37 protein-coding genes and 3 pseudogenes are annotated in these 52,282 nt (G+C 70.2%); 15 read left to right on the plus strand and 25 right to left on the minus strand.

Translation table 11 applies throughout. From position 1 onward, the window contains the following. The 14 genes and pseudogenes from AB0G63_RS30775 to AB0G63_RS30840 all read right to left on the minus strand — a co-directional run. On the minus strand, positions 1-1,413 hold a 1,413-nt coding region (locus AB0G63_RS30775; RefSeq protein WP_360756872.1), incomplete at its 3' end, for an MFS transporter. A gap of 87 nt (positions 1,414-1,500) precedes the next feature. Further along, a complete protein-coding gene (locus AB0G63_RS30780) occupies positions 1,501-2,202 on the minus strand; it encodes an HAD family hydrolase (protein WP_360756874.1) in 702 nt (233 codons plus the stop codon). Further along, positions 2,199-3,173, minus strand: a complete 975-nt coding sequence (locus tag AB0G63_RS30785) for a pseudouridine-5'-phosphate glycosidase (RefSeq protein WP_360756877.1) — start codon at positions 3,171-3,173, stop codon at positions 2,199-2,201. The genes AB0G63_RS30780 and AB0G63_RS30785 overlap by 4 nt, the downstream gene beginning before the upstream one ends. A 707-nt stretch (positions 3,174-3,880) precedes the next feature. Further along, positions 3,881-4,039, minus strand: a complete 159-nt coding sequence (locus AB0G63_RS30790) for a hypothetical protein (RefSeq protein ID WP_360756880.1) — start codon at positions 4,037-4,039, stop codon at positions 3,881-3,883. 235 nt (positions 4,040-4,274) lie between these two features. After that, positions 4,275-4,676, minus strand: a complete 402-nt coding sequence (locus tag AB0G63_RS30795) for a multidrug efflux SMR transporter (RefSeq protein ID WP_360756882.1) — start codon at positions 4,674-4,676, stop codon at positions 4,275-4,277. A 46-nt stretch (positions 4,677-4,722) separates the two neighbouring features. After that, positions 4,723-5,049 (minus strand): annotated as a pseudogene (locus tag AB0G63_RS30800) (SMR family transporter); the annotation flags it as partial. A gap of 672 nt (positions 5,050-5,721) precedes the next feature. Beyond that, positions 5,722-5,967 carry a DUF6253 family protein gene (locus AB0G63_RS30805; protein ID WP_360756884.1) on the minus strand — a complete coding sequence of 82 codons (246 nt, stop codon included), beginning with the start codon at positions 5,965-5,967 and terminating at the stop codon, positions 5,722-5,724. Then, entirely contained in the window at positions 5,964-6,773 is an 810-nt protein-coding gene (locus AB0G63_RS30810) for a maleate cis-trans isomerase (protein WP_360756887.1), read from the minus strand. Before AB0G63_RS30810 ends, AB0G63_RS30805 begins: the two co-directional genes overlap by 4 nt. Before the next feature lie 20 nt (positions 6,774-6,793). After that, positions 6,794-7,474 (minus strand): transglutaminase-like domain-containing protein, encoded by a 681-nt coding sequence (locus AB0G63_RS30815; protein ID WP_360756890.1) that lies wholly within the window; start codon positions 7,472-7,474, stop codon positions 6,794-6,796. Between the two features lie 27 nt (positions 7,475-7,501). Then, the gene (locus tag AB0G63_RS30820; RefSeq protein ID WP_360756892.1) at positions 7,502-8,656 is read right to left on the minus strand and encodes an acyl-CoA dehydrogenase family protein; all 1,155 of its coding nucleotides are present in this window, start codon (positions 8,654-8,656) and stop codon (positions 7,502-7,504) included. 71 nt (positions 8,657-8,727) lie between these two features. After that, positions 8,728-9,102 carry an ectoine synthase gene (locus AB0G63_RS30825; protein WP_360756895.1) on the minus strand — a complete coding sequence of 125 codons (375 nt, stop codon included), beginning with the start codon at positions 9,100-9,102 and terminating at the stop codon, positions 8,728-8,730. A gap of 63 nt (positions 9,103-9,165) precedes the next feature. Then, the gene (locus AB0G63_RS30830) at positions 9,166-9,423 is read right to left on the minus strand and encodes an acyl carrier protein (protein WP_360756898.1); all 258 of its coding nucleotides are present in this window, start codon (positions 9,421-9,423) and stop codon (positions 9,166-9,168) included. Beyond that, positions 9,420-10,898 (minus strand): AMP-binding protein, encoded by a 1,479-nt coding sequence (locus AB0G63_RS30835; RefSeq protein ID WP_360756901.1) that lies wholly within the window; start codon positions 10,896-10,898, stop codon positions 9,420-9,422. Before AB0G63_RS30835 ends, AB0G63_RS30830 begins: the two co-directional genes overlap by 4 nt. 448 nt (positions 10,899-11,346) lie before the next feature. Beyond that, positions 11,347-11,793 (minus strand): MarR family transcriptional regulator, encoded by a 447-nt coding sequence (locus AB0G63_RS30840; protein WP_360756903.1) that lies wholly within the window; start codon positions 11,791-11,793, stop codon positions 11,347-11,349. Between the two features lie 352 nt (positions 11,794-12,145). On the opposite strand from AB0G63_RS30840, the gene AB0G63_RS30845 reads away from it, so the two are divergent. The 6 genes and pseudogenes from AB0G63_RS30845 (at position 12,146) to AB0G63_RS30870 (ending at position 17,046) form a co-directional block, all read left to right on the plus strand. Next, complete coding sequence (locus AB0G63_RS30845) at positions 12,146-12,625, plus strand: nucleoside deaminase (protein ID WP_360756906.1); 480 nt, start codon at positions 12,146-12,148, stop codon at positions 12,623-12,625. Further along, the gene (locus AB0G63_RS30850) at positions 12,622-13,278 is read left to right on the plus strand and encodes a DsbA family oxidoreductase (protein ID WP_360756909.1); all 657 of its coding nucleotides are present in this window, start codon (positions 12,622-12,624) and stop codon (positions 13,276-13,278) included. The genes AB0G63_RS30845 and AB0G63_RS30850 overlap by 4 nt, the downstream gene beginning before the upstream one ends. Before the next feature lie 64 nt (positions 13,279-13,342). Beyond that, positions 13,343-13,753, plus strand: a pseudogene (locus AB0G63_RS30855) (nucleoside 2-deoxyribosyltransferase); the annotation flags it as partial. 27 nt (positions 13,754-13,780) lie between these two features. Beyond that, positions 13,781-14,253 (plus strand): annotated as a pseudogene (locus tag AB0G63_RS30860) (IS5 family transposase); the annotation flags it as partial. Between the two features lie 98 nt (positions 14,254-14,351). Beyond that, complete coding sequence (locus AB0G63_RS30865; protein WP_360756961.1) at positions 14,352-15,602, plus strand: IS701 family transposase; 1,251 nt, start codon at positions 14,352-14,354, stop codon at positions 15,600-15,602. Between the two features lie 193 nt (positions 15,603-15,795). Then, complete coding sequence (locus tag AB0G63_RS30870; RefSeq protein WP_360756964.1) at positions 15,796-17,046, plus strand: IS701 family transposase; 1,251 nt, start codon at positions 15,796-15,798, stop codon at positions 17,044-17,046. 438 nt (positions 17,047-17,484) lie between these two features. Here AB0G63_RS30870 and AB0G63_RS30875 read toward each other — a convergent pair whose 3' ends face one another. Together AB0G63_RS30875 and AB0G63_RS30880 are read right to left on the minus strand one after the other, a co-directional pair. Then, on the minus strand, positions 17,485-17,703 hold the full coding sequence (locus AB0G63_RS30875; protein ID WP_360756912.1) for a hypothetical protein: 219 nt from the start codon (positions 17,701-17,703) through the stop codon (positions 17,485-17,487). Between the two features lie 303 nt (positions 17,704-18,006). Next, entirely contained in the window at positions 18,007-22,896 is a 4,890-nt protein-coding gene (locus AB0G63_RS30880) for a hypothetical protein (RefSeq protein WP_360756914.1), read from the minus strand. Between the two features lie 105 nt (positions 22,897-23,001). Here AB0G63_RS30880 and AB0G63_RS30885 point away from each other — a divergent pair, with 105 nt between their 5' ends. Genes AB0G63_RS30885 through AB0G63_RS30895 form a run of 3 tightly spaced genes read left to right on the plus strand, consistent with a single transcriptional unit; the run spans position 23,002 to position 27,294 of the window. Next, positions 23,002-24,270 (plus strand): CHAT domain-containing protein, encoded by a 1,269-nt coding sequence (locus AB0G63_RS30885; protein ID WP_360756917.1) that lies wholly within the window; start codon positions 23,002-23,004, stop codon positions 24,268-24,270. A gap of 10 nt (positions 24,271-24,280) precedes the next feature. Beyond that, entirely contained in the window at positions 24,281-25,387 is a 1,107-nt protein-coding gene (locus AB0G63_RS30890) for an MBL fold metallo-hydrolase (protein ID WP_360756920.1), read from the plus strand. Next, positions 25,384-27,294 carry a CHAT domain-containing protein gene (locus tag AB0G63_RS30895; RefSeq protein WP_360756922.1) on the plus strand — a complete coding sequence of 637 codons (1,911 nt, stop codon included), beginning with the start codon at positions 25,384-25,386 and terminating at the stop codon, positions 27,292-27,294. The genes AB0G63_RS30890 and AB0G63_RS30895 overlap by 4 nt, the downstream gene beginning before the upstream one ends. A 6-nt stretch (positions 27,295-27,300) precedes the next feature. On the opposite strand, the gene AB0G63_RS30900 is transcribed toward AB0G63_RS30895, so the two are convergent. Together AB0G63_RS30900 and AB0G63_RS30905 are read right to left on the minus strand one after the other, a co-directional pair. After that, positions 27,301-27,990 carry a hypothetical protein gene (locus tag AB0G63_RS30900; protein WP_360756925.1) on the minus strand — a complete coding sequence of 230 codons (690 nt, stop codon included), beginning with the start codon at positions 27,988-27,990 and terminating at the stop codon, positions 27,301-27,303. A gap of 171 nt (positions 27,991-28,161) precedes the next feature. Then, entirely contained in the window at positions 28,162-29,622 is a 1,461-nt protein-coding gene (locus AB0G63_RS30905; protein ID WP_360756928.1) for a hypothetical protein, read from the minus strand. Between the two features lie 630 nt (positions 29,623-30,252). Between AB0G63_RS30905 and AB0G63_RS30910 the strand changes: the two genes are divergently transcribed. The 3 genes from AB0G63_RS30910 to AB0G63_RS30920 are packed head-to-tail and all read left to right on the plus strand — an operon-like array spanning position 30,253 to position 35,212. Next, positions 30,253-31,566, plus strand: a complete 1,314-nt coding sequence (locus AB0G63_RS30910) for a hypothetical protein (RefSeq protein ID WP_360756931.1) — start codon at positions 30,253-30,255, stop codon at positions 31,564-31,566. Next, positions 31,563-34,115 carry a ThiF family adenylyltransferase gene (locus AB0G63_RS30915; RefSeq protein ID WP_360756933.1) on the plus strand — a complete coding sequence of 851 codons (2,553 nt, stop codon included), beginning with the start codon at positions 31,563-31,565 and terminating at the stop codon, positions 34,113-34,115. Before AB0G63_RS30910 ends, AB0G63_RS30915 begins: the two co-directional genes overlap by 4 nt. Then, positions 34,112-35,212: a patatin-like phospholipase family protein gene (locus AB0G63_RS30920; protein WP_360756936.1), complete on the plus strand. Its 1,101-nt coding sequence runs from the start codon at positions 34,112-34,114 to the stop codon at positions 35,210-35,212. The genes AB0G63_RS30915 and AB0G63_RS30920 overlap by 4 nt, the downstream gene beginning before the upstream one ends. Before the next feature lie 114 nt (positions 35,213-35,326). Here AB0G63_RS30920 and AB0G63_RS30925 read toward each other — a convergent pair whose 3' ends face one another. The 7 genes from AB0G63_RS30925 to AB0G63_RS30955 all read right to left on the minus strand — a co-directional run bounded on the left by AB0G63_RS30925 (position 35,327) and on the right by AB0G63_RS30955 (position 46,036). Then, positions 35,327-36,652 (minus strand): ATP-binding protein, encoded by a 1,326-nt coding sequence (locus tag AB0G63_RS30925; RefSeq protein ID WP_360756939.1) that lies wholly within the window; start codon positions 36,650-36,652, stop codon positions 35,327-35,329. Positions 36,653-37,091: 439 nt separating this feature from the next. Next, positions 37,092-38,747: a hypothetical protein gene (locus tag AB0G63_RS30930; RefSeq protein WP_360756941.1), complete on the minus strand. Its 1,656-nt coding sequence runs from the start codon at positions 38,745-38,747 to the stop codon at positions 37,092-37,094. Between the two features lie 117 nt (positions 38,748-38,864). After that, complete coding sequence (locus AB0G63_RS30935; RefSeq protein ID WP_360756943.1) at positions 38,865-39,395, minus strand: hypothetical protein; 531 nt, start codon at positions 39,393-39,395, stop codon at positions 38,865-38,867. Beyond that, on the minus strand, positions 39,392-41,854 hold the full coding sequence (locus AB0G63_RS30940; protein WP_360756946.1) for a hypothetical protein: 2,463 nt from the start codon (positions 41,852-41,854) through the stop codon (positions 39,392-39,394). Before AB0G63_RS30940 ends, AB0G63_RS30935 begins: the two co-directional genes overlap by 4 nt. Before the next feature lie 741 nt (positions 41,855-42,595). Then, positions 42,596-43,750 (minus strand): hypothetical protein, encoded by a 1,155-nt coding sequence (locus tag AB0G63_RS30945; protein WP_360756949.1) that lies wholly within the window; start codon positions 43,748-43,750, stop codon positions 42,596-42,598. A 730-nt stretch (positions 43,751-44,480) separates the two neighbouring features. Next, on the minus strand, positions 44,481-45,485 hold the full coding sequence (locus AB0G63_RS30950; RefSeq protein ID WP_360756952.1) for a hypothetical protein: 1,005 nt from the start codon (positions 45,483-45,485) through the stop codon (positions 44,481-44,483). Between the two features lie 413 nt (positions 45,486-45,898). Continuing rightward, a complete protein-coding gene (locus tag AB0G63_RS30955) occupies positions 45,899-46,036 on the minus strand; it encodes a hypothetical protein (protein WP_360756954.1) in 138 nt (45 codons plus the stop codon). Between the two features lie 919 nt (positions 46,037-46,955). On the opposite strand from AB0G63_RS30955, the gene AB0G63_RS30960 reads away from it, so the two are divergent. From AB0G63_RS30960 to AB0G63_RS30970, 3 genes are read left to right on the plus strand one after another with little or no spacing between them, the layout of a single operon-like run. After that, on the plus strand, positions 46,956-48,857 hold the full coding sequence (locus AB0G63_RS30960) for an ATP-binding protein (RefSeq protein WP_360756956.1): 1,902 nt from the start codon (positions 46,956-46,958) through the stop codon (positions 48,855-48,857). Positions 48,858-48,903: 46 nt separating this feature from the next. After that, positions 48,904-50,103, plus strand: coding sequence for an exonuclease SbcCD subunit D (locus tag AB0G63_RS30965; protein WP_360756966.1), 1,200 nt, complete (start codon positions 48,904-48,906; stop codon positions 50,101-50,103). 39 nt (positions 50,104-50,142) lie between these two features. Then, positions 50,143-52,209, plus strand: a complete 2,067-nt coding sequence (locus AB0G63_RS30970) for an SMC family ATPase (RefSeq protein WP_360756959.1) — start codon at positions 50,143-50,145, stop codon at positions 52,207-52,209. Positions 52,210-52,282: the final 73 nt, after the last annotated feature.

The raw sequence follows: 52,282 nt of genomic DNA on the forward strand, positions 1-52,282 counted from the left end.
GTGGGTCGCGGACGGTTTCGGTGTTGCGGCCTGGGTGGCGGGTGCGCGGAATCCCGCCCAGGACCATACGGTCCCGGCGAGGGCGATGGCGGCGGTCAGCAGGAATGCGGGCAGGAAGCGGCTGTCGCCGGGGTCGGTGCCCAGGACGAGGACCAGGACTGCTACGCCCAGTGCGCCGCCTGCGTACTGGGTCGTGGTCATCAGGGCACCGGCGACGCCCTGGTTGTGGTCGGCGACGTCGCGTGTCCCGCCGACGAACATGGAGGTGTAGATCATGCCGTGGCCGATGCCGCTTGTGAGGAGGCCGGGGAGCATGCCTGTGAGATATGAGTGGTTGTGCACGGAAACGGCGAGCAGTACGAGGCCGGCTGCTCCGATGGTGAAGGCCAGCGGTAGTGTGCGCTGTACGCCGAGTGAGTTGATCAGACGGCCGGCGGTCATGTTGCCGAGCGTGATGCACACTGCCAGTGGCAGGAAGGCGATGCCCGCGGCCAGCGGCTCGTATCCGCGCCCTTCCTGGAGCAGGAGCGTGACCAGGTAGAACTCGGATCCCGCGACGCTCGCCATGTACAGTGCCGAGGCGCCGCAGCCGACGAGGAGAGTGCGGGTGCTGCGCAGGGAGGATTCGACGAGCGGCTGAGCACTGCCGCGTTCCCGGGCGGCGAAGAGGGCGAGCAGGGCCACGGCGGCGGCGAAGCTGCTCAGGGCGAGCGGATCCGTCCAGCCGACGTCCGCGGCCAGGGTGAGTCCCAGCACCGAGACGAGGACGGTTGCTGTGCAGAGCACGGCGCTGAGGATGTTGAGGGGTATGGTCTTGCCCGTGTCGGTCCTGCCGGGCAGCAGCCGTGGCGCGGCCAGTGCGCACACGGCGGCGAACGGCAGGTTCACGAAGAACGTCCAGCGCCAGGACACTGTGGTGAGCAGGCCGCCGATGACGACGCCGGCGGCGAGGCCGCTGGCGCCCACCGTTCCCCAGACGGCGAGTGCGCGTGTGCGCTCGCGTCCCGGCCGGAAGGTCGTGTTCACCAGGGCCAGGATCGAGGGCTGGAGGGTGGCGGCGGCTACGCCCTGTGCTCCTCGGGCGATCAGCAGCAGGGAGGCATTTCCGGCGGCGCCTCCGGCCAGTGAGGCGCCGCCGAACAGCAGCAGGGCGGCGGTGAACATGTTGCGCGGGCCCATACGGTCGGCGGCCCGCCCGCCGACGATGAGGAATCCGGCGAAGAAGACGGCGTAGGCGCTGACCACCCACTGGGTGGTGCTGCCGGACAGTCGGAGGTCCGAGCCCATGCTGGGCAGGGCCACGAAGATGACCGAGAAATCGAGTGCGATGAGGAACTGGGCCGCGGACAGTGTGGCCAGACCTGCGAGGGGACTTTTCGGCGACGTCGTGCCGGGTGTCGTTGGTGATGCCATGTTTTTTTCCAACCGTTTTTTGGTGGTTTCGTGTTGGCGAGGGAGTGCGTGGTGGGGCGCGGTGTGGCCGAAGTCCGGCGCAGTGGGTCAGCCGCGGGGCGTGGTCATTGCGGAGGACCGGAGGACTCCCAGCGTCTCGCCGAGCGCCGGTACGGTTTCGCACACCACCCGCGCTCCCGCGTCGAGCAGTTGCCCGGCCGTCGCGACCCCGTAGGACACTCCGATCGCTTTCATGCCCGCCGCGTGAGCCATCCGCATGTCGTCGACGGCGTCGCCCACCACGAGGCACTCTTCGGGGGCTCGGCCCAGCTGTCGTGCGGCGAGCAGGGCGAGGCCGGGATGGGGCTTGCCCCGTGGGGCCATGCCGTGGCACACGACGGTATCGAAGTGGCCGCTGAGGCCGGCCGGTTCGAGGAGTTCTTCCGTGCTGGCGCGAATCTTGCTCGTGACGATGGCGAGGGGACGGCCCTGACTGCGCAGTCGTTTGAGGAGTTCCGGTACGCCGGGGAAGACCATGGACTTCGCCTCGGGCACGACGGTCTTTCGGAACAGCTCTCGGAAGCGTGCGACGGCGGCTTCCACCTCGGCGTGTTCGTGCGGCAGGTCCAGCAGTTCGCCGAAGGCCGCGACCAGGGGCCTTCCGACGGTGGCCCGTACTTGCTTTCGTGGTGGTGCGGGACGGCCCGACTCCGCCAGGACCCGGTCGAGCACCGACATGATGGCCCGAGGGGTGTCCAGCAGGGTGCCGTCGAGGTCGAACAGGACCGGTGCTGTCGCCTGTGCGGTCACTGGCCGGTCTCCTCACGCGCGGCGAGTTCGAGGGACAGTTGCACGGCGAACTCGCCGGCCAGTGCCGTGGTCGACAGCAGCACCGAGCGGTTGGCCGCGGAGGTGCGGCCCTCGGTGGCCTTGGCGATCGCCTTGAGGAGGTACGGCGTGATGGCGGGGCCCGTGACGCGGTCGCGTTCCGCCAGCGTGGTGGCCTCGGCGAGGGCTGCTTCGACGTCCTTGGACGGAATCCCGTCGGCTTCCGCGATCGGGTGGGTGACCAGGACCGATGTGGCCGTGGCCGTGTCCCAGTGGGCCGCGGCGGCTGCCGCGATCTGCCGGAGGTCGTCGATGCGGTGCGGATTGCGGACACCGCTGCTGACGCTGAAGTAGGCGGGGAAGTCGTCGCAGCGGTAGCCGATCACGGGTATGCCGGCGGTCTCCAGCCACTCCAGGGTCCATGCCGGATGCAGCATCGACTTGGCGCCGGCGCACACCACGGCCGTACGGCTGCGTGTGAACTGGACCAGGTCCGCGGAGATGTCGAAGCTGTGCGGAGCGTCGCGGTGCACGCCTCCGATGCCTGCCACGGAGAACACCCGGATCCCGGCCAGGTCGGCGGCGACCAGGGACGAGGAGACCGTGGTGGCCCCGGCGCCCCCGCCGGCCAGGACGATGCCCAGGTCGCGTGTGCTGACCTTGGGAATCCCGGGGTTGGAAGCGAAGCGTTCGAGATGCTCCTTGCTCATGCCGACGACGATCCGGCCGTCGAGGATGCCGACGCGGGCGGGAACCGCACCGGAGGCTCGCACGGCCGCGTCGATGTCGTGGGCCAACTCCAGGTTGGCCGGATACGGAAGACCGTGCGGGATCACGGAGGACTCGAGGGCGACGACCGGCCGTCCCTCGTGCAGGGCCTCGGCGACTTCCTCGTCCACGGCGAGCAGCGCGGGGTCGGCTCCGGCAACGGTGGTGGGGGTGGTACGGAGCATGATGATTCTCCTCTCTGGCCGGGGGATCAGGCCCGGGTGCCGGCTTCACCGGCGCAAGAGCCGCCGGTGACCGTCCCGGAGCCTTTGAGGAAGCGGGGTGGGAGCGGCGCGTGCGGCCATCACGAAGCCGTGGGGCAGGTCATCGAATCCGTCGTGCTCCGTGATGAACTCCCTCTGCGAGGTGCCTGTCGCGCCCTCCTGGTGGGGGGGGGTGGTGCATGCTGTCCGTGGTGCCGTCGAAGCCGAACGTCTTCATCGCGTGCAGGCGGCACAGCAGCTTGTGGGAGACCGGAGGTGCCCGGATCCAGCGGCCGTTCGAGTGCACCGGGGCGAGCGTGTGGAAGGAGACCTCGCCGCCGATGGGCTGCTTGTGGCGCTTTGCGGCCGGATGGTCGCGCACGCCGTGGCATGACGAGCCGGCTGGGCACGCCCACGGCCCGTGCCGCGGCGGCGAAGGCGCGGGGCTTGCCGATGCGGAAGGCCCTGACCAGCACGGAGTACGGAGCCGGCGGTCAGCCCCTGACGGGACGGACCGGTGCCGTACACCTCGTGGAGCAGGCCGTCGCACACGGCGTAGTGGAGGTCGGTCATCTGGCTTACGGGGCCGGCAGACGGGCCCTGGACCGATCGCTCGACGCGTTCCCGGACCTTGAGCGAGTGGTGGTCCAGGAACGCGGTGGTGCGCAGCGGCGGCGCAGGGCCGTTGGTCATGCGGGCTTCCCTTCGCGTGGCGCGTGGCGCGTGGCGCGTCGGCGTGACAGGCCGAGCATGGCGGCGATGCGGGTGCGCTGGATCTCACACATGCCCGGGCAGATGGTGTTGGCGAGGGCGTTGCGGACGTCCTTCTCCGGGCCGTACTCGGTCATGTGGCGTGGCCGTGGCCGTGGCCGTGGCTGTGGCCGTGGCCGCCAGAAGATCTGGAGTGCTGGCAGCGCGCGCCGCTCGGTGTACCGCTTCACCACCGACGGGTCCTCGGTACCCGGTTGCCCGGCCAGGTGCTCGGCCGCCGGCCGCGGCACCGTGGGCGGGCTTTTGGGACGAGGACTCCGTTGGCGGACCGTCACAGGAGTCGGGGTGGGGGAGTGTCGGGCTGGACAGCCTTCAGCGCTCTGCGCCTTGGACTTCCCGCGGCCTGACAGCGGTCTCCTGGGGTTCCTGCGGCCTGTCGGCGAGCTTGAGCCAGACCACTCCGGCGATGATGACGCCGAGCCACAGGGCCTGGACCGGGGTGAGGGTCTCGTCGAAGAAGGCCGGGCCGAGCAGTGCTGCGCCGGCTGCTCCGATTCCCGCCCAGACGGCGTAGCCGATACCGACGTCGATGGTGCGCAGTGCGACGCTCAGTGCCCAGAGGGTGAGGAGGAAGAAGACGACGGCGACCAGTGACCACGACAGGCGGGTGAAGCCGTGGCTGCCGCCGACGGAGAGCGCGTAGCCGACTTCGAATCCTCCGGCGAGGAGGAGCATGAGCCAGGAGTTGGCGGAGGAGCGCTCGGTGCGGGACATGTACCGGGGTCCTTTCGGGGATGCGGATCGGGCGTGGGCGGGATTTCTAGGCGGCACCGCTGAGCTGGAGGCCGACGACTCCCGCGATGATGACGACGATGCCGAGGGCCTTGCGCCAGTTCAGGCGCTGGCCGAAGAGCAGCACTCCGAGAACGGTGATGCCGATGCCGGCGATGGACGTCCAGATGGCGTAGCCGACGCCGACGTCGAAGGTCAGCAGTGCCCTGCTGAGGAAGTAGGTCCCGAGCGCACCGCTGATCAGGGTGACGGCGGTCCACCGGCGGTTCTTGAAGCCCTCGGCCTTGCCGGCTGCGATGGCGACGACGATTTCGAAGATGTCCGCGATGGCGAGGTAGAGCCACTGCATGGCGGTCCTTTCGTCCGGTGGGGGTCGGCGTGGTCCGGGGCCGGGCCGCCGTGGGGCGGCGGTGGCCCCGGCGGCAGCAAGAACGGCGGCCGGGCCGCACTACCCCCACAGAATTTGCTTGTACGTGCATGTTAATGCCGTCAATCAGGCGGCGTCGCAAGCCCTCGCGAAGGCAGATAAAGCTTGCATGAACATGTATCTTGCTGTCAATGCCGCTGGGGAGAGCGTCGGGAGCGACCGGCACAGGCTGGGGGACACGCCCTGCGCGCCGGCCGGCACGGCCGGGTCGGGCAGGGGCGCGGGCCGGTGCTGCTGGGTGTGGCGGCTGGGGGTGTCTGCCGCTGGTTGTCCGGGGGCGGGGGCCGCGTGGTGGGCGGTCAGGGTGAGGGCGATGCCCTCGTCGGGGTGCCGGCGCCGGTGCCGGTGGGCCCGTGCCGGTGGGCCCGTGGTGGTGGTGGGCCCGTGCGGGTGGTGGTGGGCTCGTGGTGGTGGTGGGCCCGTGGTGGTGGGCCTGTGCGGGTGGTGGTGGGCTCGTGCCGGTGGGCCCGTGCCGGTGGGCCCGTGGTGGTGGTGGGCCTGTGCGGGTGGTGGTGGGCTCGTGGTGGTGGGCCTGTGCGGGTGGTGGTGGGCTCGTGGTGGTGGGCCCGTGCGGGTGGTGCCGGACGGGCCCGGGTGGGTTCAGCCGGCTGTGCCGGCGTAGCGTGGTTGGGGTTGTGCGGGTGTGAGGGAGGGGGTGGTCTCGTTGCTGTGTGCGTAGCGGCGGAAGCCGGATACGAGTTCGGCCTGGCGCAGCGCGCCGCGGTGCAGGACCAGGCCGTGGACGGTGGTGCCGTCGTCGCGCCAGCAGACCAGGGGCAGGCTGTAGGAGTCTCCCTCGGGGGTGCCGAACAGGGCGATGTGGCCGTCGGCGGCCAGCAGGCTCATGACGCGCTGCTGCCGGGTGCTGTGTGGAACAGCCGCCCGTAGCCGGTGATCCGGGTTGCTGTCTGGCCTGCGCCGGCCAGGTGCAGGGCGTGCCAGAACAGTACCTGGTTGGCGGTCAGGACGGCGAAGTCCAGCTCTTTTTCGAGGGCGTTGATGACGCCGACCGCGCGGATGCCGTTGCCGGCGACCAGGACGGCGTCGGGCCGGTGGCCGGCGACGGTGGTGCGGATCCAGTCGGACAGGGCCTGGGGCGTGATCAGCTTCTGGTTGCTGGGCAGGCCGCACGGGCCGTGGTGGACGACGGTGAAGCCCTGCTCGGTGAAGTAGCCGGCGCCGAGGCGGGAGAGCCGGTCGTCGAACCACGGCGGGTTGACGATCGCCACTTTGCGGGCGCCGAGCGCGGTGAGGCCGGTGACGGCGGCCGCGGTGGTGCCGGTGAGCGGGATGTCCCGGGTGCGGGTGGCCAGCCGGGCGAACAGTTCTTTCTCGCCGCTTGCGCCGAGTACGTAGGAGGAACTGGTGAAGCCGAGCGCGATCACGTCGAGGGGGGAGGCGGCGAGCAGTTCCACCGCGTCGTCGATGAGCGGCGGTTCCACGAAGGCGCGTACGGGGTCGTGCGGGATCTTCGGGTCCATCTCGCCGCCGGGCCGCATCGCCGCGAAGTGCACGCGTGAGCCGTGGACGAAGACGTCGTCGGGGGCGATCGCCTGGAATTCCGACTCCGGGCCGACGTCCGCGTGCGGTACGACCACGCCGATCCGTGCCCGGGCTTCCCAGCCGTCTTTCTCGGCCTGGATGTCGCTCATGATGGTCACTCCTTTCGGGGTCAGGCCGTCGCCTCGGCGGCCAGTGAGCCGCCGCGGACCGTGCCGCTGCCGTCCAGGAAGCGGGGGTGCTTGCGGCGCATCTGGGACATGACGAACTCGTAGGGCACGTCGTCGAAGCCGCCGTGGTCGGCGACGAACTCCATGTTCTTCCTGCCCTGGTCGTCGAAGGGGTGGTGCACGCTGTCGGCGGTGCCGTCGAACTCCAGCGGCGTCATCCCGTACAGGCGGCACAGGATCTTGTTGAAGACCGGGGTGGCCTTCACCCATGTTCCGTTGAGGTAGACGGAGTTGAGGCCGTGGAAGAAGACGTCTCCGCCGATGTGGGCGCGCAGCCGGTCGGAGGCGAGGTGGTTGCGCACGTCGCCGTAGTGCAGACGGGCAGGGATGCCCACGGCCCGGCAGGCCGCCGCGTACAGTACGGACTTGTGCAGGCAGAAGCCCTTCCTGGTGGCCGCGACGTGGCTGGCGCGCAGTCCCCGGGGGGACAGATCGGCCCCGTACACCTCGTAGAAGACGTCGTCGCGGACCGCGTAGTACAGCTCGACGGCGAGCCGGCGTTTGTCGGCGGCCCGGTCGGCGACCGCGTGGTCGACGAAGGCCTGGACGGCGTCCGTGTCGTGGTCCAGGAATGCGGTGGGTGCGGTGAGCCGGGCGTGTTCGGCGCTCGTGATGGTGTTCATGGTCACCCTTTCGTCGGCGCTGTCCGCTCACAGGCCCAGCAGGGCGGCGATGCGGTTGCGCTGGATCTCGCTGGTGCCGGAGTAGATGGTTCCGCCGACGGCGTTGCGCACGTCGCGCTCGATGCCGGTGCCGGTCAGGTAGCCCTGGCCGCCGAAGATCTGCACCGCGTCCACAGCGGTGGTCTTGTTGGCCTCGCTGACCACCGTCTTGGTCGCGGCGATGTCGATCGCCGCGTCCTGGCCGGCCTCGACCTTGGCGCCGGTGTCGGTGAGCCACTTGCGTGAGGTCTCCACCGCGATCTTCATGTCCGCGATCCGGTGCGAGACGCCCTGGAACCGGCCGATCGGCCCGCCGAACTGGCGGCGCGTCCTGGCGTGGCGGATCACCCGCTCCAGACGGTGGCTCATCTCGCCGAGCGTGAGGGAGAAGGAGAACAGGATCTCCCGCTTCATCACGTGGTCGAGGATCAGGAAGCCGGCGCCCTCCTGGCCGATGCGGCGGGCGGCGGGCACCCGCAGACCCTCGAAGGTCACCTCGCTCAGCGGGGAGGTGCGCAGTCCCATCTTGGCCAGCGGTTCACCGATCCTGAGGCCGGGGGTGCCGCGCTCGACGAGGAAGACGCTCAGGCCGAAGGGGCCCGGCTCGCCGGTGCGCACGTACAGCAGGAACAGGTCGGCGATCGGCGCGTTGGTGATGAGTGTCTTGCCGCCGTCGATGACGTAGTCGTCGCCGTCACGCCGCGCGGTGGTGGTGATGTTCATGGCGTCCGAGCCGTGTTCCGGCTCGGTGATGGCATGCGCCGTGATCAGCTCGCCGGAGATGATCCGCGGCAGGAAGCGGGACTTGAGGTCCTCGCCGGCGAACGCCTGGAGGGGCACGCCGACGCTGACGATCTGGGTGGAGGCGCTGAAGCCGAGGCCGGCGTCCCGGCAGGTGTATCCGAGTCCCTCCAGGGCGCGCATCGTCTCGGTCAGGGTGCCGCCGCGGCCGCCGTAACGCGTCTCGAAGGGGACCGCCAGGATTCCCGAGCGCCGGATCGTCTTCCACTTCTCCCAGGGGAACTCGGCGCGGGCGTCGAACTCCTCGACGTCACGGTTGAGTTCCTCGGCCCAGGGGGCGGCGAGTTCATAGGGGTCGGGGTCGGGGGCCTGCGGAGCGGACTGCGCGAATGCGGATGTCATGACTGTGTCGGCCTTCCGGTACGTGGTGAGTGAGGGGCCGGGGCCCGCGGGCGGGCCCCGGAACACGGGACTCAGTACTGGGAGAAGCCGTCGGGGGACAGCGTGTGCTTCTCGTCGCCGCGCAGGGCGGGACTGAAGACCGATATCAGTCTCAGGTCCTCGTAGTCGGACGCCACGAGGTGGTGCGCGTCGTTCTTGTCGAGGGCGTAGATGGTGCCTTCCATGATCTTGAAACGCGTCCCGTCCGTGGTGACGACTTCGCCGGAACCGCCGATGCAGTAGCAGGCCTCCAGGTGCCGGCGGTACTGCAGCGCGCTCGAGGTGCCCTTGCGCACCAGGGTCTCGCAGACGGTGAAGCCCATGCCGTCGGCCTCGGTCAGCAGGCGGTGGCTGGTGCCGTTGCCCCACTCCACGGGGACGATGTCACTCATGCTCCGAACGATCATCACAAAACTCCTTCGGGATGTGAGGGTTTTCGTTTCTCCGGTCTCCGGGGTTCTCCCGGAAGATCAGGCGGCGGCCCGGTTCGCGTTCTCGACGAAGGCGACGATGGCGCCGATGCTGCGGAAGTGCTCCGGCTTCAGCGGGATGTCGTCGACGGGAATCGCGTAGGCGGCGGAGAGGTGCGAGACGATCCGGACCAGCCCGAGGCTGTCGACGACTCCGTTGGCGATCAGGTCGAACTCGGTGGTCAGGTCGGCGGTGTCCTCTCCGTCGAGGAATTCGGCGACGACGTAGCCGCGGATGTCGTCCGTCAGCGTGCTCATGCGTGGTTTCCCTTCTGGCGCAGCGCCTTTATGAGGTTGCGGTCGGGTTTCCCGGTCGCGGTGCGCGGCAGGGGTGTGTCGCCCACCTGGACCGAGGAGGGGATGGCGTGCCGGGGCAGGTGCGCGGCGCTGTGGGTGCGCAGGCGCAGGGAGGTGAGCGCGGTGCCGGGCCGCCGGGTCACCTGGGCGTGCAGCCGGTAGCCGGCCTCCGGGTCGGGGAGGGCCACCACGGCGGCCTCGGCGACGTCCGGATGGGCGGCCAGGACGTTCTCGACCTCCTGGACGTTGGTGCGCACCCCGCGGACCTTGACCTGGAAGTCGGTCCGCCCGTCGAGCCAGTGCAGGCCCTCGGCGTCCCGGGAGACGATGTCGCCGGTGCGGTAGAACACCTCGCTTCCGCCGTCGGGCGCGGGGACGAACACGCCTTCGTTGCGCTCCCGTTGCAGGTAACCCGCGGTCTGGAACGGGGTCGACACGAAGAGCTCACCCGTGCCGGGCCCGTCGAGGACCTTCCCCTCGTCGTCGAGGAGCAGGGCCCGCACGCCGGGCAGCGGGCGGCCGATCGGGATCGTGTCCCCCGCTGCGGCGGGGTCGACGTCGTGCAGGAAGCTGTCGTTGGTCTCGGTGCAGCCGAAGACGTTGTGGAAGCGGGCGCCGGGGAAGGCCGCGCCGAGCCGGGCCAGCAGCGGACGGGGCATCGCGTCCCCGGTGAAGATCACCGTGCGGACGTGCGGGTACCGGGCATCGTCCTGGGTGAGCAGCCGGTACAGCATGGGGACGCCCTGCACGAAGGTGACCTTGTACTGAGCGAGCAGGTCCCGCAGGTGGCGGGCGTCGGTGCTGGAGTCCTGCTCGACGAGCACGACCGTGGCGCCGAGCAGGAGCCCGGTCCAGACGTCGAGCAGCGAGAGGTCGAAGTTGAGCGGCGCGTGACTGAGCAGCGTGTCCCGCTCGGTGAGCCGGAAGCGTTCGCTGGCCCACGCGGCGAACCGGTCGAAGGCGTCGGCCGCGATGGGCACGGTCTTGGGCGTTCCGGTGGATCCGGAGGTGGTGAGCAGCAGGCGGGCGGCGGCGGGGTCCACGGCGTCGAACCCGCGGGCGGCCGCCTCGTCCTGCGGGACGTCGTCGTGGTGCAGGACGCCCCGGTCGTCGACGGTGAGGACCACGGAGCACCGGGCCTGCGCGGTGAGCGTTTCCAGCACTGCGGGGCCCAGCCCGGGCGAAGGGGCGAGGACGGCGTACCCCGCCCGGAAGGCCCCGATGAGCAGGGCGATCGTCTCCGGCGTCTTGTGCGCCGGTAAGCACAGCGGGCGGCTGCGGTCGAGGCCCAGACGGTCCAGCGCGGCGCCCAGTTCCCCGGCGAGATCGGCGAGCCGGCGATACGTCGTGCGCCGCCCGCCCCACACCAGGGCCACGGCCTCGGGCCGGTGCCGGGCATGTGCGGCCAGCGCTTCACACAGACGTGCAGATGGCATGATTCCCCCTTGTCCATCCCGGATGCGACGGGAACAGTGATCTGCGGCCCCAAGGGGGGTGACGGCGCATGAGGTGTGCCGGAAAACCGCGTCCGGAGCCCGGGACACACCGGATCGAGCCGGCTCCGTTTACGCCCCCCGTGGTCGTTCGGTCATTCACCGTAGCGGTAATGTATGCAGAGTCAAGCATGTATCGTCTGTGACGAGTGTGAGAGAGTTCACTTCCCCCAGTGTGACAATCTCGCTTGGTCAACTGTTCACTCGAAGGCGTCACAGGCGTACGGCCGAGGCGTCGCAGGCGCACGGGGCGCTGTGCCTCAGGAACCGGGCTCTGCCGTCATCCGCCGCGCCGGAGCCGGGAAACGCCGAGAGCCGCCCGGGGGACCGGGCGGCTCTCGGCCGGCCCCCTTCCCGGGGCCGGGCTCGCGGATGTCGAAGAAAGCGCAGGTCAGACGCCGCTGCGCAGCGCCTGGACGGTACGGGCGAGCTCGGGGACGGCTCCCGCGGCGTTCAGTGCCGCGCTCAGCACCTCGCCGTAGGTGCCGCGGGCGACGGCGTAGCGCTGCCGGCCCTCGTCGGTGATCACCGCGTACACGCCGCGTTTGTCGTCGGGGCACAGGTCCCGGAAGGCGAATCCGGCCGTGTCCAGGCGGCCGACCAGGCGTGTCACCGAACTCTGGCCGAGACCCACCTTGTCCGCCAGGTCCTGCATGCGCAACTCGCCCTCCGCGGCCTGGACCAGGCATTCCAGGGCGCGGAATTCGGACAGGCCGATGCCGTGCTTGCGCTGCAGCATCTGGGTGAGCTGGCGTTCAACATGTGCATGCAAGGTGAGCACCTTGTTCCACATGGCTTGATCGGAGGACGCGGTGGGCGCCTGAGGGATGACTGTCATCTGGGGTATTGGCTCCTCCCGAGCAGCGTTGACAACAAGATACATGTTCATGCAATCTTCTGCTCCAGTCCTTCGATCCCGCAAGGGGGTCCCCACGGCGCAATCATTTGTGCGTACAAGCAAGCGGAGGAGGGTGCCGTCGTCGCTGCGCCGGACCACACAGCGCATCCCTCAGACGGCCCCGCCGAGGCCGGGCCCGGCCTCCCCCGCCCTTCGAGACCAGGCCCGCGCCGAGCCACCACACCGCCCAGGGCCGCACCGGAAGACCGCCCCGGCCGGCCGCTCTGCTCCGGCCCGATCACAGGCGGCGCCCTTCCGCTCCGCCCAACCACCCTCCGACAGGAATGCAGCCATGACACTCACCGAGAGCCGGCTGGCCGAACACGTCCAAGAGGCGGTGCGGATCAGCGCAGAGCACGTCGCCGCAGGCGGCATCCCCTTCTCCGGGATCGTCGTCAACCACGGACAGATCCTGGCCACCGGATTCAACCGGGTGCGCGAGGACGACGACCCCACCGCCCACGCCGAGGTCGTCGCGCTGCGCAACGCCGCAGCCGAACGAGGGGTGTGGGCGACCGCCGGAGCCACACTGATCGCCTCCGGCGAACCGTGCGCCCTGTGCTACATGGCGTCGCTGTACTTCAACGTCAGCCACATCGTGTACGCCGTCGACCGCAAGACGGCCGCACAGTACGGCTTCGACTACTCCGGCTCGTACTCGATCTTCGCGAAGGATCCGGCCGACTGGCCGGTGAAGGTGACACACCTGCAGGTGCCGGACGCGACCAAGCCGTTCGAGGAGTACCTCACGAGCAAGGGGAAGCTGCGATGAACGACGCGACCAACGACCGGGTGAGCATCAAGGTCTGGTCGGACTACGTCTGCCCGTACTGCATGCTCGCCGAGGGACCCCTGCACGAAGCCACCCACGACCTCGACGCCGACATCGAGTGGATGCCGTTCGAACTGCGGCCCTACCCGAAGCCGACACTGCGCCCCGAGGACGACTACCTGCCCTCGGTGTGGGCGAGCTCGGTCTACCCCATGGCCCGCCGGATGGGGGTGGACATCACCCTGCCCACCGTCTCCCCGCAGCCGTACACCCGGCTGGCGTTCGAGGGCTACCAGTACGCCGCCGAGCACGGCAAGGCGGCCGAGTACACCCCGCGCATGCTGCGGGCGTTCTTCCAGGAAAACCAGGACATCGGCCGGCTGGAGGTGCTCACCGCCATCGCGGCCGAACTCGGCCTCGACGCCGACGACTACGCACGCGCGCTGAAGGACGGCACCTACCGGGAAACCCACCAGGAGGCGCTGCGCACCGCGCAGGCGTACCGCATCTCGGCCGTTCCCACGATCATCGTCAACGACCGGCACCGCATCGAGGGCGTGCCGAACGCGGCCCGGCTGCGCAAGGCGGTCCTCGACGAACAGGCCTTCCTGGCCGTCAGCCAGGGCAACGCCTGCGGGATCGACGGCTGCTGAACCACCACGACCGCCACGAAGACCGCCGCGGCCCCGAGCCACCGCCCACCGTGCCCAAGGGCCGGTGCACGGTGCCCGCTTCCCGGAACACCCCGGGAAGCCCGACGGACGGCCCGGATTCCCCCGACGGGCCGTCCGTCCCGGCCTGCCCGCACACCCCTATGACGTCGCCCACCGTCTCTTCGCGGCCCACGACCGCGCCCTCGCCGCTCTGCTGGCCCACCACCGCGCCCGCAAGCTCGGCGAAGACCACGTCTTCCTGCCCTTCTGCGACACCGACGAGGAGGACCTCGTCGCCGACGTCAAAGGCCGGCGGCTCCTCGAACTCGACCGGGAGCGCCTGCGCCGCATCCGCGCCCTGATCGCCATCGTCCACGGACCCAGCCCCGACGACGGCGTCTGCACGGAGATCGGCTACGCCGCGGCCCGCGGCGTGCCCGTGATCCTGCTGACCACCGACTTCCAGGACTACTCCGCCACGAGGGGGCTCCGCACCCCGGGACTCGGCCGGTCCAGAGGCGGCCTGACCAGCAAGATCCACCTGGCCTGCGACGCTGTGGGGCGACCGCTCGCCTTCACCGTCACCGGCGGGAACACCAACGACTGCACGCAGTTCACCGCCGTGATGAAGGCGATCCGGGTGCCCCGGCTGGGGCCTGGACGGCCCCGGGTCCGCCCCGACCACGTCATCGGCGACAAGGGCTACAGCTCCAAAGCCATACGTGGCTGGCTACGGCGGCGAACATCCCGCACACCATCCCGGAACGGTCCGACCAGATCCGCAACCGGCTCCGGCGCGGCAGCCGTGGCGGCCGTCCGCCGGCCTTCGACAAGCAGGTCTACAAACGGCGCAACGTCGTCGAGCGGTGCTTCAACCGCCTCAAGCAGTGGCGCGGCATCGCCACCCGCTACGACAAGACCGCCGAGTCCTACCAAGCAGCCGTCACCCTCGCAGCCCTGCTGATGTGGGCGTGACATTTGACGACAGACCCTAGTAGGGCTTGGTCATCTTCACTCGTGCATGCGTGTCTACTGCTCGCGAGCGTCGTTGGAATGGTGTGACACCTGAGGAGATGGCTGGGGTCCGGGAGGATCTGGAGGCGTTCGCGGCGGAGTTGTTCGACGGGTTCTTCCGTGTGGATCAGCGGCGGTGGGGGCAGGCGTATGTGCGGGGACTGCTTTTGGACGGCCGGCGTAAGTCGGTGGAGCCGATGGCGGCACGCCTGGGTGAGGACGGCAACCGTCAGGCGCTGGCGCACTTCATCACCTCCAGCCCGTGGGATCCGGCCCATGTCCGGGCCCGGCTGGCCTGGAGGATGCACGAGGCGATCGGTCCGGAGGCATTGATCGTCGACGACACCGGCTTTTTGAAGGACGGGGACGCCTCGGCGTGTGTGTCGCGGCAGTACACCGGCACCGCGGGCAAGGTCACCAAATGCCAGGTCGGGGTGTCGCTGCACCTGGCCCGGGATCACGCCTCGGCCGCGGTGAACTGGCGGCTGTTCCTGCCCGCTTCGTGGGATCCGGCCTCGCCGGAGGCCGATGCGGTCAAGGTCGCCCGCCGCAGTCGCTGCGGCATCCCCGACCAGGTGGGGCACGTGGAGAAGTGGCAGCTGGCCCTGGACATGATCGACGAGAGCAGGTCGTGGGGCATCGACATTCCCCTGGTCGTCGCAGACGCCGGATACGGCGATGCCGCCGCCTTCCGCCACGGCCTGGAAGAACGCAACCTGCCCTACGCGGTGGGCATTTCCTCCCGTCACACCGCCCACCCGGCCGACGCCCGGCCCGTCCAGCCCGCTTACGCGGGCACCGGCCGGCCACCGCAGTTGCAGTATCCCGAGCCTGCGCAGACCGTGAAAGACCTGGTCATCGCGGCCGGGAGGACGGCCGCGAGACCGGTGTCCTGGCGAGAAGGCTCCCGCCCTGGCAAAGGAATCAGCGGCTTCAAACGCATCTACTCGCGGTTCGTGGCTCTGCGCATCCGCCCGGCCGGACGCGGCGTCCGCCAGGCCACCGACGGTCCTGAGCTGCCCGAACGCTGGCTGCTGGCCGAGTGGCCGGCCACTGAAGCCGAACCCGTGCAGTTCTGGCTCTCCAGCCTGCCCTCCGGCATGCCGCTGGCGACCCTGGTCCGGCTGGTCAAGCTGCGCTGGCGCATCGAACACGACTACCGGGAGATGAAACAGGCTCTGGGCCTGGCCCACTTCGAAGGCCGCACCTGGGGTGGCTGGCATCACCACGTCACCCTCGTATCGGCCGCCCATGCCTTTTGCACGCTGCAACGACTGGCACGAGACCCAAAAGACGTGGCGCAGGTCTGAGCCTCTACCAAGTCGTCCAAGAACTCCAGACACTCCTCGCCGCCTGGGCCGGCGCCTGCCCCACCTGCCACCGCGACATACCCACACTGATACGGACCTGACCAAGCCCTACTAGTAGGGCTTGGTCATCTTCACTCGTGCATGCGTGTCTACTGCTCGCGAGCGTCGTTGGAATGGTGTGACACCTGAGGAGATGGCTGGGGTCCGGGAGGATCTGGAGGCGTTCGCGGCGGAGTTGTTCGACGGGTTCTTCCGTGTGGATCAGCGGCGGTGGGGGCAGGCGTATGTGCGGGGACTGCTTTTGGACGGCCGGCGTAAGTCGGTGGAGCCGATGGCGGCACGCCTGGGTGAGGACGGCAACCGTCAGGCGCTGGCGCACTACATCACCTCCAGCCCGTGGGAACCGGCCCATGTCCGGGCCCGGCTGGCCTGGAGGATGCACGAGGCGATCGGTCCGGAGGCATTGATCGTCGACGACACCGGCTTTTTGAACGACGGGGACGCCTCGGCGTGTGTGTCGCGGCAGTACACCGGCACCGCGGGCAAGGTCACCAAATGCCAGGTCGGGGTGTCGCTGCACCTGGCCCGGGATCACGCCTCGGCCGCGGTGAACTGGCGGCTGTTCCTGCCCGCTTCGTGGGATCCGGCCTCGCCGGAGGCCGATGCGGTCAAGGTCGCCCGCCGCAGTCGCTGCGGCATCCCCGACCAGGTGGGGCACGTGGAGAAGTGGCAGCTGGCCCTGGACATGATCGACGAGAGCAGGTCGTGGGGCATCGACATTCCCCTGGTCGTCGCAGACGCCGGATACGGCGATGCCGCCGCCTTCCGCCACGGCCTGGAAGAACGCAACCTGCCCTACGCGGTGGGCATTTCCTCCCGTCACACCGCCCACCCGGCCGACGCCCGGCCCGTCCAGCCCGCTTACGCGGGCACCGGCCGGCCACCGCAGTTGCAGTATCCCGAGCCTGCGCAGACCGTGAAAGACCTGGTCATCGCGGCCGGGAGGACGGCCGCGAGACCGGTGTCCTGGCGAGAAGGCTCCCGCCCTGGCAAAGGAATCAGCGGCTTCAAACGCATCTACTCGCGGTTCGTGGCTCTGCGCATCCGCCCGGCCGGACGCGGCGTCCGCCAGGCCACCGACGGTCCTGAGCTGCCCGAACGCTGGCTGCTGGCCGAGTGGCCGGCCACTGAAGCCGAACCCGTGCAGTTCTGGCTCTCCAGCCTGCCCTCCGGCATGCCGCTGGCGACCCTGGTCCGGCTGGTCAAGCTGCGCTGGCGCATCGAACACGACTACCGGGAGATGAAACAGGCTCTGGGCCTGGCCCACTTCGAAGGCCGCACCTGGGGTGGCTGGCATCACCACGTCACCCTCGTATCGGCCGCCCATGCCTTTTGCACGCTGCAACGACTGGCACGAGACCCAAAAGACGTGGCGCAGGTCTGAGCCTCTACCAAGTCGTCCAAGAACTCCAGACACTCCTCGCCGCCTGGGCCGGCGCCTGCCCCACCTGCCACCGCGACATACCCACACTGATACGGACCTGACCAAGCCCTACTAGGACGACATCATCAGCGAACTTGACTCCGACTGGGGCGCCTACACCTTATATCTCCTACGTCTGCCTCGGCGCTTGAGGAAGGACCCGAGCACCCCTTACGAGGAGCTGTGAGACCGGGCAGCCCCATGCTGCCCCTGGTCTGTCGTATCCGTAGAGCATGAGCCCGCAGGCATGGAAGAAAGCCTGTCGGTCGGCTGCATCGTCGCCGTCCTGGGGGACCAGGGCCAGGAACGTGTCGCCGACTTTTTGGGTCCGATGGGCTATCTCGGTGACAAGTGCTCGGCCGACCCCAGTGCGACGATCGGTATCGGAGACGGCCAGGGTCAAGACGAATGTCTGCTCGCCAGGATGGGCTTCCCGGCCTTCGCCAAGTCGCAGTGGAGCCGGAACTCGGCGACCCCGACGATGGATCCGTGGAGCTCGGCCACGATGACGTCCAAGCCCTCGGGGTCGTAGAACCTGTCGCCTCCCAGATTGTTCGAGTGCAGCAGCTCCGCCACCACCGAGTAGTCGGTCTGGGCGATGTCACGGGTGAGCGGCATGGACCGAGTATTCCCGACGGCAGCACAAATGCAGTAGCGCCCCGGATCAGGCTTCCTGGCGTTGCCCCGACGCGGTGCAGCACAACGGCCGGCCAGTGCCGGTTGTCCCGAGTATTGCTGGGCTGTCAGAGGTGTGCGGCATCATCGGCGGATGGCCGCTGCACAAGTCCACCGACGTCGAAGCCGACTTCCTGAAGGTCCTCGCCGACTCGCAGATCCGGAACGTCGACCCGAACCGCCCGTCCAGCGGCGTTGCCCGAGTCCAAGGGCGGCAGGTGGACTTGGCTTTGCTGCGGCGGCCGGTCAGGGCGCGGGCGGCGAGCTGCCGTGTTCCGGGGCGCGTGGCGGGGCGGCGTGCTCCAGGCCGTGTAGCCGGGCCGCCGCGCGCCGGAAGCGTTCGGCCAGGTCGGGGGCGGTGCCGCGCAGCCGCCGCAAATCGGTGTCGGCGGTGCGCAGCGCGGCGGTCAGGAGACGGGCCCTGCCGCGTTCGAGGCGCAGGGCCGCCTGCGCGGGGGCGCCCGCCGCCGCGTGGGCGTGCGCGGCCTCCGCGGCCACCTCGGTCGCCCGCGCCAGCCAGATCTCCGCAGCGGGGCGGGTCAGTTGTGTCCGGGCGAGCAGGTCGACGGCGTCGACCGCGTGGTCGAATGCTTCTGCGGCTTCTTCGTGGGCCTCCCGGCGCGTCGCCCAGGCACCCCAGGCGCGTCCGGCTACCAGCCGCACAGGTACGTTGTCCGCGTCGGCGAGTCGGCAACTCTCCCGGTAGGCACGCACGGCCTCCGCGACGTCCCCAGACTGTCCGCGGTCGGCGAGGGCGTGACCCAACTCGCTGATTATGCCAGCCCGTTCGGGAGCGTCGGGTGCAGTGGCGCGGACGGCGCGGCGCAGTGTCACGATCGCCTCGTCGAGCGGCGCCCGCTGTCCGGTCCGCCGCGCCGAGGCGCGCAGTGCCGTGGCGTGGTTGGTCAGCACCGCGGCCGTGTACGGGGACTTCTCGCCGACTGTCCGCCGGACCTGCTCGTGGACCTTCACCGACCGCTCCAAGGAGGCGCGGTCCCCGGTCAGTTCGGCGTGCAGCCGCAGCGCCGCGGCGAGGTTGCCCTGGCGCAGGGGTAGATCGGGCGAGCCGTCGCCGGTCAGGGCCACGGCCCGCTCGTGCAGCCTGACCGCCCAGTGCGCCTCGGCCACGTCGTCGAGACGGCGGGCGCTCAGCCGAAGACTCGTCCCCCACTGATCCAAGTACAGCGCCTTGTCGTCCTGTTCGGGGCCCGGTGCGGTCGCCGCCCGCTCGTGAGCGCGCACTGCCTCTTGCAGATCGGCCAGGTCGCCGTGGCGTTCATGCCGGGCCAGCAGGACGGTGCCCAGCCCGCTGCTGTGGGCCGCGTGCTCCGGCGATCCCGGCGGCGCGGCCCGCTCGGCCTCGGTGTACAGCGCCACGGCCTCGTCCAGCGTGTCCCTGCCTTCCTGGACGTAACGGTCGGCGAGCACCGAAGCCAAGTGCGCGAGCCGGGCCGGGCGTTCGGGTGAGCGGGCGTCCGTCCCGTCGAGCGACTCCCGTAGATACTCCTCCGCACGGTGCAGATCCCGGACGGAGCCGGTGCACCCGAAGAACTCGGACAGGGCCACCCCGAGGTTGCCCAATGCCCGCGCGGACCGGCCGTCGTGTTGTACCGCCCGCTCGAACCACACGACGGCGTCGGCCAGATCGGCGGGGGAGCCGGTGGCGAAATACCGGGTGCGCAGCACGGACGCGAGACTGGTCAGCATGTCGGCGTCGCGTGCGCCGGACGGCCACGGGCCGTCGGGATCCGCGGGCTGCTCGCGCTCGATCACGCGGTGCAGCAGCTCCGCCGCCCGGTCCAGGGACGCGGGGTGCCGGTTGACCCGATGCTGCAGTTCGAGCGCCCAGGCCAAGTTGGTGACCGCGACGAGCCGTTCGGGGGTGCTCGGCGGGGTCAGCGCGTACACGGTGTCGAGGAGGCCGACGGCACGGCCCACGTCCTCCACCGAGCCCACGCGGTCGGCGCGCCGCAGCAGGGCGACACCGAGGTGGCCGTATGCCACCGCGCGCTGTGGAGCGGTGACACAGCGGTCGGCGGCCCGCTCGCAGTGGTCCACGGCGGTGTCGAGGTCGGTACGGTGTCCGGACTCGGCCGCTCGGTCCAGTGCGTCCCGGGCGGCCTCCACCAGCTTCTCCCACCGCTCCTGCGCGGGGTCGTCCGCCGTCAGTTCGCCGAACACCCGGGCAGGGCCCTCGTCTCGGCACCGCTCAAGGAGCAGGCGGTGGTACTCGTAGGTGTCCGCAGTGGTGTGGTCGGCGTCGGACCGCGCCTTGTCCTCCCAGGAGGCGAGCAGGGCCAGGGCCTCGTCCCCGGTCAGGCGCGGCCGCGAGGCCACCAGCCGTTCGGCGCCCTCCCAGTCTGCGCAGGACAGGAAGCGGTCCACCAGCCGTTCCAGACGCCAGTCACGAAGCCCCTGCATGAGAGCAGCAGTCCGGCCCACCGCGTCCGGCCGACTCGTCGTGGGCGTCCGGCTCACCGCGGGCGTGTGACCGTTGTGCGACCGGGTGTCGTCGAGCGGGTTCTCCAGCCGGGCGAGCCGGTCCACGAGACGGCGGTAGCGGTCGGCCACCGCGCCGTGTCCTGCGGCCGTCAGTCGTTCGAGAGCGGTGTCCCCGGTCAGCAGCGCTTCACTGAGCAGCACTGCCCGGCCCGCCTCCAGGGCCCGTACGGCACCTGGGATGTCACCGGCGCGCAGATACGCCTCGGCCGCGTCCGCGGGCAGCCGGTCGGCGATTTTCAGCCAGCTCTCCCGGTGCGGGCGTATCCCCTGGCCGCGGTACACCGTGCGCAGTGCGTCGAGACCGAACCGGTAGGCGCCAGCCGCTTCCGGCCACGCCTCACGTGCCGTGGCCCAGCTCCCCCAGTTGCGCGCCGCCTCCAGGGCCCAGCGCGGTGCGCGCTCCGCCCCCGACCGGCACGCCTCCTCCAGCGCTGCCGCAGCGGCCAGCCGGTCGTCCTCCGCCCCGGTCAGGCCGTGCAGGTCGCGCAGGAAGCAGCCGAGGTTGTTCAGCCGCAGTGGACGGTTCGGGGACGTCGAGGGCGTCGCGTCGACCGCCTCCCGCAGCAGGGAGATCGCCTCGTTCAGGTCCTCCCGCCCGCCGCTCAGCCGCCAGCGGCGCCACAGCGCGCCCCCGGCGTTGGCGGCGATCCGGCCGCGTTCCGGCGCTGACGCGGGCAGCAGCTCCAAGGCCTCGGCATGGGCGGCGAGACCCGTGTCGAGGTCGTCCAGGTCGGCGTCGCGTTCGTAGCGGTCCATGAGGGCGTTGCCGAGGTTGTCGAGGAACACCGGCCGGTCAGGTGTCGTGCGACCGGCCAGGGCGACCGCCTCCCGCAGCAGGGCGATCGCCTCGTCCAGGTCGTGCGGCGCGTCGAGGTGCTGATAGCGCTCCCGCACGGCGTTCGCCAGGTCGTTGAGGGCGCCGGCGCGGCCCGGAGCGCCCGCGGGGAGCGCGGCGAGTGCCTCGCGGTGCAGGGCGACCGCCTCGTCGAGGTCCACAACCGAGCCCGTCGCGCCGAACCTGTCGAGTAGCGCGTTGCCCAGACCGCCCAGCGTGTCCGGCCGCCGGGAGGCGCGCGGCGGCAGCAGCCGCAGGGCCTGGCGCAGCGCCGCCACGGCCCGCCCCAGGTCGTCGGCCGCCCCGGTGGACTCGTGCCGCAACCGCAGGGCCTCGGCCAGGTTCTCCAGGTACAGCGGGAGACCGGGGTCCCGTTCGGACGTGGTCGCCACTAGAGCTTCCAGCTGGTCTAGGGCGAACGCCAGGTCCTCGGGGTCCCCGGTACGTTGGTGGCGCCGAATCCTGCCGCGCGCACGGTTGTTGAGCTCTGCGGGACCGGGACGCTCGGGGCGCAGCTCGGCGACCGTGTCGAACAGGCCGACGGAACGGTCGAGATCGGCTATCTCCCAGGTGCGCTCGTAGCGGTACGCCAGCGCGATCGCCAGAGCGGTCAGCCTGCCGGGCAGGTCCGGGGCCGCCTCGTCGGTCAGCTCGGCGCAGCTCTCCAGACAGGTTACTGCCCGCTCCAGGTCCTCCTCGTCGCCGTGGTGCAGATAGCGCGCGGTGAATGCCGTGCCGAGCGTGTCCAGACAGAGCGGCAGCAGCGGTTCGGGTCCGCCGAGCAGGCCCACCGCGTGCTCGGCCGCCTCGATAGCCTCCTCCAACTCGGCCGGGTCCGCGTCACGTTCGTAACGCTCCAGGAGGGTGCGGGCGAGGTTGTTCCACAGATGCGGCGAACCAGAGTGGCCCTGGGACCGTTCCGCGGTGGCGGCGCGCAGCAAGACGGTCGCCTCGTCCATGTCGCCTGGGTCGCCTTCCTCGTGGTACCTCCGGATCAGCGCGTTGGCGAGGACACCGGCCTGCCGGGGCCGGTCGGCCGCGCCGACGGGACTCGTGTCGTGGGCCCGCCGGGCGGCGTGCACGGCGTCGGCCAGATCGGCGGGTGAGCCGTGGCGGGCGTGGCGCTCCAGCAGGGCGAGGGCCAGATTGGCCTGCCGCAGCGGCAGGTTCGGGGATCCGGCGGGCGTAAGCGCCACCGCCCGTGCGCAGCCCTCGGCCCAGGCGTCGAGATCGGCCGGGTCGCCGGCACGGTCGTAGCGGTGCATGTGGGCGGAGGCCAGATTCGCCACGTGCAGCAGGTGGTTGGGATCCTCGGCGGCGCCGTACAGCACGGCACGCGTGTGCAGTTCCAGGGCGCGGTCGAGCAACGCGGGTTCGCCCTCGGCGTCGTACAGGTCCGTCAGGACGAGACCGAGGTTGTCAAGGACCGTGGCATCCCCCGGGGACAACTCGGCAGCCGCCTCCAGCACCTCCCGCGCCCGTTCCAGCAGATGCTCGTCCCCCGTCTCGTCGTGACAGACGCGCAGGCAGTTGCCCAGGTTGTTGAGCGAGTCGGCGTCCCGGACAAGCCGCACATGCTCCTCGTGCGCCTCCAGCGCCTCGGCGAGCACCGCGAACTCACCTTCCGCCTCGAAGAGATCGAGCAGTGCACCACCCAACTCCTCCACATGCGCCGCGACATGCTCCTCCCGCGCCAACACCCGCAGCAGTTCTACGGCCTCGCGGGCCGCCTCCACATCACCCGTCTCGGCATACCGGTCACGTGCCCGGTACGCCGTCTCGGCCCGGCCGTCGGTCACGGGCACTTCCTCTCGGATGGTCGACTCGCCTCCCCAGTGTGAGCGTTCATCTACGCTGAGTTCCACCGGATCGGCGAAGGAGCCGACGGTGCTGGGGGTGATGGGGTGGACAGCTTCGAGGAGATCCGCGCGGCCAGGCGCGAACTCGACGCCGTCGTGGAGGAGATCCGGCAGCTCGACGGGTTCGAGGACTTCCTGCCCGAACCGACCGAAGAGGACGTCTACCGCGCCGCCGAGGAGCAGCCGCTGGTGTACCTCTCAGCGGCCGAACGCGGCGGAGTCGCCCTCGTCGTGCACAACCACGACGTACGCCAGGTGGACCTGCCCACCCTGACCGCCGAAGCGGTGCGCACCCGGGCGCGCGCCCACGACGACGCCCACAAGGCGTACGCGGCCGACCGCACAGGACGGCTGACCCAGTGGGAGAAGTCCCTGGAGACGACGACGAAGTGGCTCTGGGACGACCTCATGGGCCCAGTCTGCGAGACCCTGCGCGCCTCCGACGGGGCCGTCCTGGTGGCCGGCGGTCTGCTCGGACTGCTGCCCCTGCACGCGGCCTGGACCGAGGACCCGGCCGCGCCCTCCGGACGCCGGTACGCCCTCGACGACCTCGTCCTCAGCTACGTGCCCAACGCCCGTTCTCTGACCTCGGCCCGCGCACGGGTCGGGGGCTCCGTCGAGCGGCTGGCCGTCGTCGTGAACCCGGCCGGGCGGCCGCTCCTGGGTTCGGCCGAGCAGGAGGCCCGCGCGGCGGCGGCCGGGTTCCCGGGCCGTACGACTGTACTGCGCGGTACGGCCGCCCACGCTGCCGCGGCTCGCGACGCCCTCGCCGACGCCGACGCCGCGCACTTCGCCTGTCACGGGCAGGCCGATCTGCTCACCCCGCTGGAGAGCGGACTGCTGCTGGCCGGCACGGACGAACTGCGGCTGCGCGACCTGCTGGCGCTGCGGCTGACGCTCCGCCTGGCCGTCCTGTCCGCCTGCGAGTCGTATCTGCCGGGCACCGTCCTGCCGGACGAAGTGGTGTCGCTGCCCGGCGGCCTGCTCCAGGCGGGCGTCGCCGGAGTCGTCGCCGCCATGTGGTCGCTGCCCGACGTGCCGGCTGCGCTCCTCATGACTGACTTCTACCGGCGTTGGCGCACCGAGGACGGTCACCCTGCCACAGCGCTGCGTGACGCCCAGGTCTGGTTGCGCGACGTACCCAACGGCGAACGGTTCGCTTTCCTCCAGCAGGCCCTCGCCGCCGGCGAAGCCTGGCTGCCGGACGACGAGACTACCGAAGGTCTCTTGCTGGCGCTGGAGTTCCAAGAGGACGACGAGCGCTCCTTCGCTGACCTCCACTCCTGGGCCGGCTTCGGCCACTTCGGGGCGTGATGGGCCGCACGTGATCAGAGTCGAAGCGCTGCCCGCCCATGAGGGCGACTGCCTCTGGGTGGAGTGGACGTACGAAGGACGCACCCGCCGCATGCTTGTCGACGGCGGTCGCGGGGGCCGCGGCGGCCGGCTGCCCGAGGGTCTCGCCGCCCGGTTCCGCAGACAACCGGTCGCCGAGCGCACTTTCGATCTCGTGGTGTGCACCCATCTCGACGCCGACCACATCGGCGGGCTGATTCCCCTGTTCCGCGATCCGCCGGAGGGCTTCACCGCGAACGAGGTGTGGTTCAACGGCGACCGGCAGATCCTCGGCGACGTCCTCAGCCATGCCCAGGCCGACACCTTCTCCCGGCTGTTGGTGGACCAGCCCTGGAACACGAGGTTCAACGGGCGTGCCGTCGCCGTCCCAGTCGGCGGGGAGCTGCCCGAATTCAATGTCTCGGGGCTGCGGCTCACTCTGCTGTCCCCGCAGCGGAGCGCCCTACTGGACCTGAGCCGGAACTGGACGCGGTGGGTGGAGGAGACCGAACGCCAACGACTCGCCCCCGAGACGCCCTCGCTTCCCGACGTCCTGAGCGGCGGCGACGCCGGCGTGGCCTGGGAGGAATTGGCGCTGCGCCCCTACGTACGCGACGAGTCCGTGCCGAACCGGTCGAGCATCGCCTTCCTCGCCGAGTACGACGGCGCCCGTGTGTTGTTCGGCGCCGACGCGCACGCCGAGACCCTGTGCGACGCTCTGCGCCGCCTGGACACCACTCCGTGGGGACAGCCATACAGGGTGGACCTGTGCAAGGTGCCGCACCACGGCAGCAGCCGCAACCTCAGCCCGCAACTCCTCGCCCGACTGGACTGCCACCACTGGCTGTTCTCCACCAGCGGCGCCCGCTTCGGCCACCCTGACCGGCGAGCCGTCGCCCGGATCGCACGGCGGTACCAGGACCCCGTGCTGTGGTTCAACTACCTCTCACCCAGCACCACCGAGTACGCCTGCACCGAACTCGCCGCCGAGCGGGGCTTCCGATCCGTCCACCCGCCCGAGGATCGGCCGGGCGCCGACCTGACGGTGGCACCCGGCCGGGCGACCCGCACGCACACCGATCCGGAGAGGGCACAGTGAACCCCGACCCCGCTCTCATCGAACTCATCGACCTTTGGCATGAGTTGCCGGTCCTGGTGGGTGAGGACTGGACCGAACTGCGTCCCCGGCTGCTGACCGCCGTGGAGGAACTGGCGACGGCACCGCCGCCGGAGTACGAGCGCCGCGCCCTGGCCCTGCTACGGCTGCTGCTCGGCCACGCCGAGGTCAAAAGGCGGCTCGCCCCGGCTCTGATCGGCAAGACCATCCCCACCGACCGCGCAGCGGACACGGAGGAGGAGGCGACCGGCAGCCGCCCCGCCCGGCGGCTCGCCCTGCGGGCGGGCGTTCTGCTGCCGGACGAACCGCCGGGCCCGTCCGGCCGGTGGATCAACGCCGTGGCCGAGCCCGGCGACCCGAGTGTGCCGGGCGCGTGGGTGCTGGCCTTCGACCTTGCCGACACCCCGCGGGACACAGCCGTCGCGGCGCCCCTTGGGCATCTGGACGAGCCGGACGCCTGGCCCGTGGTCCTGACCGTACGGGTCTACAGCGCCGATGCTGTGGTGGAGCCCCTCTCCGACACGCTTGCCGTGCCCCAGGAGGGACCCTCGCCCGACCGGGCCTGCTTCCGGGTGACTCCGCTCAGGCCCGGCACTGCCCAGCTCCACGCGGTGTTCCTCCACGGCAACACCTATGTGCACTCGATGCTCGTCAACGCGGGCGAGTTGGCGGTGCGCACGAGGGCCCGCGGCCTGTCCCGGGCCGCGGTGGGCAGGGAGCGGGACCGCGGGCTGTCCGTGCAACTGTGGCCGGCTGCCGACGGACACAGTTACGAGATCGTCGTGTCTGGCGGCATCGGCCACGCGTACCGGGCGCGCGTGAGCAAGAAGGAGACCCACCTCGACGCCGTGGCCCGCGATGCCCGTGAACCTCTGCGCATGCTGGCCACCGAGTGGGGGCCGCTCGCCGAGGGCGGCGCCGTGGAGGGGCTCGAACTGTCGCCGGACGCCTACAAGAAGTACACCACGCTGCTCGCCGAGGCTGGCGTCCGCATGTTCCGCGCGCTGTTCTTCGACCATGCGGACGCCCAACTGCAGGCCGTGGGGCGGAAGATCCAGGACTACCTCGCCGAGTCCGCGCCGCGCAGCGTGCAGTTCATCACCGAACGGCCTTTGCTGCCCTGGCATCTCATGTGCCCCGTCGAGGACATACGCAAAGCTGACTTCCGGCACATCCTGGGCCTGCGCCATCAGGTCGACTGCATTCCCCTCTGCGCCGACGCTGGCGGCGGCGTCACGGAGGTGGCCATCGATACCCGGCCGGGCCTCGGCGTCACGCTCGGTCTCAACCGGAGCATCGACCAGGACGGCGAACGCGATCTGGTGCTGGGACAGGAGACGTACTGGCGCGGCTACCTAAACCGAGGGCTGGCACGCCTCACCGTCCACGACCAGCAGGACACCGTCCTGAAGGCCCTGCGCGGTGACGGAGACCCCGCCGAGATCCTCTACCTCTACTGCCATGCCGTCGCCCACGACCCCGAGGACGGCGGACCGGCCTCCGCCAGGCTTGCCGTGGAGGACGCCCACGGCGGCATCCTCCTGCGCACCCTCCACGACTACGGCGGTGCACTGCCCGGGCTGCCCATCGTCGTGCTGAACGCGTGCGGTACCGCCTTCACCTCTTCGTCGTCCACGACGAGTTTCCTCACCTATTTCCTCGAACGTTCCCGGGGCGTGCTCGGCACCGAGGCGGACACACCCGCACCGTTCGCTGCGGCCTGGGCGACAGCCTTCTTCGACCGGTTCTTGGCCGGCGAGGCGATGGGCGAGGCGGTCCGTGCCACCCGGGAGCACTTCGCCGTCGTCCACCACAATCCGCTAGGCCTGCTCTACGCCCTGTACTGCAACGGCGACACGGTCCTGCACCCCGCACTTGCGACCGGCTGACGGCGGCTACGACGGCCGGGACTCCAGATCGGGCAGCCCCGCCGTCTCGATGAGGCGGCGGGCGTACGTCCACGCCGCCTCCTCCACCCAGGCGGGCCGCACCGTCCGGAGCCAGAACAACAGCAGCGCCACGTCCGCGAGCACCAGCGGCACCGACACCAAGGGCTTCGAGGAACCGGCCGGCGGCCAGCCCACCACCGCGTACAGCACCGCCCCGAGCAGACCGACGACCCCCGAGCCCAGGGCCAGCGGCCGCAACCCCAGCGCGTTGCGACGAAAGCCGTACTCGCGGTTCTCCTCCGCCACCAGCTCACTGCCCGGAAGCATCCGCGCACGGGTCCGCAGCACCGTGCCCGCGACCTCGTAGACGGCGTCGGCGCCCTCCGGGTCGGACCGCTCCTCCGCGGCTGACGGCAGCTGCAGCGACGGTCCCGCGATCTGCTCGATACGGGCGTGCAGATACGTCAGGTGCGCAGCCCCCGTCGGGCCCCGCCACCGCAGTAGCTGTACCGACGGCTTGCCGCCCCACCGCTCGAACAGCGCCGGCTCCAGCCGCCGCCCACGGGTCCGGCTGAACTGCCCCAGCAGCAGCGGCAGTCCGCACACCAGCGCAAGCGCCCACACTCGGCGCGCGGCCGACCAGTCCGGCACCAGCACCACCACAGGCAGGGCCGGCGGCAGCGCCGCGATCAGCACCGGGCGGATCCTTGCCCGCCATGTGTACGGACTGAAGGTTCGGGCGATCAGACCCTGTTCCACGACGGACCACCCCCTCATCTTGGCCCGCCCCCACGGACCCTGATGAGGAATACCCCGGCCGCCGTTGCCGTATCCGCTGCCCGGGTCCCTGCGGTGGTCGCCGAACGCTCAGCCCGCGTTCCGCAGCATCTCTCGGATCCGGCGGACGGCGTCGGAGTACCGGTCCCGCAGAGTTGCGGGCAGGCGGTCCAACAGGGCCGGGACCAGACCGAGTTCCTCGCTCAGCAGTACCGCGCGCCCACGTTCGAGGCGGACCACGGCGGCCTCCGGCCTGCCCTGTCTGGCCAGCGCGAAGGCGCCCTCCTGCGCGAGCCCGCGGTACGCGAGCAGCCATGCCTCTCGGTGGCGGCGCAGCGACTGCGCCCGGTGCAGGGCCTCCGCGGCCCGCAGCAGATGGCCGTCGGCCTCGCTCACCTCGTCCCAGGCCGAGCGCTGCACCGCCCACCGGATCCAGTTGTGCGCCGCGTCCACCGTCATCTCCGGGGCGACGGCCAGGCCGCTCGCACACGCCTGCCGCAGCGCGGTGCGCGCCGCGTCGACGTCGTCGGCCGAGCCGGTCTCCTCAGACAGCGCCCGCAGGGTCTCGCCGAGGACGTTCAGTCTGCTCGCCCGGTACGGGGCCGTCGACGGGGTGAGGTCGATGGCCTCCGTGAGCACCCGCACCGCCTCGCGCAGCTCGGGTTCACCACTCACGGGCGACTCGCCCAGCCGCAGCGCCTCGACGCGGTCGGTCAGCGCGTTGCCCAGGTTGGACAGGAAGGTGGCCCGCCCCGCGACCTTCCACTCGGAGACCTCGATGGCCCTGCGATACGCCGCGATCGCCGCGTCCAGGTCGGTGAGCTCGATCCGCTCGCCGGGGCGCGGCGCGGCACCGTCGGGGAACTGGGTGCCGTGGCGGGTCAGCAGCGCATTACCGAGGTTGTTCAGCCAGCCACCCAGCTCCGGGTCTTCCGGGTGCGCGCCCTCGACAGCCTCCCCGGCGAGCCGTACCGCCCCATGCAGGTCGTCGGCAGCGCCAAGCCTTTCGTAGCGGTCCATCCGGAGCATTCCGACGTTGCTGCGCACCCGCGCCCACGCTCGGTCCGTGCGGGGCAGCGCGGCCGAGGCCCGGCTGCCGAGGTCGATCGCCATGTCGAGGTCGGTGAGCGAACCGGTGGCGTCGTACAGGTCCCACAGGCACAGCACGAGCGTCGCCGCACACCGCGCCCACTGGGGTGAGCCCTCCTCGGCGGCGGCCGTCGCCTCCTCGGCCGCCCGCCGCGCCGCGGCGAGGTCGTCGTCGGTGCCGGTGACGTCGTACAGATCGGTCAGGGTGACCGCCAACTCGTTGGACCACACGGCCCGTCGGGCGGGGTCGGCGCGCACGGCCTGCCGGTAGTTGTCCACCGCCTGGTGCAGGTCCCGAGTGTCGCCGGAGTTCCAGAAGCGGCGCCGGTGCGCGGCGGCGGACCGGTCGAGGAGGTCCGCGAGCCTGGCGCCGCCCATGCCTCGTGCCTCGGCCTGCCGCAGTGCGCGCTCCGCCTCCTCCGGATCCCCCGCGTCGGACCCGCCCGGACCTTGCGGTGTCATGGCCTCCCCCTCGTGGCGCCGTGATGTTACCGCGCGACCACGCATGGTGACGGGAGATCGAGGGAAGTCGAGCGGTGCTCAGGACGCGGCGGACGGCTTATGGGGGCGAGCAGGTCAGTAAGGCCCAGGCGGCCGAGGCTGAGGCCAAGCCCGGCTCAACCGCGGCCGACCTGAACGTTGACACTCCGACTGGGCCGCCTACACCTACGTCGACCTCGACGCCTGAGAAGGAGACGGACGGAAGCCAGGTTGCTTCTCAACCGTCACGCTTCAGAACGTGTGTTGGGCGCTGATCCAGACTGAGGCAGGTCGGCGAGAGAACGAGCCTGCCGGGGCCTCCGGCCGCATCATCGCGATCGTCCTACGCCGCACCACCCCCTCGGCACGCTGCTGGCGGGCGCCCCCCGCCCCACGACGTAGCAAGCGGCCACGTTGCGAGCATGGTCCACGGCCTGCCCACTCGTGTGTGGGGTCGTGTCTAGGTGACGGTAAAGGCCCCTGACATTGGTCGTATTGATGCGTGAAATGCCTGGTGAGGCCGATTGTCAGTGGCGCATGGTAGATGTGAAGACAGGGAGAACTTGTGCGGGTTTCCTGCTAGTTGATCAATATCGAGCGAAGAGGCAGGGCATGGTCGAGACGGAACTTCCCGAGCGTGGGGTGGTGTTCTGGCCGGTCGGAACGGGCGACTCCACCACGATCGTGCTCGGCGGCGACTTGGTCCTGCAGGTCGACCTGCGCGACATGAAGCAGGCCGACGAGAAGGGAGCGGTGGTCGCCGCGGTCATCGACCGGCTGGCGGAGACCCTGCCGCGTCCCGACTGGCTGGGCGGTGAGACCCCCTATCTGGCGGTATTCGCCCTGACCCACGCCGACCTAGACCACTGCTGCGGGTTCGGTGACCTGCTGGACAGCGACATCCTGATCGGGGAGATCTGGGCAACGCCACGGCTGTGGCGGGAGATCTCCGAGGACAAGACCATGTGTCAGGACGCCCAACTCTTCCAGGACGAGGTCGAGCGCCGCGTCGCCGCCACCCTGGAGGCTCTCGAGAACGGTGAGGAGCCCGCCAGCGGCAACCGGGTACGGATCATCGGCTACGACGACGACCGCGACCAGCACTCCTACAACGAGCTACCAGACGAGTACTTCACCTTCCCCGGTAAGACGATCACGATGATCGACGGCAACGACCTGTCGGAGACGTTCGAGGCGTTCGTCCACGCCCCTTTCAAAGGCGACTGCGCTGGCGAGCGCAACGAGACCTCCCTTGCCCTGCAGATCCGCATGCACACCGGCACCGGCACGACGGGCCGGCTGCTCCTGCTCGGCGACCTCGCCTACCCCACGATCAAGAAGATCTTCGACAACAGCGAGTACTTCGGCAACACCGACCGGGTGGAGTGGGACGTGCTGCTCTCCCCGCACCACTGCTCGAAGAAGGTCATGTACGCCAAGGGCGAGGACGGCGAGGAGGAGCGCAAGCAGGACATCCTCGACCAGTTCGAGACCTACGCCAGTGCGGACGCGCGGGTGATCGCCAGTTCGCGGCCCTTCCGGGACCAGGACGAGAAGGGACACAATCCGCCCCATCTGTTGGCCCGTGACGCCTACGAGGAGATCACCGCGCTGCCAGTGCTGTGCACGGGGGAGTACCCCACCCAGGACGAGCCCCGGCCGGTGGTCCTCGCCTTGGACCCGCTCTTCGGGTTTGAACTCGTCGACGTGGCCGTGCTGGAGAACAAGTCCCTGGTCATGAAGGCCGCGGGCGGCGGACGACGGATGCTGGCCGCGCTGGGCACCACCCGCTTCCCGGCCGCGGCCTTCACCGCCACCGCCGCGCTTCCCTCCCCGCGGGCGGCCGCCGCCGCGCGCAGCGCCGTCGAGCAGGCCCGCGGAGACAAAGCCGCACCCGCCACGCCCCTGGGATTCGGTGACGCGTGAGTGACCGCACCACCATGGCCGTCACGTCCGGCCAGCACCTCGCCCTCGAGCAACTCCGGCAGATCGCCAGCTCCGACCGCGGTGGGGTATTCCTCGCCCATGTGGACACAGCACCCACAGCCCTCAAGGGTTTCGTGGAGGCGCGCATCAGCGTCGGATGCGCCGGTCTGCCCCGTGCGGAAGACGGCCTGCGACTGCGCAGCGAAGAACCCGTCACGCTCTACATCCCGCCGGACTTCCCCTTCGAGACACCGATGGTGTACACCCGGCACAGCCGCTTCGCCGGGGCCCCGCACGTTGTCTGGGCCCGCTTCCCGTGCCTGTACCGCTCCACGGCGACCGAGTGGGACCCGGCCGACGGCATGTACGGGTTCATCACCCGCCTGCTGGACTGGTTCAAGGCGGCCGCGGCCGGAGAACTCGATGCCCCCGGCGAGCCGCTGCACCCGCCTCACGCGGTCGGCGACTACGCGGACGGCCTGCTCGTCGTCCGCCGCAACGCGCCCGCCGCCGAGGACGACGAGCCATGGCTGGGCGCAGCCCTCCTGCACCACGTCAACGCCGACCGCAGCGACGTGGTCGGCTGGCTCCCCTTCGGCCAACCCTGGCCCCACACCCTCGCCGACGCCCGCGCCGCCGCTCAACTTCCCGAGGACGCCAAGGTGTTCCTCGCCCCGGCCGTGATCACCGCAGACCACCTGACCTTCGAATACCCCGACACCGCCCAGGCGCTCATTACCGCACTCGCCCGCGGCCGCATCACCGCACGCATGGTCCTCGGCCTTATCGGAATCGCCGCCAACCACAACCGCCGCCTGCGCACCACCACCGACCAGACCGGGCCGGGCGGCACACCGCATCTGCCCGCCCCGGTCCACCTGCTGCTGGGCACCCCCTCTCGAGGCACTACCGGCCACGGCCCCCGCCGCACCCACCTGGTGGCCTGGCACCTGCCAGATTTCGCCGAGAAACTCACCCGCCTCGCCGTCACCGCTTACGTCGACCGCCAACTGCCCGAACTCGGCGACGAACTCATGCAGATCGGCGAGGAATGGCTCGACACCCTCACCACCCAGTGGATCCCCCTGTATGAAGCCCGCCCCGAGGTCACCGTCCGCCGCGACCACCACACTCCGGCAGCCTGGTTGTACCACAAACGCATCCTCGTCCTGGGCGCCGGCGCTCTCGGCGCCCCCGCCGCCGACATCTGCGCCCGCGCCGGCGCCGCCCATATCACCGTCGTCGACCAAGCCCTCGTACACCCCGGCATCCACGCCCGCCAGCCCTACATCGACGCCGACATCGGCTACCCCAAGGCTGACGTCCTCGCCGCCCGCCTCAACCAGATCGACCCCCACGCCACCCGCATCGAGCCCGTCGTCGCCGACATCACCCGCCGCTTTTCCGCCCTCGACGTGCACTCCTTCGACCTGATCCTGGACTGCACCGCTAACCGTGTCGTGCGGGCCTACCTCGAACGCGCCCGCCGCACCGACCCGACTGCCTGGCCGCACCTGGCCACCGTCATGATCGGCCACCAGGCCACCCGCGGCATCGCTGCACTCTCACCCCCCTCGGCCACCGGCGGCGGCACCGACGTGCTGCGCCGCACCGCCCTGACCGCCCGCACGGACCCCACCCGGGCCCTGGCCGACATGGTCGAGGATTTCTTCCCCACCGAACCCCGCACCGAGCTCTTCCAGCCCGAACCCGGCTGCTCGGACGCCACTTTCACCGGCTCGGCCGCCGATGTCACCGCCCTGGCCGGACAGCTCATGACCGGCATCCTTCACGCACTCAACGCCCCCGCCGACCGTCACACCATGGCCGCGCTCACTGTCCGCGCCCCGAGCAGCCCCATCGATCCCCAGCCCGCCGGACCGCGCTGGCTGACCTGGCCCAACGACACGATCGTCACCGACGACGCCACTGGCTACGACATCCGCATCGCCCCCGCCGCCCTCGCCGAGATGCGCGCCGAAGCCCGTCGCGGCGCCCGCGTCCGCGGCCCCTTCGTCGAAACCGGCGGCATGCTGCTGGGCACCATCGACGACGCCACCGGCATTATCCACGTCGACGAGGCCACCGGACCGCCCCCGGACTCCCTGCTGGCCGAGACCTACTTCCAGCACGGCCTGGACGGCGTCACCCGCCACCTCGCCGCCCGCCGCACCGCGACCGGCAACACCAGCCGCTTCCTCGGCCTGTGGCACACCCACCCCCACTCCCCAGCCCAACCCAGCCCCACCGACCTAACGGCCATGGAACTCCTGACCCTGCCCCTCGACGATGCCCCCGCCCGCGCCCTCGTCCTCATCGCCGGCGGACCACAACCCGTCTGGCAGAAGTGGCTCACCACCGGAGACGGGCCCGACCTCTACGCCCGCCTCGCCACCCGCACCACCACGGCCACCATCCCACCGGCCGCGACGGCGCCATCCGGCAGCCCAGGCTCCGCCCTCTGGTGGCCCGGCGGCTACGCCACCCGGCCCACCGCTGCAGACAGCCCCCTGCCCGCACCACGCCGATCGGACGACGCCCGCCCATGACCCGCACCCTCGGCCTCGCCCTGTCCGGCGGAGGTTCACGCGCAGCCGCCTTTCACCTCGGCTGTCTGCGCGCCCTCAACGACCGCGATCTCCTCGACCGCATCCGCGTCGTCTCCGGCATCTCGGGCGGCTCCCTGCTCGCCGCCCTATGGGCCTACGGCCCGCGAGACTTCGCCGACTTCGACGCCCACACCACCAGCCTGCTGCGCTCCGGCCTGCAACTCGACATCGCACGGCAGGCATTCAAACCCACCGCGGCCGTACGCAACCTCACTCTGGCCGCTCGTGCAGGGGCGCGTCACCTGTTCACCCGCACCACCGACGTAAGCGTCGCCCGCCCAGCCAACCGTACCGACGCCCTGGCCGCCGTCCTGGCCCGTAAGGCCTTCGCCACCGCCACCATGGCCGACGTCACCCACCCCGGCTTGGACGTGGTCCTGACCGCTACAGATCTGGCCACCACCAACGCCGTCCGTTTCGGCAGTGCCCGCAGCGGCTGCTCCCGCTACGGCACCATCGCCGAACCCATCCACGTCGCCACCGCCGTGGCCGCCTCCGCCGCCTACCCCGCCCTCCTGCCGGCCTTGGAGCGCACCTTTACCTTCCAGCACCGCGACGGGGGCCAGCAGCAGCACACCGTGCTGCTCACCGACGGCGGCGTCTACGACAACCTCGGCCTGTCCGTCCTCGAACCCGGCCGCTCACCACACCACACCCAACACGTCTACGACGTGCCCTTCATCATCGCCTGCGACGCGGGACTGGGCGAACTGGCTCTGAAAGCACCTCACTTCATAGCCGGCCGCCTGAACCGCTCCTTCGCCACCGTGCACCGCAAAGCCCAGGACTCCGCCCGCTCCCGCCTGCACGAATGGGCCGCCAGCGGACGCATCGACGGCTTCGCCCTGGCCTACCTCGGCATGAAGGACGACCGCCTGCCTGCACCGCCCGCCGACCTCGTCCCCCGCAGCGCAGTAGCCACCTACCCGACCGACTTCGCCGCCATGAGCCGCACCCACTTCGACACCATCACCACCCGCGGCGAACAACTCATGCGCACCGTCCTGCCGATGTACCTGCGCTCTGCACACCACTGACACATCAGCTCGCCATGCGGCAAGGGGGGCGGGTTCAGGAGCCAAAAGCGCAGCAACTTACGCCCCTGCCCCCTCCCGGCGGTGCCCCAGCTACCGCCGGGAGGGGGCAGAGGTCTACTGCCTTCTCTCCTGCAGTCTCGCCGTGATCACGCGGCCTTCGTCGGTGAACGGGTTGGTGGTGACATCGAGGCCGAAGAGTGCGTAGATGTGCCGCAGGGCCTGGTAGGCGTCGCGTTCTGGGTCGCCCAGGGCCTGCCAACTGTGGTTCCAGTCGTTGCTTGTGGCTGGCTGTGGGGCCCCTCGCCGGGGGAAGGCGGGGTCATCCCCGGGGGCGAGGATGCGTGCCGGCGCCTGGGTGAAGTCCGAAGCGACGATCCGGTGTGTCCAGGTGCTGTCCACCAGCGGCATCACCTGCAGGTCGACCAGGCGGAAGTACTCCAGCGTGATCTCGGTCAGCACGAACACACTGATCCTGCGTGCCCCGTCGCCGGAGTAGTACTCCATTGCCCAGCCCAACATATCCGGAGTGGCCGCGGCGGCGCCGGTGACCCCTCCGTCCGCATCGATCAGCAGCCCGCCGCGGGCGGACATGGTCAGAAGCAGACCGCCCTCGCGGGGCTCCGGGCGCGTGTGCTGCGAGGCCCAGTTGAAGGCGTCGGCGTTGCGGAGCGTGTCCTGGTTGCTCAGTACGTCCCGCAGGCCGCCGTCGGCGTACATACCGGGAAGGAGGCCGCGCGGATGGTCGGGGACACTCTGGAAGAAGAGCACCGGTGTCTCCGCCATGCCCAGGGCGGCGCGCAGGGCTTCCCGGGCTCCCGGCCGGTCCGCGGCCCGCGCAGACATGGCGGGCTTGGTCCCGCGCCGCGCGCGCAGGCCGTCGTTGAGGAGCCGGTACACCTCGTCCTGCGGGAGGAAGACGGTGGTGTCGCCGTTGCGGATCGGGACCGTCCAGCTGTTCTTGATGAACTGGCCGTCGTCAGTGATGCCGCGAGTGACCACCGCCCACCGGTCGGCCTCGGGAAGAGCAGGCACCTCGATCACGAAGTAGTGCCCGGATGCCTCCAGGTCGTCTTCGGGGTGGTCGTACCAGAAGAACTTCACCTTCAGCAGCGGACGTACGTACTCGGTGATGATGTCCTTGTACTTCGTGCTGTCGACCAGCCTCTTGTCGAAGGGCGTCACCTTCTCGGCGACCTCGTGGAGCTCGGTCTGCTTCTTCTTCGCCTTGAAGCCGCACACGAGCAGACCGCCGCCGGCGTTGGAGAACGCGGCGACGTCCTTGGCGAGTTCGAACTTGCCCCTGTCGGTGCTCAGGTCGTAGGGCCCCTGGGGTGGGACGCTCTTGAAGTCGACCCACTCGCTCTCCGGCGTGCCCACGATCTCGTACGGCTGCTGCGCGGTGAGGTAGGAGACGAGCTGAACCATGCTGTCGGCGGCCATGCCGCCGGAGCCTACGCGTGCGTGGGCATCGCCTGCACGGTGTGTCGAGGCGCGCCGGAGTGCGCGACCACGCGCGCAGTGGACCCAGCGCAGGCACCGGGACCTTCCCACCGTGCCGCCGACGGCTCCGAAACCAGGGCCGCCAGCAGCGGTGCAAGACGGGATCAGCTGATGCGTGGGGTCAGCGCTGCTCTATCCACCAGATGATCCACTCGGTCGTACTCGCGCCCAGGGCGCCGGCGGCGCCGCGGACGAGGCCATGGACCGCCGTAAGGGCGAGCAAGCGCAGGCGACGATGGCGGCCGCTGTCGGTACGACTTCGTCCACCGCATCGCGCCCGAGCTCAACACCTCCGCGGGTAAGACGGTTAGGAACCCGCGCCCTGCGAGTCCGCTGCGCGCCGAGCCCCGCGGCCTGGACTGCAGGCAAAACACCCCGACTACTCCGGCCGTTTGTCGCCGAGGTAGCGCACGGCCGGGAAGCGCTCGGCCAGGCGCATGATCACCTTGGCGTGCCCCTGCTCGGCGAGCTCGCGCCGGGCCTCCTTCATGTTGAGGATCTTGTCCATGGTGTAGGTCTCGGTGCAGGGGCCGAGGTCGATCTGGTGGTCGCCGATGGTGAAGAGCATGGACTCGTATCCGGCGGTGAGACGGAACATCCCGCCGCGGATGTCAGCTAGCTGGTCGAGGCCCTCGGCGCTGATCACCTCCACGGACACGGTCTCGCCCCGCAGAACGATCTCTTCCCCGTCGAGCAGCGAGTGGATCTCCTTGACCTCGCGCACGTCCTGTCGGGTGAAGTTGTCGGGGACGGGGAAGAACTGGTTGGTCCTGTTCTGCAGCCGGGCCAGGTCGTCGTACGCGTCGGCCCAGAACCGGGCTTCGCCCGCCTCCCAGCCGGGCGGGGTCATGCCGGTGGTGATCGGGGCGCGCAGCCCGTCGCTGGTGTCCCCGGCGAAGACGAGCGCCATGAAGCGGCCAGGGCGGCTTTTGGCGATCAGTTGCAGCACCGGCACTAGGGCTGTCGGCATCGTGGTCTCGGGCGGCACGAAGGAGAATTTGAGCTGGCCGGAGAGATCGCGACGGTGGAAGCGTACCTGTACCCGCATCAGGCCGGTCATGTCGCTTCCGTATAGGGTCCCGCCGTCCGTGCCGAGGACACGGTGCGTGAAGTCCACGGACAGGGAGGCGACCGGGAAGCCGGAGGGCTGCTGGACGATGACCCGGCCGCGCAGCGGCGGTGTCACCTCTTGGCGTGGCGAGGTGATGCGCATGCTGGCGAGCGTGAGCTGATCCAGGCCGAGACCTGCGGGCCCGGCCAGACGCGTCTCGGCGAGGTTGTCCGCCGTCAGTTCCACCTCGCCGCCGAAGCGCATGGTCTCCTCGAACTGGCGCCGCCGCGCGGCCTCCTGTTCATCGCCGGCGATGAAGCGGACGCGGCCGGTGAAGCGGATCGCCGTCTGACCGTCGGGGGTGGGCCCCTTGGGCGTCAGGTGTACGACCGTCTGCCCGTCCGCGCCCAGCGTCGTGTGCAGCGCGTAGTGCGGGGAGATCTCCTGGGCCCGCGCATGCAGCGCGCTCGCCCGCTCGAGATAGTCGGGCAGCCCGCCCAGCAGCACGTCCCGCTCGGCGCGCGCCTCGGCGACCCGATCCAGGATGTAGTCGCTGGACTCCTGCAGCGCGTAGCGCACCAGATCGGGATAGGCGGCGAACTTTTCGTCCAGCCAGCTGCGCCCGCGCCAGTGCCGTACGAACGGGAACTGTTCGCGTAGCCCCTCGAACCACAGCAGTTCGGCGGGGTTGTGGTCGATCGGCACCAGGAGGTCCCAGTGGTCGGGCTGGTGGCGGGCCGCCGACACCAGCGAGCCCACCACCTGCCGCCGCCGGACCGCGGTCATGCGGCCGGTGAACGACTTCGCCTCGTAGACGACGAGTTCATCGTCCTCCGTGTCCTCGAACAGGTCCCGGCCGCCGTCCCCGCCGCTGCCGTCGACCGCCCGCGCTCTCTCGCGCAGACGCAGCACCAGCATCGTCACCAGTGCCTCGGACACCTTCGGGCTCTCGGCCGCCAGTCTGTCCCACGGAACTTTCACCACTCACCCACCCTACGAACGCCCACTGACACCAGAACCCCATCCGGCTGTCGCACCGCTCCTGCGTGTCGCCCGCTCGGGTCCCGGCAGACAATCCGCCGGGACCCGAGCGGGGATGGGTCAGGCCGGTGCCGCGGACCGGTCGCCGGAGCCGTCCGCGCTCGGGCGGGGAGGGCCGATACGGGTGGCCGGGTGCGAGGTGACCTGGGCGAGCCACTGCGCCGGGGTGACTACGGGCCATGTCCGCGGGCCCATTCGGCCGCGCAGCCCGATCAGGTCGGCGGCCCGGCCCTCGGCGGCCTCGATCGCCTTCGCCGGGCTGAACGGGTCGGCCTCCACGACGAACACCCCCGCGTAGACCCGGGCCCGCTCGGGATGACGGAAGTGATCCTCAAGCCGGGCTTTGACCCCGCTGCCGCGGTGCGCCTTGCCCAGCCACCGCAGCCGCCCCTCGGCGTCGACCGCCAGATACAGCCCGGCCAACACTTCGCCGAGCGCCGCGAGGCTCTCGGCCCGGTGCGGTAGGAGGAGGCTGCGCGCGGCGGGCCAGCCGCCGCGCGCCAGGGGGCCCAGCGCCGTCCACGCGTGGCGCAGCACCCGCGCGTCGACCACCGGTCCGGCGACCGGCTCCGGGCAGCAGTCCCCGCTCACAGCGACATCACCGCCAGGGTGGCCTTGTCCAGCAGCGGGGCGATCTTCGCGCACTCCGCCTTGATCTTGTTGAAGTCCTCTACGTACAGCTTCTGCACCTGGGCCGGTTCCTCTGCGGCGCCGGCCTCCTCACGGGCACGCACAGCGTCCTCAAGGGTGACCAGGAGCCGGGCGATCTGCTCGGCCAGGGCGGCGGCGCCCACCGTGCTGCTGTCGACCACGGCCGACACTTCCATGCGCAGACGGGTCAGCCGCACGAGTGGGTCCTCGGGAATCTCCTCGGCGAGTTCCACGGTGTCCTCGCCGCTGTTCTCGCCGATGTCCCCGTCCTCGGCACCGATGTTGTCTGCGGGTGGCTGCGGCCGCTTGGACCTGGGAAATGAGGTCAGGGGGAAGAGCGCGTCGAACCATTCCTTGTCGGCGAGGAGTCCCTCGCACGGATCGCCGTGTGCGTCGGGCGCCCAGAAGGTGCCCGGTGCCAGGCCGTCGCCGGCCGGGGAGTCGGGGGCGCGCAGCACGGACTCGGCGAACGCGAGCAGCAGCGCACGCGTGACGCCCTCGGGCGGGTTGGTGTAGGCCTCCACGAGCGACTGGACCGCGTTGGACGGCGCGCGCCGCACACCCTTGCGCTGCGCGCTGGTGAGTGAGCCCTGGTTGGGCGTGATGAACGGCTCGGCGCCGCTGATCATGCCGGGCACCAGGTGCCGCCGCACCAGGGCTTCCCAGGCCGCGGGGTCTCCCTGGCGGCAGGCGGTCAGCAGCGAGGCGAGGCTGCGCGCGTCGGTGCGTACCCCGAACTGCACCTCGGCCCTGCCGAACAGGCCCTCGGCGGCGGCGAGGGGGCCGGGGCGCAGGAAGTGCTGGGCGACCACGGCCGCCCAGATCTCCGTGCGCCGCTTGGCCTTGTCCCCGTTCCTCTGCGTCCAGGAGGCCTCCTGCAGGGCGGCGCGCACCACCGGCCAGTACCGGCCGGTGGGCATGTGCGCCCGGGCCGACAGGCCCTCGGGGCGCGGCGGGACCGGCGGGAACACCAGGACGGTGGCACAGCGGATCGCCACGTCCCGCAGGGTCATGGGGCCCACGTCGTCGCCCGGCGGCAGCAGCACCGTGAGTTCGTCGAGCGCCCGGGCCCCGACCAGCGCGTCGGCGATCGCCTCCTCGTCCAACTCGCTGGCCGCGATGCGGCCGTGGGCGACCTCCTGGGCCAGCAGCTCACCCAGCAGCCCCTTGGCCCGGTAGGCCTTGACCAGGGTCGACCACAGTCCCAGGGAGCGGTCCATGTCCTCGTAGTCCAGCTGGCCGCGCAGGTGCTCGTGGACGTTCAGCTGGCGCAGCGACTCCTCCAGGCGCTCCGGCTTCTTGGCGCCGACCACGATCCGGGCCGGCACCTGCGCGATCCGCGCCGCCCGCTGCGCACGCCCTTCAAGATCCTGGTCGGGGTCGGCGTACTCGGCGTTGAGCAGGGAGCTGATCCGGCGCAGGATCTCGCCCAGACCCCGTACGACCATCCGCCGGTTGTCCTCCTCCCCGGGCAGTCGCAGCAGGGACTGAGGCACACCGGTCAGCAGGTGCTGGGGCGTGATGCCGAAGGTCTCCAGGCGGGCATCGGTCCGGTTGGCGCCGGTGGCCTGCTGGCCCCGCCAGATGTGCCGCCGGGATCCGTCCTGGTCGATCACGGGGGTGCGCTGCAGCACGACCACCGTGGAATCCCGCTGGCCCTCCTGCACCAGGGACTCCGCCAGGTCGTAGGGGCGCTGCCGCGCCCGCTGCCGCAGCGTCTCCACGGCATAGCGCTGCACCTCGGCGGCCACCTCCGTGCGGACGGCCTCCGTCGTGAGCGCCGCGAGCGGGATCCCGTCCTCGGTGACGGCCCGCACCACCGGCAGCGGGCGCCGCTTGCCCAGCGTCTGCTCGCACACCTCCAGCTCCCGCCTGGCGCGGGCCAGTTCCTCCTCGGCGGCCTCGACCGCTCGCGCCGCCGCGCTGTTCTCCGCCGCCGTCGCGGTCGGGGACAGGGTCCGCAGCGCCGACCGCGCCCGCTCCAGTGCGACGGTCCGCACGGCCACCGACCGCTGCTGGTCGACGAGTTCCTCCAGCCGCTGCTGGTTCTCGGCGGAGGGGTGCAGCCAGGCGCTGCGCGTGCGGTCGTTGTTGACCCAGGGCAGCGTCGCCGCCCCGTGCAGCTTCGCCTTCAGCACCAGCAGCGCCCCGTCGGTGTCGCGCTGCTCGACGTGGTAAGCGGTGGCGCGCAGGAAACGGCTCTCGCGCCGGCGTTCGGTGACGTGCTTGGCCTCGCCCTCGCCGAGCGCCGGCGCGAGAGCGTCGAGCACGGCCTGCTGGGGCACGGGCGCGAAGCCCTCGACCCCGCAGGTGTTAACGATGGCCTCGTAGAGGTTCAGAGCCCAGGTCGGGTGGGTGGGATACGGAAAGGGCCCCTCGGGGGCCTTGCGGGCAGACATGAGAAGCAGACAGTCCTAACTCCCGGAGCCCTCATGGCCCCGGGCGCGACCCAGCGCATCCGGCGATGCCGAATACGGCACGCACCCGGACCGCAGGCACTCCTTCCACGGAGCACCGGCGAGGGCCGCCGCCACCGCCACGCACCTGCGGCGCGTACCGGCGAAGACCGTCTGCCTCTTCGAGTCCACCACCGGAGACTGTGCGCGCCACCGGAACATCACCACTGCAACACCATCAATAGTGGGCAGTTCCGCGGCGTACGGCTCACGCCCCCTCCGCCGACGGCGGTACGGGGCTGGCAGGTCATTGAGACCACTGACGTGCCCTAACAGTCTGTCAGACCCAATGGAAATCAGACAACTTGCATGCAAGACGCGCATAGAACCACAAGATCACCAATGTGCGGATGCCTGCTCACATCCACACCGGCCAGTCAACCCCGCTGCTCCCACTGGAGATGCCGCATCGACAGATGCGGCATCTCGCCCTCGGCAAGCACCCGAGCGCGTTGGCCGCATGCCGCCCTGCACTGCGGCGCACAGGGGGCCTTGGCGCCTCGCCGGGTGTCTGTGGCCTGCCCTGTCGGGCGGGTCCGATACCCGACAGAGATCTTCCTCGGGGCCTGGAGGACTCGCCGGGATCAACGAGGGGCAGGCCCTGCGGGCACGGTCACCTCGGTCACCCCTGGGGCGCCGACGAGTGACCTCGGCACGGGGACCACCGTGACCGCCGAACCGAGGTCACTCGTCGGCGCCGTCCAGGCCGCGGTCGCCTATTTCGTGGACGCGGTTGGTCCAAGCCTTCATGAACGCCTTCGCCCCGCCCTCCTCCGCGCCGGGCAGGGACAGTAGCCCTTGCCCGGCACTGATCTGTTCGTCGATCAGCTCCTCCATCCAGGCGGCGAGCGCGGCCATCTCGGGAGACAGGCACATCACCAGTGCGTGGGGGACACCGGACGGCTTGGCCATCTGAGGGACGAGCAGGGCGATCAACAAGGCGAACCCCGACTCGTCGACCCTCGCCCGCAGCCGGGCGAGGAAGGGGCTGTCGGGCATCAGGAACCCATGCATCACGTAGAAGAAGCCGACCAGAGTGAGGACCCGCACCACACCCCGCGCCGCGGCCATCTCCTCCTCACCGGCGGCCTGGAGGCGGGCGAGCGGGTCGACGAGCGCCCCCGCCTCGATCCAGCTCTCCAGGGTGCCCTCGCTCTCGGCCCTGCGCGCGGACTCCGCGACCGGAGTCCAGTCCACACCGGGCATCAGCGCGGCGAGCGCCTCGACGAGCATCTCGCCCCCGACCTCGCTGGCCCCCATCCCGGCGGCCGCGGCCAAGCGCACTACCGCGCTCCGCCGCTCGCGCTCCGGGCTCGGCCCCCACCCGCCCGCGGGATCCTCGATCACCCGCCGTATTTCGTCCGGGTGCGGCAGCCCGGCCGGACCCCGCCCCACCACCCGCCCGGCCTCCGCGTAGAAAGCGTCCTGCGCCTCCTCACCCCCGCCGCCCGCAGCCCGGGCCTGCACCACCACCCGCTGGGCGTGCGAGCGGCCCACCGCCCACACCAGCGCCTCCCGCACGGCTGGCCACGGCGGCTCCGGCACCGCCAACTCCCCGGGCCGGGCCGGGAGTCCGGCCTCGGTGTACCAGGCGATCACCGTCCACCGCAGATCACGCCCTGGCCGCGCATGCCGTCCCAGCGCCGCCGCGACGGCGACCGTCTCCTCGGCGAGCACCGACACCGACCCGCGCCCCCGTCCCAGCCACCGCCGCGCATGCCCGGGCAGCAGCCCCGCCCCACGCCACCGCTCCAGCTGCGCCGCCGACACCCGCACCCCGAGCGCCGCCAGACGCTCGATCAGCTCCTTGTCCGCCGTGCTCGGCACCCCTCTGGCCACCACCCCAAGTTAAAACCCCGCGAGGTACTCGGAAAACGCAGGTCACGTACGCGCTGAACTGGGCAGACAACCGGGTCCCGGCCAGGGCCCGCGCACCGCGAAGGAGCCGTCCGCCCATGGCCATCCGCACCCGTCAGCGTCCCGCCCGTCCGGCTCACCGCACCGCCGCCCGCCACCGTGCTCCTGCTCGCCCCGACCGGCCGCACCGCCCTCACCTACGCCGGCACCGCCCTCCTACTGCTTCTGGCCCTCGCCGCAGTGATGGTCTGCGGGGGAGTGTCAGTTGGGCATCGTCATCTGAGTGTCAGTGGCGCAGGCTCAGTGACCTGTGGTTGGTGCTGACGGGTGATGCCCACCTGTTGCTGACATGAGTGACGAAGGGCCATGTCATTCTCACGCAGACTGCTATAGCGGATGCGGAGTTTGCACTGGTCAGAACACGATTTCCATGCTGTGGAACGGTTAGCCCTGGCAGTCAGCGACTGGTACGTGGACGGCGGCAGTGACAGTGCGTGATGGCTCTTGTGCGTCCAGGCTGGCTGGTTCCGGGGCTGCAGCGGCCGAGTATGGGGCGGGTGAAGGCTCACGGCAGCGTGCCATCGAGGCCGGGCATGGGCTGGACCGCGTTCCGGCGCCCGGCAGCGCAGCAGCCGGGCACACCCATTCCGGGGGAGAATGTGGCGGCCCTGGTCGGCCGTTATCACCGTGCAGCGCACTCAGGTCGCCGGTGTCACAGGGAATCGAAGACGGTTACGCTTCTGTCCTCGGGGTCGACGGGCCCGGTCCAGAAACGATCAGGCAGGGGTTTCTTGGTCCGCCTGTTGGCTTCCCACCTCTTCTTCGCCATGGCCTGGAGATCATCCGCCTTTGCCGCGCGCAGGCCCGATTCGATGACGAAGTATCGCGCCCAGTCGTAGTCGTCGGACGTTACCTCCTCCAGGGCCTTTCCGATGTAGTAGCGCTTGTCGCCGTTTCCGTAGGTGCGGACCTGGGGGGTCAGGATGTGGAAGCGGGCCATGCTCGCGTAGTCGATGCCGAGACTGATGGCCAACAGAGTGTCCTGTGTGACTACCATGAAGTTGTCGAGCTTCTCGAGTCGCTTGAAACGAGGGTCCCGATACTCCCCGCGAGGCTCATCGAAAGGGGAGGGCCTCTCGCCGAAGTTGAAGGCTGACCATCTGGTTGGCCCTTCGCCGCTCTGGTAGTTGGTGAGCAGCGCCTGGAATGCCAGGCTGAGGCCGGCCATGGCCTGGACGTAGTCGCCGATGTCGGCATGCGTTTGTGTGTCGCGCAGCAGTTGCTTGACCTCGTTCTGAGTCAACAGGTCGACCATCTCGATGGTGTCGAGCTCGACGCCGAAGATCTTGGGGGTGACCGTGGTGAAGAAATCGACAACGGTCTCGCGGGCCTGCTCGATCTGGTGCGCGGAGGGGAAGGTTCCGTTGTGTTTGAGGGCGACGCGGGCGTCGTTGAGGCGCTTCATCTGATCTTTCTTGGGGAGTTCATAGACCGGTTTGATCGCTTCCCAATAGCTGAGGAACTCCGCGTTCTTCTTCAGGTCCACGCCCAGGTGCTGCGCGGCGAGGCCGATGAAGTTCTCCACCGCGTCGTGGAAGGAAGTGATCGCCCGGGAGTGCAGTGGCGAGGGTTGCCCACTCTGCTCGACCCCCTCGCGGTACAGGTATCGGACATACGCGAGCCGCTGAACTGTCAGCGGATCAAGAGGCTGCGCCATTACAACTCCAGGGGATCGTCATGTGCTTGAGATTGTGACGGCGTGCGGAGCCCTGCCGCACCAATATTTCCGTGCGACCCGCGCAGCCCAATCGCCCAACCGCAGCCACGGTCGCACATTACGCACCATGATGGTCTGCGGGGGAGTGTCAGTTGGGCATCGTCGTCTGAGTATCAGGCGTCTCAGTCCAACGCGTCGAACAGCGACTGCTGAGCGGGGCTGGGGGAAGGAGGAGGCTGCCGTACCGGCCGTCGGCCAGCGCGTGACGGCACGTGTCCCGCAGGGCGAGCATCTCGTGCTGTGCACCGTGCACCAGCCGGGGAGCCGAACGTCTGACAGCCCCGGCCCCCCAGTACCCGTCGCTCCAAGATCACAGGACTCCGAAGGCAGTGGGCATTGCCGGGCTGGCGTCCCTACGACGCTTCTGCCTGCAGCGGCCAGCTCAGGGTGGCAAGCCCCGTCGGACTGCCGATGTGCATGTACTGCGTGCGGCCGTGGGTGTGGACGATGCCGGTGACCGGCGCCGCGGTTGCCTGGGGAGTGGGTCGCATCGGCCGCCTCACTGGGGCTGCTCTTCCTTGCTGTGGCCCGAGGTATCCACGCTGCCTCCACCACATGGCAGCCCACCGCTGAGCGAGGAGCCTCGTTCAGCACCTGAGTCTGGGCTCAGTGAAGGGACTACGCGTCTGCCGGGGGGCGGAGTCGACCGGACAGCTTCGCCTGGACGCACGGCAGCGTGACCGATCGGCGCTGCGTCCGAGGAGGCCGCCGCCGTGTCGCTTCCAGGTGAGGTGCGAGAGGTGGCGAAATGTGTATGCATGGTGAAGGGATCGTGTGTAGGATGCGCGAAGGCCGCGTGCGGGTGGGGTGCTTGAGGCGGTTATTCACCGCCTGTGCCGTTCGTGGTGCGGGCTCCAGCACGCCGGGGGTGTGGATGTATCTGGCATGTCTGTGTGCCGAAAACTTTCTGCTCTTCGGCTGCGCTCGGCAGAACGAGCGGGTCAGGCCGTACGTCTGTAGGCCGACTTCGACTCGGCCATCCATGCTGCGGTCGGGGAGAGCGACAGCGACGGGACCGCTTCTCGCCGACGTCATCCGCCTGTGCCCTGTGGCGCGGATAGACCGACCACGACATCATCCGTCGGCGATCAGCGACGTGCCTTCGGCCAACGCGTGGGTGGTCCGGCGTCGATGGCGGAGTGCTTCGGTGCGGGAAGTTCGCCGGCCGTGGCACGCAACGAGTTGCAACCGAAGAGCCAGAGGGACCGGTGGGCGGGACTGACGGGTACTGGCCTTGGCCGGGTTGCGCATCTGCAGGGTAAGCCGCCCCCGTGCCCGTCGGGACTGGGCATCTTTGGAGTCCCGGCAATCTGTGGAACTGCCCAGTAGTTTCGGTGCCCCGGCGTACGGTGTCCACCGCCAGCCGCCAGGGCCGCCCCGACGCACGATGAGATAGGCACAGGACCGCCGATGACCGAAACCGACTCCAAGACCCCTGGCGTCGACAGCACTACCTCAGGCCCCGGTTCAGCGCCCCTGACGAGTCGGCAGCCGCCTGGAGGCCTGCCCCTCAGTGGCGGTGTCGAGCAGGAGGTCGGGAAGGTTGCAGGCACCGAGGACTCCACGCCGTTGAAGTTTCACGTCGCCCTTTCCCCCGACGCGTACCTGCAGCTCGACGACGTGGTCAGCACCCGTCGGCAGATCCCCGGCTACGGCGAGGTCGTCACCTCCGGCGTGGTGACGGAGGTGGTCGCCCGCCACGAGGGCGCCGCGTTCGGCTCGGATGTGTTCCTCATTGCGGACGGGATCTTGCCGGCGACCGTGCAGGAGATCGCCGAGGTCACCACCACCCGCGTCGAGCCCGAGTGCTACGTCCCGCCACGTCCCGGCGCAGTCGCGATCCGGGCCTCGGGTGCTGACCGGGACGCCGCCTTGTACTTCGACAAGATGGACGCGCGGATCCCCGCCGGCATCGGTCGTGACGGCGAACCGATCTATCTCAACCTCGAGTTCCTCGACGGTACCCGCGGCGCCCACGTGTCGATCTCGGGTATCTCCGGGGTGGCGACCAAGACCAGCTTCGCGCTGTTCCTGCTGCACTCGCTGTTCACCTCGGGTGCCCTGGGAGCCCGTACGGTCAACGCCAAGGCCCTGATCTTCTCGGTTAAAGGCGAGGACCTGCTGTTCGTCGACCAGCCCAACGCCCGCCTCGATGAGACGCTGCGCGCCGCATACGCGCGGCTCGGCCTGCCCGCTCGACCCTTTGCCTCTGCCGGCTTCTACGCGCCGCCGCTGCCTGGCGATACCACCGGCCGCCCCCACGTCACCGGCCGGACCAGCGGGGTGACCGCGTTCTGGTGGACGCTCGCGGAGTTCTGCCAACGCGAGCTGCTCCCGTACGTGTTCGCTGACGTCGAAGACGAGAAGAACCAGTACACGATTGTCGTGCACCAGGTCACCAGCCGGCTGCACCGCGAGGCCCAGGCCGCAGGGAACGACGGCGCGGTCGCCATCGACGGAGCCACCATCCGCACCTGGGCGGAGATGATCGCGTTCATCTGCGAGAAGGTCACCGACGAAGCCACACGCGCGGACTGGGCGGGGCCGGCGGTGGGGATGGGTACCGTCAACGCGTTCGTGCGGCGGCTGCGGTCGTCCCAAAGGCCGCTGGGCCCCCTGCTTCGCGGCGACCTGAGCACGGTCACCGACCGTCCGGTCACGCACTCCATCGACACCTCGGGGCAGCAGGTCACCGTGGTGGACCTGCACAACCTGCCGGAGCGGGCGCAACGGTTCGTCGTGGGTGTCGTGCTCGCCGCGGAGACCGACCGCAAGGAGCAAGCCGGTCCGGGCGGGCTACTGTTCACGGTGATCGACGAGCTGAATAAGTACGCGCCGCGCGAGGGCTCCTCTCCGATCAAGGACGTCCTGCTCGACATCGCCGAACGCGGCCGCTCGCTCGGCATCATCCTTATCGGCGCTCAGCAGACCGCCTCCGAGGTGGAACGGCGCATCGTGTCGAACTCCTCGATCAAGATCGTCGGCCGGCTCGATCCCGCCGAGGCCGGCCGACCTGAGTACGGCTTCCTGCCCGCCTCGCAGCGGCAGCGCGCCACCCTCGCCAAGCCTGGCACCATGTTCGTCTCCCAGCCCGAGATCCCGGTGCCGCTGGCCGTCGAATTCCCCTTTCCTGCCTGGGCCACCCGCCTCTCCGAGGTCGCCGATCCCACCTTCACTACCGGCCACTCGCCTGCTGACTCGAACGCCGGTGGTGCGGCGCGACCGGACCCGTTCAGCAAGCTGCCCCAGACCCAGAGCGACTCGTGGTTCGACGATCCCGACGACGGGGCCATCGACGAGCCGCCCTTCTGACGTCCGCCGAAGCGCCTTCAGATCACGCCTGACGCAACCCGCTGCTCTGCTTCAGCCATCCGAAAAGGACCGACCCGGTGAAGTTCTCCACACCTCCGACTGGCATGTCGGCAAGACCCTCAAGGGCCGTAACCGGCTCGAGGAGCAGGCAGGCGTACTGCGTGAGATCACCCAGATAGCCGTCGGCAACGACGTCGATGCCGTCCTCATCGCCGGCGACCTCTACGAGAACGCCGCGCCCACCGCGGACGCCCAAAGGCTTGTCGTGCGCACCCTGCTGCAACTGGCCAAGCAGGACATCGAAGTTGTCCTGATCGCCGGCAACCACGACCACGGCGCCACACTCGAGGCCTACAAGCCGCTGATGGACATCGCTGGCATCCATGTCTATGGCCAGGCCCGCCCGGCTGCAAAGGGCGGCGTGCACAGCTTCCGCGCCAAATCCACCAACGAGCGTGTCAACGTCGCCGTTCTGCCGTTTCTCTCCCAGCGCTACGCCGTCCGCGCCGCGGAGATCATCGCCAATACCCCCTCGCAGAACGTCGGTGCCTACGACCAGCTCATCCGTGATGTTCTGGACAACCTGACAGGGGCTTTCACCTCCGACGCCGTCAACATCGTCATGGCCCACCTGACGTGCACCGGTGGCGTCTTCGGTGGCGGCGAGCGGGCTGCCCAATCGATCATGGAATACCACGTGCCCGCCGCTATTTTCCCCGTCGAAGCGCACTACGTGGCCCTGGGCCACCTGCACCGCCGACAGACGATCCCGGCCGCCTGCCCGGTGCACTACAGCGGATCCCCCTATGCGATCGACTTCGGCGAGCAGAACAACACCCACGTGGTCTGCCTCGTCGAAGCCTCTCCCGGAACCCCCGCGAAGATCACCGACATCCCGGTCACTGCCGGCCGCAGGCTGCGCACCATCGAGGGGACCGTCGCCCAGCTCACCGCCGACCACGCCGTCTACGGCGAGGACTACCTCCGGCTCGTGGTCACCCAGCCCGCCTACGCCGGCATGCGCGACGACCTGCTGGAAGCCCTTCCCAACGCCCTCGAGATCCGCATCCACCCCGACCATGCGAGCACCGGCGCCAAGGCGGGCATCGCCACCCACCAGCCGACCAAGACGCCTGCGCAACTGTTCTCCGACTACTGCCACAGCGTCGGCGTCAGCGACGACCGGGTCACGGCCCTGTTCAACCACCTGCACGACGACCTGACCCGCTCGACCGCCCGCTCCTGACCCAGCGGCCCTGACACCCGCTAGAAGGAATCCCTCAACATGCGCCCCGTTCGCCTGGAGCTCAACGGCTTCGCTGGTTTCCGCGCTCCCACCGTGGTCGACTTCACCGACGCCGACTACTTCGCCCTCGTCGGCCCCACCGGGTCAGGCAAGTCCACCGTTCTCGACGCCCTGACCTTCGCCCTGTACGGCTCGGCCTACCGGTGGGGCCGCAGCAACGCCATCGCCTACGCGCTCGCCCCCACGAGCAACCGATGCACGGTCTCGCTCACCTTCGACGTCGCATCCCAGCGCTACCAAGTCGCCCGCGAAGTCCGCCGCGTCGGCCAACAGATCCAGCAAAAGACCGTCAGCCTGGTGAAGTTCACCGACCCTACGGCGGTCGTCACCGACGCAGACGGGCCACAGCCGGAAGTACTGGCCGGAGAAATCAAGGAACTCAACGCCACCATCGAGCAGTTGCTCGGCCTGTCCTTCGACGACTTCTGCCAGTGCGTCGTCCTGCCCCAAGGCGACTTCGCCCGGTTCCTGTCCGCCAACGCCCGCGACCGGCAACAGATCCTGCTCAAGCTGCTCGGAGCCGCCCACTACGAAGGCATCGGCAAACGCGCCGGCGCCCAGGCGGCCGAAGCAGCCAAGGAGATCGAGGTCCTCACTGACCAACTGAGCCGGCACGCCGACGCCACCCCGCAAGCCGAGGCCGACGCCCAGGCCCGCCTGTCGGCACTGGGACAGCTGGCCGCCACCGTCGACCAGCTCGTGCCCCGCGTCGCCGAGGCACACTCCCGCGCCAGCGATGCCCACGCACGTGTCGCCACTCTGCGCACCGAACTTGCCCGGCTCACCCCCCTCCGCACCCCAGACGGCATCGGAGAGCTGCAGCGCCGTGCCGTGGAGGCCCAGACAGCCGCCCACACGGCCCGCGACGCCGCCGACGCGGCTGCCCAGACCCTGGCCGACGCCACTAAAGCCGCCCAATCCGGCCCGCAGCGCGCTGTCCTCAACATTGCCCGCGACCGTTACACCGAGAAAGCCGGCTTGGTCGGGCGCCGCGACGCAGTCATCGCGGCTGCACAGCGTGCCCGCCAAGAGCTGGCGCAGAGCGAGGAGCGGCTACGGGCGCTGGCAGACGCCGTCACCGAGGCCCGGCGCACCGCCGAGGAGACCCGCGGCCGCCGCGACCGGGTACAACAGGCGTACGCGGCATTGCAGCGTCGCCAACAGCTGCTGGCTCCCGTCCAAACCCCCGACGGTGTCGGTGACCTGACCAGCCGGGAAGCGGCTCTGGCACGGCAGGCCGACGCCGCCGCCACCCAGCTGGCCGCAGCCCGCGACCGGCACAACCAGGCCGCTTCCGCGCTCACCGCCGCCGGCGACGGCAGCCGGCTCACCGAGGCGCGCGAGGTACTCGACCAGCTCCTTCACGTCACCAGCTCCCTCACCGACGCCACCAGCGAGCTGGATGACGCCGTGGAGGCAGCCGCCCAGGCCGACAGTGCGGTCACCGGCGCGCAGGTGCGTCTCGACGCGGCCACGGCCGCCCTCGAGGAAGCCCGCACCCTCGCCGGTGCCGCCCAGCTACGCCCTCAGCTCCAGGTGGGCCACGCCTGCCCGGTCTGCGAGCAGAGCGTCACCATCCTCCCGCCGCCGCTGTCCGACCCGGCCCTGGCCGCCGCCCAGGCCGCGCGTGATGCTGCGGTCCGCGAACACCGTGACCTGCTTTCCCAGCGTCAGGCCGCCACCACGACGGTTGCCGCCAAGCAGCGCGCCGCGGACACCCTGACCCAGCGGCGCACCCTGCTCGATGAGCGGCTGGGCACGCTGTTGCCCGATCGTCCTGCCGACACCGAACGTGACTGCGACGCCGATCGCGCCCATCTTGACGAACGCGCTGCAGCCCGTGACCAGTTGGTCGCCGCCGAGCAGCAGGCACGTGCCGTGGTACAAGAGGCCGAAGCCGCGCACACCTCCGCCACTGCGGCCGTCGCCACGCTGCAAAGGGAGATCGATCGTACCCGCAGTGACCTCCACACGCAGCTGGGCGCCCTGGCCGAACTCGACCCACCTGCCGTCGACACCCATGATGAGCTGACCCGAGTTTCGTAGAGTCCGGTGATCTTGTTTCAGGCGGACTGCGAGACGGCTTCCTGTTGTCGCCACCAGTCGCGTTCGTACTCGG

The sequence above is a fragment of the Streptomyces sp. NPDC020996 genome (assembly GCF_040641355.1).
Lineage (GTDB): Bacteria > Actinomycetota > Actinomycetes > Streptomycetales > Streptomycetaceae > Streptomyces.

Bases quoted from the DNA above. Each gene is read 5' to 3' on its own strand.
- AB0G63_RS30785 (WP_360756877.1), bottom strand. From the start codon at position 3,173: ATGCTCCGTACCACCCCCACCACCGTTGCCGGAGCCGACCCCGCGCTG.
- AB0G63_RS30790 (WP_360756880.1), bottom strand. From the start codon at position 4,039: ATGACCGAGTACGGCCCGGAGAAGGACGTCCGCAACGCCCTCGCCAAC.
- AB0G63_RS30795 (WP_360756882.1), bottom strand. From the start codon at position 4,676: ATGTCCCGCACCGAGCGCTCCTCCGCCAACTCCTGGCTCATGCTCCTC.
- AB0G63_RS30805 (WP_360756884.1), bottom strand. From the start codon at position 5,967: ATGAGCCTGCTGGCCGCCGACGGCCACATCGCCCTGTTCGGCACCCCC.
- AB0G63_RS30810 (WP_360756887.1), bottom strand. From the start codon at position 6,773: ATGAGCGACATCCAGGCCGAGAAAGACGGCTGGGAAGCCCGGGCACGG.
- AB0G63_RS30815 (WP_360756890.1), bottom strand. From the start codon at position 7,474: ATGAACACCATCACGAGCGCCGAACACGCCCGGCTCACCGCACCCACC.
- AB0G63_RS30820 (WP_360756892.1), bottom strand. From the start codon at position 8,656: ATGACATCCGCATTCGCGCAGTCCGCTCCGCAGGCCCCCGACCCCGAC.
- AB0G63_RS30825 (WP_360756895.1), bottom strand. From the start codon at position 9,102: ATGATCGTTCGGAGCATGAGTGACATCGTCCCCGTGGAGTGGGGCAAC.
- AB0G63_RS30830 (WP_360756898.1), bottom strand. From the start codon at position 9,423: ATGAGCACGCTGACGGACGACATCCGCGGCTACGTCGTCGCCGAATTC.
- AB0G63_RS30835 (WP_360756901.1), bottom strand. From the start codon at position 10,898: ATGCCATCTGCACGTCTGTGTGAAGCGCTGGCCGCACATGCCCGGCAC.
- AB0G63_RS30840 (WP_360756903.1), bottom strand. From the start codon at position 11,793: ATGACAGTCATCCCTCAGGCGCCCACCGCGTCCTCCGATCAAGCCATG.
- AB0G63_RS30845 (WP_360756906.1), top strand. From the start codon at position 12,146: ATGACACTCACCGAGAGCCGGCTGGCCGAACACGTCCAAGAGGCGGTG.
- AB0G63_RS30850 (WP_360756909.1), top strand. From the start codon at position 12,622: ATGAACGACGCGACCAACGACCGGGTGAGCATCAAGGTCTGGTCGGAC.
- AB0G63_RS30865 (WP_360756961.1), top strand. From the start codon at position 14,352: ATGGCTGGGGTCCGGGAGGATCTGGAGGCGTTCGCGGCGGAGTTGTTC.
- AB0G63_RS30870 (WP_360756964.1), top strand. From the start codon at position 15,796: ATGGCTGGGGTCCGGGAGGATCTGGAGGCGTTCGCGGCGGAGTTGTTC.
- AB0G63_RS30875 (WP_360756912.1), bottom strand. From the start codon at position 17,703: ATGCCGCTCACCCGTGACATCGCCCAGACCGACTACTCGGTGGTGGCG.
- AB0G63_RS30905 (WP_360756928.1), bottom strand. From the start codon at position 29,622: ATGACACCGCAAGGTCCGGGCGGGTCCGACGCGGGGGATCCGGAGGAG.
- AB0G63_RS30910 (WP_360756931.1), top strand. From the start codon at position 30,253: ATGGTCGAGACGGAACTTCCCGAGCGTGGGGTGGTGTTCTGGCCGGTC.
- AB0G63_RS30920 (WP_360756936.1), top strand. From the start codon at position 34,112: ATGACCCGCACCCTCGGCCTCGCCCTGTCCGGCGGAGGTTCACGCGCA.
- AB0G63_RS30925 (WP_360756939.1), bottom strand. From the start codon at position 36,652: ATGGCCGCCGACAGCATGGTTCAGCTCGTCTCCTACCTCACCGCGCAG.
- AB0G63_RS30940 (WP_360756946.1), bottom strand. From the start codon at position 41,854: ATGTCTGCCCGCAAGGCCCCCGAGGGGCCCTTTCCGTATCCCACCCAC.
- AB0G63_RS30950 (WP_360756952.1), bottom strand. From the start codon at position 45,485: ATGGCGCAGCCTCTTGATCCGCTGACAGTTCAGCGGCTCGCGTATGTC.
- AB0G63_RS30955 (WP_360756954.1), bottom strand. From the start codon at position 46,036: ATGCGACCCACTCCCCAGGCAACCGCGGCGCCGGTCACCGGCATCGTC.
- AB0G63_RS30960 (WP_360756956.1), top strand. From the start codon at position 46,956: ATGACCGAAACCGACTCCAAGACCCCTGGCGTCGACAGCACTACCTCA.
- AB0G63_RS30970 (WP_360756959.1), top strand. From the start codon at position 50,143: ATGCGCCCCGTTCGCCTGGAGCTCAACGGCTTCGCTGGTTTCCGCGCT.